This window comes from Desulfovibrio subterraneus, from assembly GCF_013340285.1.
GTDB lineage: Bacteria > Desulfobacterota > Desulfovibrionia > Desulfovibrionales > Desulfovibrionaceae > Halodesulfovibrio > Halodesulfovibrio subterraneus.
Genome location: NZ_BLVO01000013.1, coordinates 1367717 through 1424900 on the forward strand (window position 1 = coordinate 1367717; position 57184 = coordinate 1424900).

Here is a 57184-nt window from a genome sequence, read left to right on the forward strand (position 1 = left end):
GGCTGTTTTCCGCTGCCAGCCTGCGGCTGATCCTTCTTCCGGCGGCATGAGGCATTCGCCTATGTTGTCGGAAAGCTGGTCCAGTGCCAGACCGGCAAGACCGGAACCCTTGGCATCCAGAATGGTATGCGCTGCGGGGTTGGCTGCACGGATGACGTTATGAGGACTCACGATAAGCAGGCCGTCCGGCAGGTTATCCAGCAGCTTGGCCTGAAAACGCTCAAGCTGCAGCGCCTTGCCCGCCAGTTCACGGCGTTTGAGCAGGCCCATGGCAAGAGCCCAGATGAACAGCGCTGCAGCGAGAATATATGCTGCCTGAAACAGCGCATTCTGCTTGAACCCCTGATACACGGCCATATGCTTTGACATGTCGAGACCGACCACAAGGAATGACGGAAGCGCCTTGCCTGCCGAATCCAGCCGGGCGGCACCGCCCAGCGCGGTATTTCGCGCGTAGACGTAGACCTTGTCCTTGCCGTAGGTGGCTCTGCCGGACCATTCACCCTGTTCCCGCAGCACGGTCAGGGCATCGGGGGGAAAGACAATGGTAGCCGTTTCGCTGCTGTTGTCGCGGGAAGTGATGACCCGCCCGCCCCGTTCATCGAGAATGCCCACAAAGACCACTTCACCGCTGCGTTCAAGCTCGCGGAAATACTCCGCCGTGCCGGGACGGAACAGTCCCGCGTCCGGCCGTGTAATAATGCCGGTTCGCAGCGAACTTTCAACAGCCTGCAACACGGATCGGGCGGAAAGCTGCAGGTGCAGGACCCCTGCCTCTTCCTGTCTGGACAAGGTCTGTCCGGTGGATATGATGAGAGAGAGCCCGATCGTCACCAGTGTCATCACGGCAATGATCAGGGTACTTCTTTCCTTGTTCAGATCTGCAACTTCCATGCATTATCCCGTTCTGTAATCTGAGAATCGTTCGGCATTACAATCCGGTGCCGTGTCACCCGGTGACACCACATCCCGCCTGCCATTGAAAAAGCCGTGCCAATTGTGCACGAATCTTCCTGCGTGCACCTGCACAAAAGAAATCAGACTAATAGACTGATTTTAAAGACTAATTATAATATTCGCATATTGAACAGCTGTGCGCAGAAAAACTTGTGCAAAATTAGCCGTCCAGAAACTGCACAACATTGCACATGCTGCCCTCTTGTGCAACTTTATGCACTTTTATGATCATTGCAAGTGCACAAGCCACCACGAGCTTTCTCTGTGACATACGGCATAGAAAAAGCCCCTGCACAAGCAGGCTCAACTATTGAATCTCGGATCTGAAAGGAAGGAAGATAAAGGAATCAGTTGGGGGAAGTGCCGTTGCCACCCATCCGGCCCAGCATTTCGAGCGCCTTGAAAGGCGTGGTGATGACGTGCTTGAAAATATTGAACACGCTGCCGCCCAGTTTTTCAATGGTTCTGGGAATGATCTCCGCCCCCCGTATGGAGGTTTTGGGAGCGGCCAAAGGACCATATATGCGCACGGGAAACGTTGGTACTTCCGCATAGGTCACGTTAACACTATAATCGAGATACTTACGCGAAAGATCAACAATTCCGCCCCCCTTCATGGAGACGAACAGCGAATCCAGCTTCATGTTATCGTTACGCAGCACTCCCTTCTCCATGGAGCCTGAAGCCGAGGCTTTGGAAAAGGTCGTTCTCTGGCGGGTACCGTCGTTTCTCTTGCTCAGGCTGTAATAGCCGTCCGCTATATCGAACCCCCAGATACCATCCATCCTGCCCGGAATATCATCATTACTGCTCAGCATACCCGTCAGATCAAGCATCACAGAGGTTTTGCCGCCAATATAATCGTCTCCGGCAAGCCGCATGGCAACAGGTTCAAGATCAACTCCCTTCAGCTTGAGTGAAAGGTGCGAGTTGAGCGCCCTTCTGGTCAGAACAGTACCTGCCTGCTTTTCTTCGGAAAGACGGCCGGTAAACTCGCCCGTTAGCTTTCCTTTGTAAAAATCCGCGGAAAACGGAGCTATGGTCACAACGCCGCTGCCCACTTCCGTTTTGGCAGACACGGATGAGAGGTCCAGATTCTTGTAGGTCATTCTGCCGACGGCCACATCGCCGGCAAGATCGTATTCCCTCAGCCAGTCCAGCTTCCATGGCGCAGCCTGCACTGGTTTGCCGTTGGCCGGTGGCGGCAGATACCGGTCAAGATCGACAGCATCGGCCTTCAGGGAGTACCGCGCTACAAAGGGCTTACCGAGGGTAAAGGCCAGCTCGCCGGTCATACGGGAATTATCAACGCCTATCTTCATGTCCCGCAGCGAGATATTGCCGGATTCCACGTGGAATCCGGACTGCAGCTGACCAAACGACAGGGCACGCATATCCGCAGTGTTCCACAGCGTTGCACCAAGTTCTGTCAGGGTCTTGCGCAGGTCAATTTCATCCGTAGCTATGGAACCGTCCCACACGGATGATCCGAGCAGGTTGCGGGCTGAAAGAGATGCCCTGCCAGTGGCATAGGAGGTTTTCATCAGTCCGCCGGAAACCTTCATGGTTTCCTTGTCCAGATCGAAATCCAGCGCGCCGGTAAGGGTTGCATCCATCTGCTTCTGCTGGCCGAACACGGCCACCGGACCACGCCAGCGTAGTTCGGAAGGAGCGCCGTTCACACGCACGGGAAGTCCTCTGGATGCATCGATAACCACAGGACCGTTCAGGCGCAGGTCGTACCTATCGGAAGAGTTGGCCGGAACAAACTCCATCTGCATGTTCCAGTTGTAGGGCAGATAACGCTCCGCCTTGTCCGGATCGGGATGCGTGCTCTTGCCGGAAAGAATAACGGAACAGGACTTCAGCTCATGCCTTGGTTTAGTCCCGTCACGCTTGGCAACGGTCTGGATATACCCGTCTGTCAATGTGGCTTCGGCTTTGCCTTCCAGACCGGCGACCATGCCCCATACCGTGTGAGCGCCCGACTTCACTGTGGCCTTGCCGCTCAGACGGCCGCCGATAACCTCTTCACCCGTAGCAAGCTTGCTTACTTCGCGCATGCGCACATTGTTCACGCTGACATCCAGCTCCAAAATATCGCGAATACTGAGCCGCGAATCGATAGAGCCGTCATAGAACGAGTCTATGGTGTACGAAGTGTACGTTCCCGTTTTCGGCATGGGCCAGCAGCGGAAGGCAAGTCCCTGCATTTCAAAGGAACGGGCAACGGCCTTGTCGGCCCTGACGCGAATGTCATAGCCAAGGTCGTCATCGGGATTATCATCAGGCTCAAGGTCGGCTGCAAAGACGGCCTTTCCGGGACGCGCGGGCATGGGCAACTTTGCCGGAGGGTTTTCCCGCATTTCGGGGAAAACCTTGTTCACATCCATGAAGGGACCGGACACATCAATGAATATCTCAGGCTTGGAAAAGTCGGCCACAGCCCCTTTACCCTTGAAGGCCATTCCGAGAATCTTCACGTCCAGAGAATCCACCTGCAGGCCCTTGCGGTCCATACGCAGGCTCATGGTTCCATCAAGAGAATCAAGGGCGTGCTGAAGGCTTGTGGGCAGCAGCTCGCCGAATGCGAACCAGTAAGGCAGGCTCAATGCATGGACTGAAGCGGTACCGGCAAGCTGCCAGTCCTGCGACGTGCAGTTAGCCATCCGCAGGTCTGCATCCAGTCCGAGACCGTCAATATTGACATCATGCAGCACGATTTCGGCAAGACGTTCCGCAGGAGTGAAAGCGACTTTTGTCTTCAGGTTTACAGGCAGCACCCTGTCCCTCACGGCCATGGTGCCTTTTGCGGAAACAGTGCTGCGCACAGCCACCGGCGAAAAGGAGCCGGGCGCAAAATCCGCCGCTCCGGTGGAGATAAAGGCGATATTCGCATGACCGTATGAGCTGTCGATGGTGCCGCTTCCTTCCCACACCCCGCGCCCGTTCATATCGGCTTCCAGCTCAAGGCGGGAGAGGCGGACAAAGGGAGCGGTGGCATTTGCGGAAACAGCCGAGGCATCGGCCCATTCGAAGAAGCCGTTTTCAATGATCACGCCGGTGAACGAGATAGCTTTGAGAGAATAATCCGGGTCGCTTTTTCCGGTACTGTTCTGGCTGAAGCTCCCGGCAGCCTTGCGGTACATGTTCTGCCATGGCGCAGTGCCGTTGTGCATTGTTTTCAGCGTAACGGAGGGACCGACAAGCGTTATGTCGGCAAATTCGACGGAGCGGGAAAGGAGAGGTTTGAGGCGAACGGCCGCATACAAGGCATCTATGCGGACCACTTCGGTCTTTTCGTCCGGCTCTCTGAGGACCATATCGTCCAGCTCAAGAGACAGCCACGGATAAAACGAAAGAGCTATACCGCCTTCAATGCGGCATTCCCCGCCAGTCAGTGCGGATATACGCTCTTCAATACGCGTACGCAGAGCTTCCGTATCCAGAAGGCTCGTAAGGACCATGGCCGCACCGCCCGCAATAAGCAGGGCAAACAGCACAAGGATAATCAGAATTCTCGCAATACTGCGCAACAGCCGGCTCCTGACAGAAGTCAAATTCAGGCGCATCATGTGGATTCGGATGCACTACGAACCCATCATAGTCCTGAAACATCCTTAAATCCACCTGATTCAGCCGTGAATCTGAGGTATGCCAGAGGGGCCTCCATTGCAAGCAGAGAGTCAACTTCTGCCACAGAAAGACTGGCGGAATACAAAAATCCCTGCAGATAGCGGCATTCCATATCGTCAAGAACCTGTTCCTGATGCAGACACTCCACTCCTTCCGCAATCACATCCAGCCCAAGGCTGTTACCCAGAGAAAGAATGCTGCGTACAATGGAACGTCCTTCTCTGTCGTTCTGCAGTTGCGCAACAAAGGAACGGTCGATTTTTATTATATCCACAGGCAACCGCTGCAGATAGCTGAGAGAGGAATACCCCGTTCCGAAATCATCAATACACATGCGCACCCCGAACGTGCGAAGGCGCGAAACGGTATCCGCCACCACGCTCATCTGCTCCATCAGCACGCTTTCAGTTATCTCAAAGCGCAGATATTCCGGATTGGCATTCCATTCGCGGATAAGCTGTTCCACATGACCGGCAAAGTCCGGCTGCATGAACTGCCTGCCGGAAATGTTGATGCAGACATACAGGCTGCCTCTGTGGGCAATGCCCTCCGGCACGTTCCATTTCTTCAGGTCGGTCACGGCCTGTTCGAAGACGAAATCTCCGATATCCGTTATCAGGCCCGAATCTTCGGCCAGCGGAATGAATTCGGCGGGTGAAATGGATCCCAGATATTCGTGATTCCAGCGCACAAGCGCCTCGAATCCGCAGATTCTGCTCTCCGCCAGATCAATGATGGGCTGGTATTCCAGATACAATTCTCTGCGCTCAACGGCCTTGCGCAACTCGGTTTCCAGAGCCATGAGTCGCAGCACCGCCTCGTGCATGCGCTGGTTGAACACCTTGAAGCGCGACTTGCCCAGCTCTTTGGCGCGATACATGGCTGTGTCGGCATCGCGCAGCACTTCCTGCGGGTTTTCATAGCGCTCGGTCTTGAGCACAATGCCCACGCTGGCAGAAGTGAATACCTCATGTCCGCCCAATGACACCGGCACACTCAGCATTTCCATAATCCGGCGGGATATGCGCACGGCCTCCCGGGGCGCGCTGATCTCTTCCAGAAGAATGGCAAACTCGTCGCCGCCGAAACGGGCCACAGTATCCACCTCACGCACGCACCTGCGCAACTGCTCGGCCACATGACACAGCAGCTCGTCGCCTATGGAATGCCCGAGACTGTCATTGATCACCTTGAAACGGTCCAGATCAAGATACAGAACGGCAAAGGCGTAATCACTCCTGCGCTGCACGCGGGAAAGCGCCATGGCAAGATGATCCTGAAACAGCATGCGGTTGGGCAGCCCTGTAAGCGGGTCGTGATAAGCCTGATGCTCCAGCCGCGCCAGCGCTTCCTTACGCACGGTCATATCTTCGATGAACCCTTCATAATAGAGCAGGCGGCCATCACGGTCATGCACGGCACGGGCGTTTGCGGTTATCCAGATAAGTCCGCCGCAACGCCTGCGTGCTTTGAATTCGAAGGCATTCACCCTGCCCTCGGCTCCCACAGTTTCCACAAAGGCCTTGCGGTCCTCCTGACGGGCGTAGATGTCCAGTGCCACGTCACGCACTTCCGCAATCAGTTCCTGTGGCGATGAATATCCGAAAATACGAGCCAGAGCAGGGTTTGCATTCAGCAGCCTGCCTTCCGGCGAGGTCTGAAAAATACCTTCTATGGAGTTCTCGAAAATGGACCGGTAGCGTTCTTCCGTTCGCCGCAGAGCCTGCTCAACCACCTTGCGTTCGGCATTTTCCAGCATAAGCTGGGAGTTCATGCGCGACAGCTCGCGTGTGCGTTCAGCTACCTTGAGCTCCAGCACATCGTGTGATTTGCGCAGGCTCTCCTGAATCCGTCTGCGTTCGGTCACATCCCGCATGAGGCACAGCAGGGAAACCACATTGTTGCGTTCAAAACAGACCATGGAAATCTCTGCCGGGAATGAACCACCATCTGCACGGAAGCAGTTTGCCTCGAACAGCTGCACTATCCGCGCACCATCTGCGTGTCCTTCGGCAAGCGCCCGCCGCAGGGCAGATATCAGTTCCGCATTCGCCTCGGGTAACGCATTGACGGCCAGTGCCTCTTCAACGGTGCATCCTTCCAGTCCCGAACAGCCGAACATGCGTTCCAGCGCGGGATTGGATTTGAAGACCCGCCCGTCTGCACTGAGAACCAGCAACCCCTCAGTAATATTACCTATAATAGCAGAAACATAGGAGAGGGTTTCGGTCAGTTCCTCAGTCTTCTCCGCAACGGCGTTTTCCAGATTGCCCACAAGTGCCGCCAGATCGTGCGACATTGACTGCATGGTCTGCGCAAGCGCGCCGACCTCGTCATTGGTGCGAATATCGATGGAACCGGAAAAATCATGCGATGCCACTCGGTTGGCATATTCCGTCAGGCGCATAAGCGGCATGGAAATAGAACGGATGAAGAGAAAGGCGACAATACCGCTCACCACGAAAATAACCATGGTGATGCCCTGCTGCTGCAGCACGGACTGCCAGATGTAGTTGGTGATGATGGACCTGTCCATGCCGATGTAAACAAAGCCCGCTGCTCCGGCGAGAATGGGCATGCCTACATGGATGACGTCGCCCCGGGGCAGCGTGACATGCTGCACCAGAGTGCTGTCACTTAGGGGATCGCGGCTCCGGACAAGATTGACGGCAGCGAGAACCTGTTCGGGAATGACGGGAATGAACGTGTGCGCCAGCACTTCACCATGCGCATCTGTAACCAGCACATAGGAAACGCCTTCCAGATCAAGGTACTGATCTATCTTGGACTGGATGAGCGCGGCGTCGCTTCTGGCAATGATGTCTATGTCAGAATGGGCAACGCTGCGGGCAATGGCCACGGCCTTGCTCTCGTATTCCTGCGTGAGCCGTTTATAGATCAGCCAGCCGGAATACGCGGCACTCACATTGGCCACCACACCGAAGAGAATGATAAAGAAAACGAGTGTCTTCCGGAACAGGCGTGAACGAATCATAGTCGCCACCGTTCCCAATTGACCACAGGCATGTGCCTGTTATCCCGCAGCATCATGAAATACACACGGTCCAGCCCCTGATGCCGCCTGTGATTATAGTGCAGGGGCACATCCAGCCCCACATCATACGAAGTCATCTTCTCAATGACATCCGGAATATCAGCTTTTTGCGGGTTCGGCCCCATCCGCCGCAGCATCTCCACCACCAGACGGGCGTTCAGAAATCCTTCAAAGCTCACAGCGCTGTACTGACGGGGAGAATAATGCTCCGGATTAAGCTCCACCGGAGGCAGCTTGGCCCACTGGTCCATAATGCTGCGGTATTCCCGCACGGCGGGCAGACTCGTATCTTCATAGCTGGGGACGACCTGCAGATTGACTATGTTGTCCGTCAGAAATCCGGTATCACCGGGGAACATTTCCTTGAGCTTGCGGATGAGGTTGTCTCCGTCCGCAAATGAAACGTTGGCGATAAGGGCTGTATTCTTCAACGCCCGCATATCGCGGATAAAACCGGCACCGGAGGCATAGGTGCCTACGGTGACAACGGCATCGGCATCGTATTCGTTGATGATTCTCGCCTGCTCGGCATAAGAAAAATCGGCTCCGCTGCCTCTGGGGTAGGAAACATCCACAACCGGACGCAGGCGGTACTTGGCTAGAGCCTTGCGAACCCCGTCCCATCCGCCCCTGCCGTAGGCATCGGCCTGATAGAATACTGCAATGCGTCTTCTGCCAAGCGATACCAGCCTGTCTACAATGGCTTCGGTTTCCTGCATGTACGATGCGCGCAGATTGAAAACGTATTCGCTATAGGGTTCCTGCCTATGGGGCTCGGCACCGGTGAAGGGAAAAAGCAGATAGGCGTTTTCCTTCTCGTACTTGATCAGAAGGGGAAGAATGCGTGTGACTGTGGGGGTTCCCACATAGGAAAACAGGGCAAAGACATCGTCCTGTTCAATAAATTGAATGGTGTTTGAAATGGCGGGAATGGGATTGTAGCCATCGTCCAACGGCAGAAGCTCAAGCTTGCGGCCGTAAACGCCGCCACCGGCATTCACAAAATCAAAATAGGCCGCAGCCCCCCGGTACAGCTCGATCCCCAATCCCCGTGAAGGACCGGAAAACGCTGCAGACATGCCGAATTTCAAGGAATTCTCAGAAGCCGAAGCTGTACCGGCCCCCATGACAAGCAAAGCTGTCACAAGCCAGCACACAAGTCTCAAGACGTTCAAGCCACATCCCCCGTCTTTAGACACTTTACCCGCACCCGATGAAAGTCTATCCTAGTAAGGCTACTCCATTTCCGCTCGGAATATATATAAAAAATTAACCCATTGGCAATAATTATCTTTCCAAGGAGTTACATATGCGCATCGTAGTGCTGGACGGTTATACACTGAACCCCGGAGACAACCCCTGGACCGCAGTGGACGCTCTCGGCGATCTGGCAGTTCACCCCCGCACGCCTGCTGCGGAGGTTATGGAAAGAGCCAAGGGAGCGGATATTCTGCTCACCAACAAGGTGCGGCTCACGGAAGAGATCATCAACGCCCTGCCGGACCTCAAATTCATTTCAGTGCTCGCCACCGGATATGACGTGGTGGATATTCGTGCCGCCGCAGCCAGAGGCATTCCCGTTTCCAATGTTCCCGGCTACGGAACCAATGCCGTTGCCCAGCACGTTTTTGCCATGTTGCTCGAAATGTACCGCCGCGTGAGCGACCATGCCCAGAGCGTACGCGCGGGCCAATGGACCGGCAACAAGGACTGGTGCTACTGGAACTCCACACAGCTGGATCTGACAGGCAAGACCATGGGGCTTGTAGGCTTTGGCAACATCAGCCGCCGCGTGGCGGAAATAGCCCTTGCGTTCGGCATGCGGGTGCAGGCCCATGTTCCCCGTCCCAAACCGCATCCCGGATACGAAAACTTCTCGTTCTGCGATCTCGAAACCCTGTTTGCAACGTCGGATGTCATCAGCCTGCACTGCCCTCTCACGCCGGAGAACAAGGGCTTCGTGAATGCAGAGCGAATTGCCTCCATGCCCGCTGGCGCCATTCTCATCAACACGGCGCGTGGTCCGCTGGTGGATGAAGAGGCTGCGGCCAGGGCGCTGCACGCCGGAACTCTCGGCGGGCTGTGCACCGATGTGACGAGTGTGGAGCCGGTGCCTGCCGACAATCCCCTGCTGACCGCGCCCAACTGCCTGATCACTCCCCACCTTGCATGGGGAACGCTCACTGCGCGCGAAACGCTCATGCGGGTGACCGCTCAGAACATTCAGGCCTTTCTTTCCGGCAACGCGCAGAACGTGGTGAACGCCCACCTGCTGTAGCAACCGCCCAAAACAATCAGGCCGGGCCCCCTTTCGGGAGTCCGGCCTTTTTTGTCATTCAGCCTGCGAGGGCTCAAAAGTGATATTGCAGTTTCACTAATCGCCGCAGGATGGATTCTCTTCAATCATCTTGTATGCGCAGAACTTGCCGCACATGGCGCATTCGCGCTTGTCCTTGTGCTCTTCACGACGCTTTTCGACCATTGCAGGGTCGAGCGCCAGAGTGGACATGGCTTCCCAGTCCAGTGCCTTGCGTGCACGGGACATGGCGAGTTCACGTTCCACGGCATGAGCACGGCCAAGAGCGGCTTCACCGGCCTGAGCGGCAATACGGGAAGCCATGACACCGGCATGAACATCTTCAATGGAGGGCAGGGTAAGATGTTCTGCGGGGGTCAGATAGCAAAGGAAGTCCACACCGGCGCGAACGCCGATGGCACCGCCAATGGCACCGGCGATGTGGTCATAGCCGGGGCTGCAGTCGATGGTCAGCGGACCAAGAACGTACAAGGGAGCACCGTTGGTCAGCTTCTTGATGCTCTTGATCTGGGCTTCCACCTCGTCCATGCGGACGTGGCCGGGGCCTTCGATCATGCACTGCACACCGGCGGCAAGACCGCGCTTGGCGAGCTGGCCCAGCACCATGACTTCTTCCCACTGAGCGGCATCGCCGGCATCGGTGCCGGCACCCGGACGCAGTCCGTCGCCGAGGGAAAGGGTCACGTTGTACTTGCGGGCGATCTCGAGAATGCGATCATAACCGGTAAGAAGCGGGTTCTCCTTATCGTTCTTGATCATCCAGCGGGCGAGGATGGAACCGCCACGGGAAACAATGCCCATGATGCGGTCGCCGTTCGTGGCAAAATCAGCACCACGACGGGTAAGCCCGCAATGCACGGTCATGTAGTCCACGCCCTGCAGTGCCTGGCTCTCGATTTCCGCAAAGATTTCCTCGGGATCAATTTCCGCGGGGTCCTTGCCGGCATCGATGTACTTCTGGGCAACAGCGTACATGGGAACAGTACCGAGCGGCAGGATACACTTATCAAGCATCTCCGTACGAATGGCATTCAGATCGCCGCCGATGGAAAGGTCCATGACGGTGTCGGTGCCTGCGTTGATGGCAGTTTGCAGCTTGACCATCTCGCAGCGAATGTCATTCTTGAGCGGAGAAGTGCCGATGTTGGCATTAACCTTCACGCTTGCAGGCTGTCCCACCAGGGTGGGTACCACATTCTTGTGGTTGGGGTTGGCAAGCAGCACCATGGTGCCGTTTTCAATCCCCTTGGTGATTTCTTCGGGAGCCAGACGCTCCCGCGCCGCCAACGCATCCAGATGTTTATCCAGGAAAGTGGCAAGGGCGGTGTTCAGGTTCAAAATGGACATATGGTCCCCTTTTCCTTTTCGGAAACTAACGCAGGGACGGGCCTTGGAACGACAACAACACGCGGATTAGATACCAAGCCGGAGCAATTTGCAAGCGAATCCCCTGCTCCGCTGGCGCTTCCCACTCCCTGCCCTGTTCTTGCATCCGAGAGTCTTCCGTAATTATTGAACAAACACACAAACTCTGCCATACTTACCTTTATATATGGACCAAACGCCCCAACGGCCGCGCTTGCACACGGAGACACAAAGGTTTTCCATGAAAAAACTGTTCTGGATAGGCTCTCCCTTCTTTTCCGGTTCCCTTGCCGAATGCGGGTGGGAAGTATGCGCGCATAATTTCGAACACACGGCGGTGTTCGGATGGGGTGATATCGTTTCCATTGCAGGCTGGGAACCGGATGTGGTGGTTGTGGCTGACAAAAGCCGCCCCCCCTTTGTGCTGGGGATGGAGAAATTCCCCTGCCTCACGGTATTCTATTGTGTGGATTCACACATACACAGCTGGTATCCGCTCTATGCTCAGGGCTTTGACGCCTGCCTCATGAGCCTTAAGGACCATATGCCCAGAATGGCGGGGGACTTTCTTCCCGCAGAGCGCATCTGGTGGTTTCCCGCTTTTGCCAAGAATGACGACCTGCCCCTGCCCCACACACCGGAATGGGACCTTCTCTTCGTGGGCACCGTGAACCCGCAGACCACACCGAAACGGCACGCCTTTCTGCAGGCACTCAAGGAACGGGTGCCTTCACTGCATGTAACGCAGGGCAACTACCGCCAGCTCTACCCCAAGGCCCGGCTGGTGCTCAATTTCTGCGAGTTCGGCGACCTGAACTTCCGTGTTTTCGAGGCGCTGGGCTGCGGCGTATGCCTTGTGACACCGGACATTGCCAACGGACAGCCGGAACTGTTCACAAACGGTGAAGACCTGCTCACCTACCCCGTGCATACGGAAGACAGCATGGACCGCCTTGTCGCCACCATTGAAGATGCCCTGCAGGACAATGGCCGATGCAGGCACATTGCCGCCAGCGGTTTAGCCAAGGTTGATTCCAAGCACCGCGCCCGGCACAGGGCGCAGGCTTTTACCGATGCCGTACGCGCTCTTTCTGCCGAAGAAACCATAAAAAAACGGATGCATCGTGCATCCGCCATACGGTCCGGGGCTCTTCGCCTCATATATCTTCTGCTGGCTGAAAGCGTGGAGTCTTCCCTGCTCAAGCAGGCCTATCTCAGAGCCGCCGGCTAAATTGCCCACTATTCCGGACAACCATTCCGGATCAACCACGCGCATCCGACAAGGGCACACGTATCTGCCCGCCTTCCCTCATCGCTCATTATCCATCACCACAACGCGCGCAGGATCATCCCCAGAACGTGGCACATCGCCCGATCCGCTGGCACTTAAACCGTCTTTCCCTGTTCCGGAGAAGGCGCATCCTTGGCGCTTTTGCCCGCAGCGTATGCTGTTTTCGCCTGCTGCATGGCTGAACCGGAAACAAAATCCAGCATGATGAGCAACTCTTCCACCGAATTCTGGCTTCTGTTTTTTTCCTTGTAGGCCTTCACTTTGACCAGGTGTTCCTTGGTCACTGTGCCCGCACGGATCAGATACTCCACAAAGGTTTCCGTCTTCAGCTGTTCCTGCTGCAAAGCCGCTTCGCTTATGGCCCGTTGCTCGGCAGCCACGGCTTCCTCGTGGGCTTCCATACGACCTTTCAATTGCGCCACATTTCCCTGCACCTGGCCCCGTTCCTCTTCCATCTCGTTCACGCGGATTTCAAGAACATTGTTGTCGTTTTCAAGCTTGAACAACAGCGATCTCAATCCTTCCGAGCGTTTATGGATAAGCAGGAATATAAAGGCCGCTACGGCTATGCCGCCCACCATTATGTATGTGACGCTCATGGCATCTCCCCCGCCGAACAGCCCCCCTCTTCGAAGATGGCACTATTCGGGAACGATAAAGTCCGTGATATTGCGGGCAGTGCCGTCTCCGGCCTTTTCCCGCTCCTCGGCAGTATCCTCCTGCCGGGACAGTTCTGCCTCCGGCATCACGTTGTCACTTTCTTCCGCTTCAAAAAAGCCGGGCAGCACATCCTGATCATCAGCCGGATCGCCTTCATCGGAAGCCGGAGAAAAATCGAAATCGTCTGCAGATGCACCGCTTTTCTGTGCGGGAAGAGTATCATCCTCCCACATGAAATCCGGCAGGTCAGCTTCGGCCTGAGTATCAGATTCGTTCAACGAACCGGACACGCCGGACACGCCGGGTTCGCGGGACACAGAGGACACCTTCTCCACTTCAGGAGTATCGGAAAAATAACGGTTGGTGTCGGCAGCCTGAGTGCCATCATCAAGCCCCACGGCCGCAAGCGCCTTGGCCAGCGCAGAATCCATGTCTATGGGCTCATCCAGTTCGTCTGATACGTATACGGGTTCCTGAACAGCGGACTGGCTGTCTGCAGAAGTGAACATATCACCTGCGTCGCCAGTCAGGTCGTCGGACTCGTCGTCGAGCTCGTCATCAGCCAACTCATCCGTCAATCCATCGGGCAGGCCTGAATCCGACTCCTGCACAAACTCATCACGCACTATTTCGTCGGGAGTCAGCAGAATAATGTCATCATCATCCTCTTCCGCCCCTTCCGCTTCATCCAGCTCATCTTCGTCACCGAATATGTTGGAGAAGCGGTATACAGGACGGGGGCGTTCCACTGTCTCGGCAATCACGGAATCACCCGCGTTATCTCCGGACAGTTCGTTTGGGATGGTATCGGACGCGGAAGAGAAGTCGAAACCGCCATCATCGCTGGCCACATAATCATCTTCCACGACAGTTGCAGACTGCTCCGGCTCGACAACTGAATCGACATCAGGGTCGACTTCGGGCTCGAACAGGAACAGGCCCTTGCGTTCCGGCTGCCGGGGCGCAGCAACGGCAGAGGCAGGCCGTGCAAATCCGTCAAGATGCAGATCGGGCACCTGTTTGAAATATGGTTGCGCTGCGACATCCTCATCCACAGCGCCATCAGCTGCGGACGAGAAAACATAGTCTTCAGCAGGCTCAGGCGTGTGAACAGGACGACGCACGGCACTCGCCGCTATCTCCTTCAGGTCTTCTTCCAGAATATCGTCTCCGCCGGGTATGGTATGAATGTCGAGCACACCGCGAACGGCATCAACCTTTCGTGATGCGAGGGAGACATCCATATGCAAATCGGGCAAACCGGAATCGGAGGACAGGGTATAATCGATGTGCTCATCTGCTTCCTGCCCTTCGCCGTCTTGCGAGGAATACACAGAATCTTCCGTTCCGGCATCCTCTTCATCCACGGCATCAGCCCGGACTGAAGACACTTCGGGGGCAGCGCCAACAGTCTCGGTATCAACTGCACCGCCTGCTTGCACATCATGCTCTGCGTATACATCGGCATCAAACTGCCAATCATGTTCTCCGGCTGCGGCCCCCGCACCTACCCCGTCAAAATCAATACTGGCGGAGTCCATAGGAGCAGGCGCAGGTTGACCTGCATCGCTGTCGGGCTGCATCCCCTGTTCCTGCATATCACTATCCATGGCTTCCGGAGTGAACGGGCGGAAGTCATCGTCGGCTTTGAGCCCGCCCACCGCATCCGCAACCGGTTCAAATACACCGGAGTCGAAACCGGAGCTATCCGCTTCGTCATCAACGGAGCTGTCCGCTTCGCTATCAACTTCACTATCAACGGAGCCGTCGGCTGCCGGTTCAAAAACATGCTGCACAATATCTTCGGGCTCATATGTCCCGTCAAATTCCGCAGCCTCACTGTAGGCTGCGGAATCTTCAACTACCGATACGGTTGCCTCGGTGCCTGCCGTGGCAGGCTCTGCGCCTGCCAGCAACGTTGCTCCCGCCACGCCAACAGCTATTCCGGCTGGAAACGCACTGCCGGAGACAGCTCCGGCTTCGACGTTACCAGCCCTATCGAAAGGGGCGTCGGCATCACCGAAAACAACCTCCCCTTCCCTGTTGAAATGCACCCCTCGCTTGGGGGTGTTGGCCTGAGTGGCTTCGGTAAGGGTCTGTTCGTGGCGCTGCAGCGTAACAAGCTGCGCCATGCGCTTTTCAATGGAACGCAGAACCTCGTTCATGCTGTTTCGCTCATTGCGGATGCTGCGGGTCATCTCCTCCATGCTGCGGAGCATGAAGTAGAACATGACCATAAGCCCCGCGAAACACAGCAGGATGAACACCATAAATATCGTATATTGTTGACTTAAAATGAGCATACCTTCGCTCTTTCGTTTAATCGCCCGATGAAGTACCATGAAACATGGCGCGGCCACTTCCTTTTACTTCAAGGCATTTAGCACAGAAGCACCACGATTAACAATATACCCCTAGCTCAGGAACCCGCATGGCTTCTTCAAATATCCGTCCCAATCTCCTTGTCGCGGACAAGGATGGCAATATTTTTGACCACCCCGATCTGCTCATGGTCTGCCGCAAGGGCAACGAACTCGCCCTGCCCAAGCCGGATGAGCTGATGCCCCTGCCTGAAGGCAGCGACCTTTTTCTGCTCCCCGGCAGGCTCGCCATCGGCCTTGACCCCGAAACGGGCGAAGCTGAAGCGCTGGAAGAATATGCCGTGGCCGCATTTGCCGCCCCGGCGCACACGCTGACAGCGCATCCCGCTTATATGACGCAGGACGATGCCCCCACCCTGCCCCTGTTTGCTTACGGAGCGGTGGGCTTTGCCAACGGCAAATTCTATGTCTGCGCAAAAAAAGTTGATCAGGACGTACGGCAGATCTTTGCAGGAATATCCTGCAACAAGATAGAAAAAAACGCACACCAGCTCATGAAGCGTTATCCGGACAACCGGCTCATGCAGCACATCATGGGCAACTGTGTGCTCAAGTATTCCTGCCCGGCGGCCCGCAACCTTGCACTCGGCCGCTTCGAGGCACCTCTGCCCACCTCACGCACCTGCAACGCCCGTTGCGTGGGCTGCATCTCGCAGCAGGAAGAAGATTCCGAAATCTGCGCAACGCCCCAGAGCCGCCTCACCTTCACGCCCAATGCCGCAGAAGTGGCGCAGATAATGACCCACCATTTCGGCAACGTGAAGGACAAGCCCATATACTCCTTCGGACAGGGCTGCGAAGGCGAACCGCTGACCGAAGCCCCCCTGCTGGAAGAGGCCATCCGCCTGTTCCGTTCGCAGGGCGGCAAAGGCACGGTGAACCTGAACACCAACGCGTCCATGCCCGACAAGATTGCCAGACTGTGCGAGGCGGGGCTCTCTTCCATCCGCGTCAGTCTGAACTCTGCGCGGGAAGAAGTGTACAACCGCTATTACCGCCCCAAGGGATTCACCTTTGCGGATGTGCGCCAGTCCATTGTGGAAGCCAAGGCGCGCGGCAAGTGGGTATCCCTGAACCTGCTCTTCTTCCCCGGCATCACGGATTCCGAGCCGGAAATCGAGGCCCTGACCGAGCTGGTGCAGGAAACCAAGGTAGACTTCATTCAGCTTCGCAACCTGAACATAGACCCTGAAATGTACATGGAATTGCTGGAAGGCATCGAGTTCGGGCCGAGCACCGGATTCTCCTTCTACCGCAAGCGCATAAAGAAGACCTGCCCGTGGGTGGAGTTCGGCTACTTCAACCCCTACGTCGGGGACTGATACAAAATGGGAGCCTTGCGGCTCCGTTCTTGTTGATGACAAACCCTCGTTTTCAGTAAAACAGTATTTCCGTTAAGCCGGAACTGAGGTCCAAAACGGATTTTCATCGCTTATACGAGGTGCAGGAACGTTAGGTTCCTGCCCGGCGGAGCCAAAAAATACCAGAAATATCTTTGTCTGAAGTCTGAAGGGAGCCTTTCGGCTCCCTTCTTATTTGTAACAATCCCTTCGCTAAAAAACATCCAGCTCGGTCTTCATGGCATTGATGAACAACACGGCATCAACACCGGAAACCGGGTCCAGCGGCCTGAACAGACCCTTGGCAAGATCGGCATGCATAAGCCCGCGCGAGGTGACGAACATCACCGAGTTGAAATAGGGATGATCGCTGCGCACGTCGGGGAACGGAGAATCCTGTCCCATGAAGCGGGTGGCGAGGGCCGAATCGTTCCGTGCACGGATATAGATATCTTCCAGTATGAGCGCCATTTCAGCTCGGGTAACGGGCTTGTCTGGCTGAAAGCTGCCGTCGGCATAGGGCTGCAGTCCGCGCATGCGGTATGGCAGCACGGCCCGTATGTCAGCTGCCAGCGGGTGCCCCTGAATATCTGTGGTGTCTAAACCCTGTCCGGCTGCATCCGCCGTACCGGAACGCGGCGCGGCAAAGGTGCTTATATCCGGCAATTCTGTCCCTTCAAAGAACTTTTCCACGCCGAGCTCCTCAACCAGCAGGGCCGCCATATCGGCACGGCTCAACTGGTCCACCAGAGCTATGCGTTTGCCCACGGATGTCTTCAATGATGCCTTGATGATCTTTTCCAGAAGCTCCAGCTTCTTCCCTGCGAGTTCTGCATAGCCCTGATCACGCGCCTGCGCCTCCCTGAAAAAGCTGCGGGCATCGTCGAACTCTAGCGCACGCAGATAGGCAACACCTTCCCAGTACCACGGCATGGCCGCCTGCTCATCCGCTATACGGGCATCGTTAAATGCCCGTCGGGTTTCTCGCAGCAACACGGAATCCGAGGTCATGCCCTTTTCATGCAGGGCAATGAAGGCGCGCTGTTCTGCCACCAGAGCCCACATGCGCTCGGGCGAACCGCTGTTTCTGTCGGCGTTCTGCTGACCGGAGCGGATAAGCTCAAGAGCCTCGCCAACAGTACCGTTCATGGCCAGAACAAGCCCTTTGCCCGCAAGGGCCGGACCATATTCGGCATTCAGCTGCAGGGCGGTATTGAAGGATTGCAGCGCAGCGTCGGGCTTGCCGCCGTCTATCTGCCGCATACCGGTTTCGTAGTGATGCAAGGGCGTATCAAGCATGCCCTTTGCCCCGCGCTGCGTCTTGGCGCACCCGAGCAGACCGGCCGCAACGACCACCATGCCGAGGCAGACCAGCCGCCTGAAAGAATCCCTGAAGAGAATTGCGCGTAGCATTTCTATCTCCTTGCGTGCCTTAATCAAGCACGATCATAACGCGGCATTTTTCGAGAAAATCCTGCCCGGGAGCAAGTTCTCTCAGCTTAGCCGCATCATCATTGGATATGACCAGATTGGTGCGGGCCTTGCCGTCCACAGCGACAGCCTTGACCACCAGCGGATGGCCGGCAACGCGGGGATTGGCCGCAGCCTTGTCCATATCCTTGCCATATCCCGCCATGCCCTGCTGAATGGCATATTCACGGCTTACGGAGGCGGTGCCGTATACTTCCTTGCCAGTCTCGTCCAGCAGACGGGGGCTCATGGCAGGTCGGGCACCAAGACCGCGCGCGTCGACCAGAAGGCCGGTGAACGGTGCGTTATTTTCCGGTGCGGGAGCAAGCGGCCCCTCAGTGCCGTGAGCCGGAACCGTGCCGTTATCCGTCATCTGCGGCACGGGGCCGGGAACAGGCGACGGTGCAAGCATGGAACCACCCGGAACAAAGAACGGCGTTTCGGGCGGTATGAGCGCATTGGCGAGCCCGCCGCGCAGGTTCATGCCCACGGAGACCTCAACAGATCCGTCGGACATATAAGCAGTATCAAGAATCTGGGAATTTTGCAGAAAACCGCGCACACGCTCCACAACGGTATCATCCGCAATCATGGCATTCTGCACGGTGGTCTGCGCATCAATCTGAACGCCCTTGATCATCGAAAGCAGATTGCGCCGTGCATCAACCGTTGCAGCGCGGATGGCCATGCCGCGTGCCTGTGCAAGGCTGACGGAGTTTGGCGGCGGCACACCTATGCCCTTGGCGGTTACATAGCCTGTCTGCCAGTTGACCGCGCCGGTATCCATGTCCTGCACATAATCGGCGTTACCGAAATCCTGAGCAAATGCCTGTGCCGCCAGCAGAAGCAGACAAGCCGTTGCGGCAGCCATTGATCTCATGAAGCGCATGAGCTTCCTCCTGAGTAACTGTTTCGTCTCCCAACGTGCATAACATGCCGGAGACGCATGACTTCATCCTGCCCGAATACCTTAGCGACCAAGTTTCCGCAAATAGTATCTGGCCGCCTTGTTATCCGTCTCATATCGCAGGGTGCGTTCCCAAAGCTCTGCGGCGAGCCGTGAGTTCCCTTTTTCATACGCGGCATAGGCCCTGTCGTTCATCACCTTGGCAAGGCTGGAACGGGCCTCGGCGTCTGCGCCGTTGATCTTCAGCACCTTTTCCCACAGGCGCACGGCGTGATCTTCATACCCCTGATTGAACAGCACCCACCCCAGACCGTGCATGGCCTTGGTATGGCGGGGGTTCAGGGCAAGCGTGCGCTCAAATTCCAGCCGCGCATTCATGGGCATATCCATGGACAGAAAAGCCCCTGCAAGGCGGTAGTGGGTTTCGGGATCATCCGACCCGAAGGCCTGAGCCTTGCGCAGCCATTCCACAGCCCGTGCTCCGTCGTGGTCCACGGCTGCCATGACGCCCAGAAAATAACATGCGTCGGCATTACGCCCGTCTATCTTCAATACCTGTCTGAAAAATCCACGGGCTTCATCCTTGCGCCCGTTCTGCAAATGCAGCACCCCGAGCCACAATCGGGCAAAGGTATTATCGGCATGCTTTGCGGCAACGTCCGAGAAAAATCGCGCAGCATCCTCAAAACGCTCAAGCTTGGCACTTATGAGTCCGAGCTGGTTAAGAGCAAAGGCGTTATCCGGATCATCCCGCACCACCTGCCCGAACAGGGTGCGCGCCGCCTGCAGCTGCCCTTTGTAATGCAGGTCTGCTGCCTGCAACATGCGCTCGTCCAGCGGGTCGCCGTCCGATCCTTTGGTTACCGGAAGCCCGATCGCCGGAAGCCCGTTCGTCTGAGTTCCGGCCACCTGTCCCCCGCTTTCCTGAGAGCCAGTCGCAGCAGAGAGAATCACAACAGAACCGATCGCATCAGAACCGATCGCATCAGAATTGGTCACATCAGAATCGGTCGCATATGGGCCAGTCGCAACGGGGCCAGTCTCGGCAAGCGCCCGTTCCGCACTCAGAATGTTGCCCACCGTAACGCAGACCACTCCCGAAAACAGCAAAGCCAGACACAGGCGAATCACGGCGCGGCACATTATGCCTGCCCCCCTTTCCCTGCAAGATTCATGATACCCGATGCAACCGAAGCGGCCATGCGCTGCCGGTATGCGGCATCGGACAACAGTCGCTCTTCACTGTCGTTGGAAATGAATCCTGTTTCCAGCAGGATGGAAGGCATGCGCGCCTTTCTGAGCACATAAAAATCAGCCGAATGCACTCCACGATCAGGAAAGTGCAGCCGCTTGGCGAGCAACTTCTGCATGATGCCTGCGGCAGCATCCGCTGCCTGCCAGTAACGGCGTCGTTCGTAGCGGAAGAGAAGATTCTCGATGTTCACGGCATCGGCATCCTGTTGTGTCGCAGCCGTCTTTTCATATCGCAGAACGGCATTCTCGAAACGGGCCACCCGCTGCGCTTCCTTGCTGGAAGCCTGCTCGGAACAGAAATAGGTTTCCACCCCCTGTGCAGCCCTGTTTTCGCTGGCATTGCAGTGGAAGGAGATGAACAGGTCCGCGCTATGCTGGTTGGCAACGGCGGTACGGGCGCTCAGAGGGACATAGTAATCCCCTGTGCGGGTGAGAAACACACGCAATGCCGGTGCCCGCTGCCGCAGCACGGAGGCACAGGCAAGCGCCAGCTCAAGATTCACGTCCTTTTCCATCAGCCCCTCGGTACCCACTGCACCGCTGTCGAACCCGCCGTGACCGGCATCCAGCACAACACGGCGGACGCGGTAACCTGCCTGCGTGTCAGGCGTATCCGCAAGCAGCCGGGCCATGTCTGTCTCTTCCTGCCTTGCGGCGTTTTCCAGCGGCGTCAACTTTCTGCCATCCGTATTCCGATCCGTATCACGCGCCATGCCGGACGTATCCACTCCCGCATCCGGCATACCGGACTGCCCTGCATCATCAGACGTTGAACGCCGGTCCAGGCGGTGCTCAGGATGCTGGGAAAGCATATCCGCCATCATGCGCGAATAGGTATCTTCCGGATTCAGGTTGGCGGCATGGCGAAAATGTGCGGTGGCTCCTTTCCGGTCACCGAGAGCAAGCAAGGTTCTGCCGAGAAGCCCCTGCACGAAATCGCTTTGTGCTTCGAGAGATGCGGCATTGCGCAGAACCGTGAGCGCCTCGGCATACCTGCCTTCTGCAAGCAGATTCTGCCCGCGCACGGCCAGTTCAAATACTTTGGAGAGGGTTTCCGGCGCGGCTGTGGCGTTGGTTCCCGCATTCAGCAGGACCTCATCCGGCGGAGGCAGCAAGGCATGAGCCGTTGCGGGTGCAAAGGCAGCGAACGCGTTCAGCAGCCCCTGAGCAGCAAGCCCCGCTCCCATGCGTTGCAGAAAGTGTCTTCTCGTCATCATTCCGGCACACCAGTTCTCCGATTTTCCGATTCCCCGCCCCCCCAATCCACGGTCACGGAAGGATGGACAGACTCTGCTGTCATCCGTTTCCGACAGTTGCCTGAGTCGCACGATGGTCCGGAACAATCCTGCACGGCGGCACTGAAGGCCTATCCACCAACGGGCTATTCCCCCGGGCTATACACATCGGGCCATTTCCTGCCCGCTACAGGCGGTCGAAAACATTCAACGTACAGCGCAGCCAGTTGCCCTTGTTTCCCCCATATCATGGCCAATCCGGAACTCACAGGCTACATTACTATCGGTTCCGGGGCAACGCGCTTTACAACACCGAAGCAATCTGCAGTCCCTCTGTCGTACGCTGCCGTGATGCACGCCACCAGCCGTCTCCGAATCCTTCTTAAACAGCGGCACCCCTGCCACCCTTCACTACGTTTTCGTTACACAGTGTTTTACTGTTGACGGTTGCAGCGCCCGTCTATATCGGTTGTTCAAGCGATGAACTGTATCCTCGCCCCGTCTTTCATCCCCAACCCCTGCAATGAGTCTTTTTCTGTATGCCCAATTTTGTTCTCATTCTGCTGTTGTCGGCATTCCCCGCCCTGTCCACAGACATGTATCTGCCTGCCATTCCCACCCTGTGCGATCTGTGGCAGATATCTCTTGCGCAGGCCAATCTTTCGCTTGTGGTGTTCTTCATCAGCTTCAGCGCCTGCCTGCTCGTGCACGGACCGCTTTCCGATCGGTACGGGAGACGCCCCGTCCTACTCTGGGGCATCAGCCTTTATGTGGTCGGGTGCCTGCTTTGCGCATCTTCCACCTCCATCACCATGCTCGTTTTTTCCCGCATTGTGCAGGCAATGGGAGCGGCAGCCGCCTCCGCCATGTCGCTGGCTCTGGCCAAGGATCTGTATGACGGCGAAGGCCGCAAAAAGCTGCTGGCCTATCTTGGCGTCATCGTACCGCTCTGTCCCATGGTGGCCCCCACCATCGGCGCATTCATGCTGAGCCATGTTTCGTGGCGCGGCATATTTCTCTCGCAGGCCATATTGTCCCTCACTGCGCTGTATGGTGCATTTCGCCTGACCGAACCTCTTCAGGAAAAAGGCAGCGGCGGCTTTTCCGCTGCAGTGGGCCGCTACCGCGACCTGCTCCGCAACAAGGCCTATCTTGGTTATGCCATTTCGTTTTCCCTGCTCGGCTTTCCCTTCTTCGCCTACATTGCGTCGTCGGCTGATATTTTCATCACCGGCTTCGGCATGACAGAGCAGACATACGGCCTTTATTTCGCCTTTAACGCCTTTGCGCTGATGATCGGTTCGTTCCTGTGCTCGCGCCTGTGCGTAGGCATTGCCTCGCGCACCATCCTGCTCGTTTCCGTAACGGGGATGATATGTTCCGCAGCCGCCATGCTCTATCTTGGTGGCGACACGCCCGTGCTCTTTGCCCTGCCCATGTTTGCCTATTCCATGTTCCTCGGCATGAGCCGCCCCATCAGCAACCACATGATTCTCGAACAGGTGCAGAAGGATGCAGGCACGGCCTCATCACTGCTCACCTTTTTCTTCTTCATCTGCGGTGCCATTGCCATGGAGACAATCTCCTTCAACTGGGAATCCAAACCGCTGGCCATTGCCGTCATGGGACTGGCTGCCACGATCACCCCGCTTATCGTGGTCATCAAGATACGGGAACGCGGCTAGCCGGATTGCGACACAGCAAAACAAAGAACGCCCCCTTTCGGGGGCGTTTCAGACTGCTGACCAAGTCATTTCTTTTTTTGGCTCCGCCGGGCAGGAACCTAACGTTCCTGCACCTCGTATAAGCGATGAAAATCAGTTTTTGAACCTCTGTTCCGGCTTAACGGTAATACGGTGTTACTGGAAAACGAAGGCTTGTCATTAACTTAAAACGCCCCCAAAGGGGGCGTTTTGTTCTTTTTATCATCAAGATTTGCAGTTCATTCAGATTCAAGCATCCGCAGCGCCTCGCCCAGATGCCGTATCCAAATATCGACAAAACCCGGATACTCTGCCACCCCCACAAGCACGGGGATACATTCGAACCCTGCGGCCTCGATATGCGATTTCCACGAGTCCGGCCCTTCTCCGGCCATATCCTTGCGGGCATGGCGGCCGACAACGGAAAGCAACGGCAGCAGCCACACACGCCTGAATGCTCCGGCTTTCAGAGCGGGAAGAATATCTTCGATGGTGTGGCTTCCGTCCATGGTGCCGATAAAAACGCCTTCATCCCTGCTCCGCACGGCGCGGGAAAGGTCTTCGTACCGTGAATCGCCGGAATGCCACGTGCCGTGTCCCATGAACACCACGGCATCACCCGCCTGACGCAGCGCGGGAAGATGACGCAACATGGCTTCTGCCGCACGCTGCACATCCTCATCCGTATGCAGCAGCGGGCTGCCCACCACCACATTCTGCAGGCGTTTCTGCATGCGCATCTGCTCGCCATCAGCCAGCAGATCTTCATACTCGGCACCGGGGATGATGTGTAACGATTGCACAGCCACGTGGGTGTATTTTTCAAACCCCATCTTTTCCAGCGCCTTGCGCACGGAATCCGTCTTCACCCTCTGCTCCGCAAGGCGGTCACGGATGAGTTCGGATGTGAAGGCCCAGCGCACGTTCACTCCGGGAAACGCGGAACGCACCCTGTCGTCCACAAGGGAAAGGGTGTCGTTGGCCTGTTTGCTGTTCGCGCCAAATACGACGAGAAGAATACCACGTTTCATGAAAGTTCCGTACGTACTGGTTGCTGACAACCGGCAAAACCGCCGGTTCAATATTCCATCAAGTTGGAAAAAATACGATAATGGCGGGCCATTGGCAAGCTGCGCCTGAACTTCATGCAGCCCCCCCCTCGCGGAATGGGTTCCCGTCACCGTGTCGGGCGGGCATAGCAAAACAAACAGGAAAGCAACGGCAACGGGGCCGGTATGCGCATGGTATTTGACCGCGCAACGCCCAAAGAGTACAAGAGAAAGATCAACAATCATTTCCATAAGGATACCGTATGCGACTTCTTGTAACGGGCGGCTGCGGCTTCATCGGTTCCAATTACATACAGTACCTGTTCCGCAACGATGATTCCGTTGTCGTGGTGAACCTGGACAAGCTCACATATGCCGGCAACCCGCTCAATCTCAAGAACATCGAAGACCAGCACGGCGGCACACGCTATTTCTTCGAAAAGGCGGACATAGCCGATCCTGTCGAGGTTCGCCGCATCATCGAAGAGCACGGCATTGAGGCCGTGGTCAACTTTGCGGCGGAAACCCACGTGGACCGCTCCATCAACGACCCCGCCCCCTTTGTCACCACCAACGTGCTGGGGACGCAGAACCTGCTGACCACGGCCCGTGCGCTCGGCATTGAACGCTTTGTGCACGTTTCCACAGACGAAGTGTACGGCGACCTCGGCCCTGCCGACCCGCGCTTTACCGAGCAGACGCCGCTCAAGCCGAGCAGCCCTTATTCCGCTTCCAAGGCTGCGGCAGACATGCTTGCCTATGCCTTTTACCGCACATACGGCTATCCCGTCTGCATTACCCGCTGTTCCAACAACTACGGTCCCTACCAGTTTCCGGAAAAACTCATTCCGCTCATGTTCAAGCTGGCGAGCAGCAATTCTCCGCTCCCCGTATACGGTGACGGCAGCAACATCCGTGACTGGATTCATGTAGACGACCACTGCCACGGCGTACACCTGACCCTGCTCAAGGGCATTCCCGGCAAGGCCTACAACTTCGGCGGCAACGCGGAACGGACCAACATGGAAGTGGTGCGTGCCATCCTTTCCCTGCTGGGCAAGCCGGAAAGCCTCATATCCTATGTGAAGGACCGCCCCGGCCACGACCGCCGGTACGCCATGGACTATTCACTTGCACAGAAAGAGCTGGGATACGAGCCCGCATACACCTTTGAACGGGGAATTGCGGAAACCATCGCATGGTATCAGGCCAACGGCGAGTGGCTGGAAAGTGTGGAATCGGGCGCATATCGCGAATTCATGCAGAAATGGTATGGTGATCGGTAATGGACCAGAGTTCCGTTTCTTCCACTCCCGCTCGGAGAGCCATTGTCCTTGGCGGCAAGACCGGCCTGTTCGGCAGCACGCTTGCCCGCACCCTGCGCGATGCCGGATGGATAGTACATGCCCCCGGCCGCGAAGACGTGGACCTGTTCAGTGAAGATGCCCTTGCCGCATACATAGACGCCTGCGAACCGGACATGGTTTTCAATACCGTGGCCTACACGCAGGTGGACAAGGCGGAGGACGAGCCGGAACAGGCACGCCGCGTAAACAGGGGCCTGCCCGCCAATCTGGGACAAGTGCTGCGCACCCGTCCTGTGCGTTGCCTGCACATAAGCACGGATTTCGTCTTCAACGGCAAACAGAGCACTCCCTACACGGTGGAAGACACCCCCGACCCGCAGTCCGTATATGGCAGCACCAAACTCGAAGGCGAGCTGGCATTGCTGGAGCGCATTCCCGACAGGGCCATCATAGCCCGCACGGCATGGCTCTTCGGACCGGGTAAAAAGAATTTTGTGCAGACCATTCTGGGATTGTGCCGCGAGCGCAGTTCGCTCAACGTGGTGCACGATCAGGTGGGCTCGCCAACCTATACGGTTGATCTGGCGGCTATGTGCCTGCAACTGGCAAAGCATGAAACCAGCGGCCTGTATCATCTCGTCAACGCTGGCCAGGCAAGCTGGTGTGAACTGGCAGCGGAAGCCGCCGCACTGGCAGAACTGCCATGTGCTGTACACGCCATTCCCTCAAACGAATATCCGCAGAAGGCATGCCGCCCTGCCTATTCCGTGCTGGACACATCACGCTTCACGGAAACAACGGGAATCACTCCCCGGCCATGGATTCAGGCCCTGCGCGACTACATCTTCCACGATCTCTGGAACACCGAACTCATCCAGAACACCTCCCAGCACAGCCGGTAACACGCATGACAACCACCTCCCCCGTTGCATCCATCACCAAGGCGGCTGCAGAAATCTTCCGCAATGCCGTCAATGCCAGTCTCATCCTTTTCAAGGTGATGGTTCCCATCATCATCGCCGTGAAGATTCTCAGCGAATTCGATCTGGTGAAGTACCTCGCCCTGCCCCTTGAACCCTTCATGGGACTGGTGGGCCTGCCCGGTGAAATGGGACTGGTATGGGCCACCGCCATTGTGGTGAACATCTACAGCGGCATCATAGTCTACGTGGCCATGCTGCCAACCATGGACCCGCTTTCCGTGGCTCAGGTATCCGTGCTTTCCGCCATGATTCTGGTGGCGCACGGCCTGCCCGTGGAATGCAAGATTGCCCAGCGGTGCGGTGTGAGCCTGACCAGTCAGGTCATATTCCGCATGGGGGCCGCCATGATGCTCGGCATTATCCTACACCTCATCTATTCCGGATTCGGACTGCTGCAGGAACCGAGTGCCATCATGTGGCAGCCGGAACAGGCATCGCCCGACCTGCTCATCTGGGCACTGGGTCAGGCGCGCAACCTGCTCTATATTTTCATCATCATACTCGGCCTCATGCTGCTTATGCGCCTGCTGGATGCCTTCCGCATCACCGAGGGCATAAACAACCTGCTCACGCCCTTTCTGCGCTTCATGGGCATCGGCCGCAACGCGGCAACCATTACGGTACTCGGCCTCACCATGGGCATAACCTACGGTGGCGGGCTGATCATTCACGAGGTGCAGTCCGGCCGCGTTTCGCAACGCGACGTGTTTGCCTCGCTCACGCTCATGGGGCTCTCGCACGCACTCATCGAAGACACCCTTCTGATGATGCTGATCGGCGCGCATGTCAGCGCCACCCTGTGGGGCAGGCTCATCTTCTCGCTGGTATTCGTAGCCGTTTTCATGCGTATTTTCGACAGCTATCGCAAGCGCCGCGGGCTTGATACCGCCCCCGTGGCCAGTGCTGAAACCGCTGTTGCGGAACCAGAGAAATAGCGCGCAAACACAGACAGACAGACGGACAGACAGGCACACCCCGAAACCAAAGGGCTGATGGGCTTGCAAACGAATTGCCGCGTGCATTACCCAAAGAGCCACCAAGAGAATTACCAAAAGAATCACCGGACACATCACAACAGACACGTCAGCGAACGCACCACGGGTCGAACGGAATACTGCGATAATGACGAAATCAGGCACCATATGGATAAATGCCGGAGAGATGTCCGGCGACATGCACGGCGGCAAGCTCATGGCCGCCCTGCTCCGCAAAGCCCCGCAACTTGAATTCTGCGGCATGGGCGGACCGGAAATGCGCGATCAGGGACTGGATGCCGTGCTGCGGGTGGAAGACCTCTCCGTCATGGGCTTCACCGAAGTGCTCGGGCACATTCCCCGCATCTTTCAGATGCTGAAGCGCATCAAGGCGGAACTGGCTCTGCGCAGGCCGCGCGCCGTCATCCTTATCGATGCGCCGGAATTCAACTTCCGCGTGGCCAAGTATGCCCACGCGCTGGGTATTCCCGTCTACTACTACATTTCGCCCAAACTTTGGGCATGGCGAACAGGCCGGGCCAAGTTCATTGCCAAATACATAACCCGCATGATCTCCATTCTGCCCTTCGAGATCGAGTTCTACAAACAGTTCGGCATGACTGTGGATTATGTGGGCAATCCCCTTGTGGACATGGTGGACTGGCCGACCATAGACCACATAGAGCCTGTGCGGGGGCGTATAGGCCTGCTGCCCGGCAGCCGCCGGAAAGAGATTGAACCGCTTATGCCGGAATTTGCCAGGGCGGCAACCATTCTGGCCAAGGATATGCCGCATCTGGAATTTCACTGCATACAGGCTCCGGGGGTGGAGCAAAGCCGCCTGCGCGAACTGTGGCTTTCGGACGTGCCGCTGACCATCCACAGCCCGTTGAACCGCTACGCCTTCATGCGAGGCTGCGAAATGCTCATGGCCGCCTCCGGCACCGTGACACTGGAAAGCGCCCTCATCGGCACGCCCACGCTGGTGGCATACAAGCTCTCGAAACTGACCTACGCCATTGGCAAACGGGTGGTGAAGGTGCCTTACGTTGCCCTGCCCAACCTCATCATGGGCCGCGAAGTTTTTCCGGAACTGCTGCAGGACAAGGCAGACGGCACAGTGCTGGCGGAACACGCCCGTGCATGGCTCACCAATCCCGAGGCCATTGGAGCCGTGCGTGCAGACCTTGCGCAACTGCGCACCATGCTTGGAGAACCCGGCGCACCGGACCGTGCAGCGCAGGTGATTCTACAGGATTTCTAGAACAATTGCAGATTTGAACAAAACAAAAAAGAGGCGGCCCAAAGGCCGCCTCTTTACATTCATGGGAACACCCAACCCTATTGGGGCGTGGTGTGCGCTTCCCCTTCGGGGAGGCTGTCCATACGGAGCGAACGGGTCAGCACTGTGCAGTCTTCGCCGTTGCTGTAGATCTTGTCATGTTCTGCCATAAGGGCCACGGGCAGCACTTCGTCCACATGCTCCACGGGAATGATCTTCAGTCCCTTCAGAATATCGGCAGGAACTTCCTTCAGATCCTTCTCGTTATCCTTGGGGATGATCACCGTGGTGATAAGGCCGCGATGCGCTGCAAGCAGCTTTTCACGCAGACCACCGATGGGCAGCACTCGGCCGCGCAGGGTGATTTCACCGGTCATGGCCACATCGTTGCGCACGGGAATGCTCAGCAGTGCGGACACCATGGAGGTGCACAGCGTGATACCGGCTGAAGGGCCATCCTTGGGCGTTGCGCCTTCCGGCACGTGCACGTGGATGTCGATCTCCTTATGGAAATCGGGCTTCAGACCGAACATGCCGGAGCGCGAACGCACGTAGGAAAGTGCAGCTTTGGCGGATTCCGTCATCACATCACCGAGCTTGCCGGTGATGGAAACCTTGCCGCCTCCGGGCATGATGGCGGTTTCCACAAGCAGCAGTTCGCCGCCCAGTTCCGTCCATGCAAGACCGGTGGTTACGCCCACCTGCGGCAGCGTTTCGCGCTCGCCGTAGCGGAACTTCTTCACGCCGAGGAAGTTGCCGAGATTCTGGCGGGAAACAGTGACGAGCTTTTCCAGATCGTCCGATTCCACCATCTTCATGGCTACCTTACGGCAGATGGAAGCAATCTCGCGCTCAAGGTTACGCACTCCGGCCTCACGGGTGTAATGCCGGATAATGTCCACCAGAGCGTTGTCCGACAGCTGCACGTTGGTATCCTTGATACCGTGCTGGCCTACCTGCTTGGGCAGCAGGAACTCGCGCCCGATGCGGCGCTTTTCCGTTTCCAGATAACCGGGCAGGCGGATGATTTCCATACGGTCCTGCAGCGGCAGCGGAATGGAGTGCAGGCTGTTTGCCGTGGTAATGAAGAACACCTGAGACAGATCATAATCCAGATCAAGGTAATGATCGTTGAAGGAGTTGTTCTGTTCGGGGTCCAACACTTCCAGCAGGGCTGCCGAGGGGTCACCGCGGAAGTCCGTGCTCATCTTGTCGATCTCGTCGAGGCAGAAGAGCGGGTTGTTGAACTCCACCCTCTTCAGCGACTGGATGATCTTGCCGGGCAGCGCGCCCACATAGGTACGGCGATGACCACGGATTTCAGCCTCGTCGCGCACACCGCCCAGAGACAGGCGCACAAACTCACGGTTCGTTGCGCGGGCAATGGACTTGGCGAGGGAGGTTTTGCCCACGCCGGGCGGGCCTACAAGGCAGAGAATGGGGCCCTTGAGCTTGGTGGCCAGCTTCTGCACGGCAAGGTATTCGAGGATACGTTCCTTGGGCTTTTCCAGCCCGAAGTGGTCGGCATCCAGAATGGTGCGTGCCTTATCGATATCAATGGTGGTTTCACCGAGCTTGTTCCAGGGCAGCTCGATGATCCAGTCCACATAATTCCGGATAACGGTGTATTCCGCAGAAGAAGAAGGCATGGCACGCAGCTTCTTGAGTTCGCGCAGGGCCTTGTCACGCGCCTCGTCGGGCATGTCCTTGGCCTTGAGCGTCTGCTCCAGCTCGTTGAGTTCTTCCTGAGGATCATCGTCGCGGCCCATTTCCTTGTTGATGGCCTTGATCTGCTCGTTCAGGTAATACTCTTTCTGATTGCGCTCCATCTGGTTCTTCACGCGGTTCTTGATGCGCTTCTCCATGGAGGTGATGGCAATCTCGCCCTGCAGCAGTTCGTACACCTTTTCAAGACGCACAATGGCATCCTGCAGTTCGAGCACTTCCTGCTTCTTGCGGTAATCAACCTTGAGGTGCGGCATGATGGCGTCTGCCAGCTTGCCGGGATAGGTAATGGAGGTGATGGCCAGCAGGGTTTCCTGAGCGAGCTTCTTGTTGATCTTGGAATACTCGTCCAGAGCCTCATGGCAGGCGCGCATGAGTGCTTCTGCTTCTGCACCCGCATAGTCGTTGTCTTCAATGCGGGCTATAACGGCCTTGGGAAAATCCTGATCGTCATCAAAGGACTGGGGGCTTTCGGGTGCCCAGTAGGCACGGTACATACCCTCGAAAAGCACCTTGATGGTGCCGTCGGGCAGGCGAAGCAGCTGCAGAACCTTGGAAACGGTTCCCACCTCGAACAGGTCGCCCTGTCCCGGCTTTTCCATTTCCGGCTCACGCTGGGCCACCAGCAAAATTTCCTTGCCGTGGTCGGCAATGGCACTTTCAATGGCCTTGATGGACGCCTCTCGTCCAACAAACAGGGGAACTATGGAACGCGGGAACATTACCACTTCCCGCAGAGACATCAAAGGGAGCGTAGTCGTCTCGGTACGGTCTTCACCGTAAGTGCCGAATTCGGTCATAAATCCTCCTCATAGAACTGCCACCGCACCGCTGAAACGAAAGAGGGGCATAAGAACAATACTTAATGCCCCATCCTCCAATGTCAATAATTCAACATGTTCGCGGCAACAGATTGCCCGAAAAAACAGGCATAACCGCACCGGACCGGATTGCCGTGGCAAAGCGGCCCGCAAAAAGGCTAGGAGCCGGTTTTCGCCTCATTGTGGTAGATCAGCATCGGTTCCTTGCGTTGCTCGATGACTGCCCTGTTCACCACGCACTCCTTCACTCCCTGCAGGGAGGGAAGACGGAACATGATGTCCAGCATGGAGCTTTCCATCACGTTACGCAGACCACGCGCACCGGTCTTGCGTGAGATGGCCTCCGTTGCGATGCTGCGCAGCGCATTGGTGGTGAACCGCAGGGACACCTTGTCCAGCTCGAACAGCTTCTGGTACTGCTTGACCAGAGCGTTCTTGGGCTCGGTGAGAATGCGGATGAGATCGTCTTCTTCCAGCTCCTCAACATGCGTCACAACCGGAATACGGCCGATGAATTCGGGAATAAGGCCGAACTTCACCAGATCGTTGGGGTGCACCTGCTTGAGGAGATCGCCGTAGCTCATGCTGTTGGGGGCTACCACCTTGGCACCAAAGCCCATGGCTCCACCATGCACACGCTGCTCGATGATCTTGTCCAGACCGATGAAGGCACCACCGAGAATGAACAGAATGTTCGACGTATCAAGACGGATGAATTCCTGCTGGGGATGCTTGCGGCCGCCCTTGGGAGGAATATTCGCCTCGGTGCCTTCGATAATCTTCAGCAGCGCCTGCTGCACGCCTTCGCCGGACACATCGCGGGTGATGGAAGGACCATCGCCCTTACGGGAAATCTTGTCGATTTCGTCGATGTAGATGATGCCCTTGGAAGCCGCCTCGATATCGTAATCGGCGTTCTGCAGCAGCTGCACGAGAATGTTCTCGACATCCTCGCCCACATACCCTGCCTCGGTCAGCGTGGTGGCGTCCGCAATGGCAAACGGCACCTTCAGCACACGGGCAAGGGTCTTGGCGAGCAGAGTCTTGCCACTGCCGGAAGGACCGGCCAGCAGAATGTTGCTCTTTTCAAGCTCGATCTCGTCGCCGAGAGCTTCGGCGTAGAAAACGCGCTTGTAGTGATTGTGCACAGCCACGGAAAGAATTTTCTTGGCCTGATGCTGGCCGATGACATACTCGTCCAGCTTGGCCTTGATCTCTTCGGGAGAAAGCAGACGACCTTCGTCCACAGTCTCCTGAACAGATTCCTGAGCGATGATTTCGTTGCACAGGGCAACGCACTCATCACAAATATACACTTCGGGACCGGCAATCAGGCGTTGAACCTGTTCCTGTCCCTTGCCGCAGAAGGAGCAACGCAACTCCTGCAGCTTGTCTTTGTTCGTCTTGTCCATGCTTCGGTATCCCGTAAGTATTACTCTTCCATCACTTCACGGCGTGAAGTGAGGATGCGGTCGATAAGGCCAAATTCCTTGGCGTTCTCTGGTCCCATGAAATAATCACGTTCGGTGTTCTCGGCAATCTTTTCGATGGGCTGACCTGTATGTTTTGCAAGAATGCCATTGAGCGAATCCTTCATACGCAGGATTTCGCGGGCATGAATCTCGATATCCGTAGCCTGACCCTGATATCCGCCAAGAGGCTGATGGATCATGATGCGGCTGTTGGGAAGCGCGTAGCGCATACCCTTTTCACCGGCGGCAAGCAGCAGTGCGCCCATGCTGGCGGCCTGCCCCATGCACAACGTGGCAACAGGGGAAGAAATGTACTGCATGGTGTCATAAATGGCCATGCCCGCAGTAACGGCACCACCGGGAGAATTGATGTAGAGGTAGATTTCCTTCTCGGGATTCTCCGACTCAAGGAAAAGAAGCTGCGCGCATATGAGCGAAGCCACATAATCGTCGATGGGGGTGCCCAGCAGAATGATACGGTCCTTAAGCAGACGGGAATAGATATCATAGGCGCGCTCGGAGCGGCCTGTAGATTCAATGACAATTGGCACTGCCATTTCAGACTCCTGATAGGGATGCGATACGTTGAGAAGAAGATGAAGGCAGAATAGACCTGAAGCGGCTTTCAAGCCGGTTCGTGTCGCGCCGCAACGTTTTTCGGCGCCTGCGTTCTACAACATGTTGCAAAGTAGCAGATTATGCAAGCACTCCTCAAGATACATACGGCATGAAAACGTGATTATTTAGGGTATAAAGAAAAAAACAGGGGAAGCGAAGCCGCTTCCCCTGCATAAAAGGCATTTTCAGCCGTTTTTTGACCCTTAGGCTTCGGTCTTGAGTTCTTTGGGCTCAACTTCGGTAATGTTAGCCTTCTCGAAGATGGCTTCCATGGCCTTGTCGGCCAGCATGCGGTCACGCAGACCGAAGAGCAGGTTGTTCTGTGCGTAGTAATCCTTCACGGCACGGAAGTCCTGACCGCTCTTCATGGCCATCTGCTGGAGCTGCATATCCACTTCCTGCTCGCTTACTTCCACGCCTTCCTTGCGGGCGGCGGTCACGAGGAAGATCTGGGTCTTTGCAATACGCTCAGCTTCGGGGCGCATGTCGGCACGCAGTTCGTCGGGAGTCTTGCCGAGAGATTCGATAGACTTGCCCTGACGTTCAACCTTGATCTTCTGGTCCTGCAGCAGGTTCTCCAGGTACATTTCGACCATGGATTCGGGCAGGGGGAAGTCGACGGTCTTCAGCAGACCTTCCAGCATGGTGGTCTGAGCCTGGGAACGGCACAGCTGACCACGGCTCTGTTTGTAGGACTGCACAACGGCTTCGCGCATCTTTTCGACGGATTCGAAACCACCGGCCTTGCGGGCCATTTCGTCATCCAGTTCAGGCAGCTTGCGTTCCTGAATGGAATGCACGGTCACCTTCATGGTAACGGTCTTGCCGGCAAATTCGGGATTGATAAAATCGGCGGGGAAGGTCACGTCGCCTTCCTTGCTTTCGCCGGGAGCAACGGTCTTCACGAGATTTTCAAAATCTTCGAGAGCCTGCTTGTCGCCGAGGGACATCTGGAAGTTCTCGGCTGCGATGCCTTCGATGGCCTCGCCGTTTTCATAGGCGGCGAAGTCGAGAACGGCAATTTCGCCGTCCTTTGCAGGACGATTCTCAGCAAGGGGAACGATTTCGGCCATGTTGCCACGGATACGGTTGAGCACTTCGTCAACTTCGTCGTCCTTGACCACAACCTTTTCCATTTCCACGTCCATGCCTTCGTAGTTGGGCAGCTCGAATTCGGGCAGCACTTCAAAGGACAGGGAGTACTTGAACTCTTCGTCGCGAACCAGCTCGCCGCCGTCGAAATCGATACGGGAAACAGGGCTTGCGTTCAGTTCACCAATGATTTCATTGATGTGAACATTCACGAGGTCCTGAGTAGCCTCGGAATATACTTCCTTCTTGAAACGCCCTTCAATCACGCTGGACGGCACTTTGCCCTTGCGGAAACCCTTCAGGTCCACGCTGGTGCGGTACATGGCAATGGTTGCGGAAAGGGATGCGTTCACTTCGTCAACCGGAACGGTGACGGAAACCTTCTTCTTAACCGGGGAAAGGTCTTCAACGGTATATTCCATGGCTTTTTGCTCCTCCTTGCCTGCTGGCAAAATATCAAAAATATGCGGAATACCGACAGAGGGGCGAAGCATGCCGCTTCGCCCTGCCGGTCAATATCTGGTGCGAGAAGGGAGACTCGAACTCCCACGGCTAGGCCGCTAGATCCTAAGTCTAGTGCGTCTACCAATTCCGCCATTCTCGCAGGTATGTACTGCTTGCACGTTCGTGCAGCCGGAAAAACGATGCACGAAACTAAGCGCCATAAAGGACGCTGTCAACGCGTAGAAGGCGCGAAGATGTACCATTAGTCGCCGCAGAGTTCAAGCCTTGCCGTGCACTAATTCGCAGAATGGAGACAGGCAATTGCGTATTCGGACCTACGGCAGAAGATCAAGGTGCCCGCAGCTATGAGCGCCAACCACTTCGCCCACCACTGCCGCCATTTCTCCTGCATCCTCAAGGCGGGTCAGCACCTCGCGCAGCATGGCATCCGGCACGGACATCAACAGCCCGCCAGACGTCTGCGCATCGAAGACAAGGTCGCGGTGCAGCGGATCAACGGCATCGTCCACGGTGACGCTGGGAGCAAAATGCCGTCTGTTGGCAAAGCTGCCGGCCGGAATCATACCCATGGAGGCCAGCTCCACGGCTTCCGGCAGGAAGGGAATGGCAGAAGAATACAGAACCACACCACATTTTGAGGCCCGCGCCATTTCGAGCAGATGGCCACCAAGACCAAAACCGGTGACGTCCGTCACTGCTTTGATGCGCAGTTCGCGCACTATCCTGCCGCTGCGGTCGTTCAGCTTAGCGGCCCATGTGAAGAGCAGTTCCTCCAGCGCATCCTTGCCTTCCCAGTCACCTTTGATGGCGGTCGCGATAACGCCCGTGCCGATGGGTTTGGTCAGCACCAGCTTGTCGCCGGGAACAAGTGCCGCGTTGGAAGTGTATCCGTCCGGATCAATCACGCCGGTGACAGAAAGCCCGTACTTGATCTCGGGGTCTTCCACACTGTGACCGCCGGCAAGAACAGCACCGGATTCGCGAATCTTGTCATACCCGCCATGAATGATATCCCGCAGCATGTCGAGCGGCATGCTCTTCACAGGAAAACATACGATATTCATGGCGCACCACGGCTCACCGCCCATGGCATAGACGTCCGAAAGCGAATTCGCGGCAGCTATCTGCCCGAATTTATAGGGATCGTTAACAATCGGCGTGAAAAAATCGAGAGTCTGCACCAAAGCCTTTCCGGCGGGAAAGTGCAGAATGGCGGCGTCTTCGTTATTTGAAGTGCCGGTTATCACCCTGCCCTGCCCTGCCGGATCATCTTTGGGCAACGATGCTAAAATCTGCTCCAGGTCCCCCGGAGCTATTTTGGCAGCTCAGCCTGCGGCTTTGACCTTGTCCACCAAGGTGGGCCTGGTCGTAGGTCTGGAAACAGTCATTCCTATGCGTTCCGAAATAGCTTGGTCTTTTCCTTAAGGTACAGGATAAAACCGGATACCGCCGGGAAGAAGTGGCGTTTGGCGTGATGCACGCAATAGAACTGCCTGCGCACCACCACATCTGTCAACGGAATTATCCTCAGTTCGCCCCGGTCGACCATATCAGTGACGGCAAGACGCGAAGTCATGCTCACACCAAGGCCCGCCTTGACGCACTGCAGCACGGCCTGCGTGGAATCAACCGTCAGCCCTGCGGTGAAACGCCGCACATCCACACCCTTGTCAGCAAGCACGCGGGTGAAGCTCTTGCGGGTTCCGGAACCGCTTTCCCGCATGATCCAGGGGTACCGGCCAAGATCTCTGCTGCTCAGAGAGGTACCATCGGGGAACATGTCTGTGGGAGCGATGAATACAAGCTCATCGTCAATGACAGGAGTGTATGCCAGTTCGGGATGTGAATCCTGCGCACCGACAATGCCAAGCGTGATTTCACCTTCGGAAACCATCTCGATGATTCGCGAGGAGTCCCCAACTCTGAGCTCCATGGTCACGCCGGGATGACGCTTCATAAACCCGGAAATGATGGGAGGAATGAGGTAGTGAGCTGGGATGGTACTTCCGCCGACCACAAAATGGCCGGTTATCTCATCCTGCAGCTGCGTTATTTCGGCTTTGGCAGCCTCGATGCTGGCGAATGCCTGACGCGCATATTGATACAGCACCTCTCCCGCCGCTGTGGGCAGAACCATACGCCCCATGCGGTCAAGGAGCTGAACCTCAAGTTCCTTCTCCAGAGAAAGCACGTGCGCACTAATGGTTGGCTGTGAAAGGAAGAGTTCTTTTCCGGCCTGGGAAAAACTCTTCAACTCATACACTTTGCAAAATGCTTCTAGCTTTCTGAAATCGATCATGACTATGCACTACATCGGAATTTCTGATAGCACAAGAGGGGTACGCGTTGTTCTTATAAAAAAACAAAAAGGCCGCTGTGATTACACAGCGGCCTTCATGTACATAGTATGCGGTTTATTCACCGGCCGGAGCCGGATCATTCAACCAGCTAACTATTCAGCCTTGGCAGCAGCTTCAGCTGCGGCCACGGCCTGCTTCACGGCTTCTTCCTTGGCAACCTTGGGTTCAGCCTGAGCTACCTCGGCAGTTTCGCCGGGCTTACGGGTCAACTCTATTACGGCCATGGGTGCGTTGTCGCCGCGACGATTGGCGCCGAGCTTCAGAACGCGGGTATAGCCGCCGGGAACACCGACATAGAGAGGGCCGATTTCATCAAAGAGCTTCTTCACCAGCTGGTGAGAGCCAAGAACGCTATATGCCTGACGGCGTGCATGCAGGTCGTTGCGGAGGGCCAGAGTGATCAGGGGCTCTACAACGCTGCGAAGGTTTTTGGCCTTAACTTCAGTGGTACGAAGCTTATAATGAGTCAGCAGGGACTTAGCCATGTTGCGGAACATGGCCTTACGATGAGCGGGAGTCCTGCTCAACTTCTTTCCGGAATTGCTATGCCTCATTTTGCTGCTTCCTCTTCAACCAATCCTGGTATTTCTTCTCAAAGCCATCGACCTGCATCCCAAAGTCCAGATCCATTTCGCAGAGCACTCGACGAATTTCGTCAAGGGACTTGCGACCAAAGTTCTTGGTCTTCAGCATTTCAGATTCAGATCGCTGAACCAGCTCGCCAACAAGAGTGATGTTTGCGCTCTTCAGGCAGTTGGTAGCACGAACTGAAAGTTCAAGCTCATCAATACCCTTGAAGAGATTTTCATTCACACCGCTGTCTGCAGAAGAAGAGCTGGACTCTTCTTCAGAGATGCGTTCATCGAAGTTGATGAACACAGAGATCTGATCCTTAATGATCTTCGCGCTGTACGCGATGGCATCTTCAGGGGAAATAGAACCGTCGGTCCACACCTGAAGGATGAGCTTGTCATAGTTCGTCATCTGACCAACGCGAGCCTGCTCAACGGCGTAGGCAACCTTGCGTACAGGCGCGAAGCTGGCATCGAGAGCGATAAGCCCGATCTCGTCACCGAGTCCTTCGTGCATGTCAGCCGGCACATATCCCTTACCCATTCTCACTTCGAGTTCGAAGGTAAGTTCCTTGTCCTCGGTGAGGGTAAAGAGGTGCAGATCAGGGTTGAGCACCATCACGTGCTGGTTGCCGGGAATGGCAGCAGCAGTAACGGGGCCCTTCTGATTCACGGTGAACGCAATCTTCTGAGGCTCTTCCGTATCCATGCCGAATCTGATCTGCTTCAAGTTCAGAATCACATCGGTCACGTCTTCCAGAACACCCTCAATGGTGGTGAACTCGTGCTGTACACCGGAGATCTTCACAGCGACAATAGCTGCGCCCTGAAGCGATGCGAGCAGTACACGACGAAGAGCATTACCGATGGTGTTGCCGTATCCGCGTTCCAGCGGTTCGCAAACGAACTTGCCGTACTGGGTATCGGCATCACCGGAACGGGTGATGGTTTCAGGTTTAACCAGTTCAGACCAGTTTCGCGTATTGATCGTCCTGTCGCCTTGTTTGATGAGCATGCTTTATACCCGCTTATTTGGAGTAAAGCTCGACAATCAGCTGTTCGTTGATGGGGAACTGAATGTCTTCGCGCTGAGGCAGAGCCTTAACGGTACCCTTGAAGTTGGGACCGTCCACTTCCAGCCAGGTCGGGCAGCCACGACGTGCGATCACGTCCTGTGCTTCTGCCAGAACCGGATTCTTGCGGTGCTTCTCATTAACAACGATCACGTCGCCAACCTTCACCTGCATGGAGGGGATGTTAGCCTTGTGGTCGTTCATGGAGAACACACCGTGGCGAACCATCTGGCGGGCCTGCTGACGGGAGTTGGCAAAGCCAAGGCGGTAGATAACGTTATCAAGACGACGTTCGAGCAGCGCAAGCAGGTTAAAACCAGTTACGCCCTTCTGCATGTCAGCCTTTTCAAAATAACCGCGGAACTGCTTTTCCAGAACGCCGTACATACGACGAACTTTCTGCTTCTCACGAAGCTGCAGTGCGTAGTCGCTCACCTTTTTACGTGCACGTCCCGCAGCGCCCGGGGCATAGGGGCGGCGGTCAAAAGCGCACTTATCGGTGTAGCAGCGATCACCCTTCAGGAACAATTTAGAACCTTCACGCCGGCAAATTCGGCACTTGGAACCATTATACTTAGCCAAGACACTATCCTCCTACTAGACGCGGCGACGCTTAGGCGGGCGGCAACCGTTGTGGGGGATGGGGGTTACGTCACGAATAAACGCGACCTTGAAGCCAGCGGCATTTACAGCGCGCATTGCAGCTTCACGACCGGAGCCAGGTCCTTTGACGTAAATGCCGACGGTACGCATGCCGTTTTCCTGTGCCTTCTTGGCAGCAGATTCGGCAGCAACCTGAGCGGCGAACGGGGTGGACTTACGAGAGCCCTTGAAGCCGCTCTGGCCAGCAGAGGACCAGCTCACAGCATTACCCCTAGTGTCCGTAAAGGTGATAATGGTGTTGTTGAAGGTAGCCTGGATATGGGCGATCCCTACGGGAATGTTCTTCTTTTCTTTCTTCTTGCCCGTGCGTTTGGGTCTAGCCATAACTATACTCTCTCAACTGAATGATTGATGGACGGGGTTGGAACCTCGTACGAGCTCAGTATGACTAAGCCGTGAACGCCGGGCCGTGGGGAAATTTTCATAGATCCCTGTGGCTCGGGAGAGATTCCACGCCTGATCCTAAGATCCGTGTAGGAACTTACTTCTTCTTCTTGCCGACAACAGCGCGACGGGGTCCCTTGCGGGTACGGGAGTTGGTCTTGGTGCGCTGGCCATTTACTGGCAGCCCACGACGATGACGAAGACCACGGTAACACCCGATATCCATCAGACGCTTGATGTTAGAGGACACTTCGCGGCGGAGATCGCCTTCAACCTTGTAGTTGGTTTCGATTTCCTTACGGATTTCGTTGACCTCTTCTGCGGTGAGGTCGTCTGCACTGCGGGTCCAGTCAACACCGGTGGTGTCGAGGATCTGGAGCGCAGTATAACGACCAATACCGAAGATGTAGGTCAGGGCGATATCCACCCGCTTGCCTCTGGGGAGGTCAACACCAGCAATTCGAGCCACAATCTACTCCTGCTTCGCTTAGCCCTGGCGCTGCTTGTGCCGGGGGTTTTCGCAAATGACTCTAAGGGTGCCCTTGCGCCGAATTACCTTGCACTTTGGGCACATCTTTTTGACAGAAGGCCTGACTTTCATGATAGACTCCATAAGTCTGGGATCGTTCTGACACAACAAACAACTCACGGCAGCACTCCGGCCGCCGGAACGGAGGTCAGTAACATCCCGTTCCGTAAAGCGTCAATACAATTTTCACTATACTGACGTTATTTATTCGGACAAGCTGAGAATCTCAGGTCCGTTTGCTGTGATGGCAACACTATGTTCGAAGTGGGCAGACAGTTTGCGGTCCTTCGTCACGGCCGTCCAGTTGTCCTCCAGAATATCCACATCGTACGAACCGACAGTAACCATGGGTTCTATCGCCAGTACCATGCCGAACTTGAGGGGAACGCCCGGAAGTCCCGGAGGAACAAAGTTCGGAATCTCGGGCCGCTCATGCAGCCTGGTACCGATACCGTGTCCCACAAACCGGCGGACAACGCCGAATCCATTGGATTCAACGTGCGTCTGCACAGCACGGGAAATGTCGTAGAGCGTATTTCCGTTAATTGCCTGCTCAATCCCGAGCATCAGAGATTCGCGAGTCACAGTCATCAACCTGTCAGCCTCTTCAGAGACGGTACCCACCGGATAGGTTCTGGCAGAGTCGCCGTAGAACCCGTGGTAAATAACGCCCATGTCAAAGCTGACAATGTCGCCTTCCTGCAACACGCGCTGGGAGGGAAAACCGTGCACGATCTCTTCGTTCACCGAACAGCACAGTGCAAAGGGGAACCCGCAGTATCCCTGAAACGCGGGACGCACGCCGAACTGTTTGCACAGATTCTGCGTAAGGTCTTCGAAATACATAGTCTTGACGCCTGGTTGCACATGCTGGCCAAGGACATCAAGAATCGTTGCCACAATTCGATTGGCCTCCCGCAGGAGGCCAATCTCTTTGTCATTCTTCAGAAAAACACCGCGAAACTTTTTCAACCTACTGCCTTCCCTTGATTCTGGACTTGTTCATGAGTCCTTCATACTGGCGGGAAATCATGTGGGATTCAACCTGGGACATGAAGTCCATGGCCACACCGACCACGATGAGCAGGCTGGTGCCACCGAAGTAGAACGGAACGTTCGCCCATGAAATGAGCATCATCGGAAGCACACATACCGCGGCAATATAGAAGGCACCCCACAGCGTGATGCGGCTGAGCACCTTATCTATGTATTCACGAGTCTTCCCGCCAGGGCGGATGCCCGGGATGAAGCCACCGGAGTTCTTCAGGTTCTCGGCGATATCCTTGGGATCAAAGATGATAGCCGTGTAGAAGAAACAGAAGAACAGAACCAGCGCCACAAACAGGACGTTATAGAGAATGGTCGTAGGAGCAAACCACGAGGTAACCTGCTGCAACATCTCATTGCCGGGAGCAAAGGAACCGATGGTCGCAGGGAACATCAGCAAGCTCGAGGCGAAGATGGGGGGAATAACACCAGCGGTGTTGATTCGCAGCGGCAGATGAGTGGTTTGTCCACCGAACATTTTACGACCCATTTGCCGTTTGGCATAATGAATCGGTATTCGTCGTTGACCACGCTCCATGAAGACTATGGCGCCGAGCACTATCGGCATCAGAGCCAGAATGACCAACCCCATGAAAATGGAGAGTTCACCGGCACTGATGAGATTGACGGACTTGAGAACCGCACCGGGAAGTCCGGCAACGATACCCGAGAAGATGATGAGGGAAATACCATTGCCCACCCCCTTCGCGGTAATCTGCTCACCGATCCACATGATCAGTACGGTTCCGGCAGTAAGCGTGAGGATAGTGATGAGACGGAATCCCCACCCGGCAGTAAGTACAACCGGTGCACCTGTGGGGCTGGTCATGCTTTCAAGACCAACCGCGATGCCGAAACCCTGCAGGACAGTGATAAGCACCGTCAGGTAACGGGTCCACTGCGTAAGCTTCTTACGCCCGGCTGCCCCTTCTTCCTTCGCAATACGCTTCAGATCAGGTGATACCACCTGAAGCAACTGAATGATAATGGAAGCGGAGATATAGGGCATGATACCGAGGGCGAAAATCGAAAGGTTTCGAAGTCCGCCCCCGGAAAACATGTCAAACATACCGAACAGGGTGTTTTGGACGCTGGCGAAGAATTCAACGAGAGCGGCAGTGTCTACGCCCGGCACCGGGACATGAATCCCGACGCGGTAAAAGGCGAGCAACAGGAACGTCCACATCAACTTCTTCTTCAGTTCTGGCATTCTCGCCAGATTCTCAACACCACTGAGCGCCACGTTTTACCTACCCTTCAAGCGCCTTGGCTTCGCCGCCGGCGTTTTGGATTTTCTCAACGGCGGAAGCACTGAACTTGTGCGCTTCAACCTTCAGGGCCACAGAGATTTCTCCACGACCGAGAACCTTAACGGCAGCACCGTTGGTAGCGAGACCGCTTGCGTAGATGTCTTCAAGAGACACTTCGCCCTTGTCAGCGAACACTTCTGCCAGACGGTCAAGATTGATTACATCGTAATCGTTCTTGAAACGGTAGTTGGAGAAGCCACGCTTGGGAAGGCGACGCTGCAGGGGCATCTGGCCGCCTTCGAAACCGGGGCCTTTTCCGCCACCGGCACGAGCGTTCTGGCCTTTGTGACCCTTGCCGGAAGTCTTGCCCAAACCGGAGCCGGAACCGCGGCCAACGCGCTTGCGGGCCTTACGTTCTTCAGCAAAGGGATAGAGTTCGTGAAGCTGCATTACTCCGTGACCTCCACCAGATGGGATACTTTGGCAATATTGCCGCGCACTGCGGCATTGTCCTCAAACTGCTTTTCCTGGCGGATCGTCTTCAGACCGAGAGCGTCCAGAGCCTGGCGCTGTTTCGGCGTGGTCGAGATCCGACTGCGTACAAGCTTTACCTTGATCATGGTCGTAATCCTTACTTCCTGGGAGCTTCGAGCTTCTTGCCGCGAAGTTCGCTCACATACTCAGCGCTGCGCAGGGAAGTGAGACCAGCGACTGCAGCACGCAGCACGTTGTGGGGGTTGTTGGTGCCAATGGCCTTTGCAAGGACGTCGTGCACACCAACAGCTTCCATGACGGCGCGGACGGCACCGCCGGCGATGATGCCGGTACCCTTGGATGCGGGCTTCAGCATAACACGGCCTGCGCCGAATTCGCCGAGCACTTCGTACGGCAGAGTGCCGTCAACCAGGGCAATTTCAACCATGTCCTTCTTCGCGCGCTCGGTGGCCTTGCGGAGGGCTTCCGGTACTTCCTGGGCCTTACCCAGACCGAAACCGACGGAACCCTTACCATCCCCAACGACTACAAGGGCGCTGAAGCTGAAACGACGGCCGCCTTTCACAACCTTTGCTACGCGGTTGAGAGAGACAATCTTCTCAATTAAGCCGAGTTCGTTCTGTTCCATGCCAATACCTACTTACCTGTTAGAATTCCAGGCCAGCTTCACGGGCGGCGTCGGCAATGGCCTTGATGCTGCCGTGATAGATGTAGCCGTTACGGTCGAACACCACACGCTCGATGTTCTTTTCCTTGGCAAGGCGGGCAATCTCGGAACCGACTTTACCGGCGCCGATCTTATTGGCCTTCAAGGTTTCACCATTCTTGCCAAGGGTCAGAGTGGAAGCGGACGCAACGGTCGCACCAATCTGATCATCCACCAGCTGGGCGTAGATATGCAGGTTAGACCTGAAGACGACCAGACGGGGACGCTCCGAAGTACCGGAGATCTTTTTGCGGATGCGAACCTTACGGTGCAGCCTTTTTTCGTTCTTGGACTTCATTTGTCTATACCTGCCTATTTACCTGCAGACTTACCGGCCTTGCGGCGGATCTGCTCATTTTCGTACTTAATGCCCTTGCCCTTATACGGTTCAGGCTTACGGATACGGCGGATGGACGCTGCAAACTCGCCTACGAGCTGCTTGTCTGCGCCGGATACGGTAAGCTTGTTCCCTTCAGCCTTCGCTTCGAGTCCCGTGGGGAGATCGACAACGACGGGGTGGGAAAAACCAACGGCAAGTTCAATGGAGCTGCCCTTCACTGCGACCTTGAAGCCAACGCCGATGACTTCCAGGGTCTTGGAATAACCCTTGGATACGCCTTCGATGCAGTTGGCAAGAAGAGTACGACGCAGGCCGTGCTGAGCACTGGCCTGACGGGTCTCATTCTTGCGGGTGAGCACTACGTGGCCGTCGGCCATTTCGTAGTTCAGGCACGCTTCGACAGGAGTAGAAAGGCTGCCCTTGGGGCCCTTTACCTCAACAACGTCCGCACCGATCTTGACTTCAACACCGGAAGGGATCGGGATAGGCTGTTTTCCGATTCGAGACATGACTGCACCTGCTACCAGATTTCACAAAGAAGTTCGCCGCCGGTGTTGGCGTCTTGAGCAGCGCCACCTTCGAGCAAACCACGGGAGGTGGACAGGATGCAGATTCCGAGGCCGTTCTGAACCTTGGGAATTTCCTGAGCACCGACGTAAACACGACGGCCGGGCTTGGAGATCTTCTTCAGACCGGCGATAACCGGCTTGCCCTGATGGTACTTGAGGGCAATCTTGATCTCACGGTCGCCTACCGAGTAATCGTTCACGTAACCTTCTGCCTTGAGGATGAGGGCAATGGCTTCCTTCATCTTCGAGCGCGGCACACTCACTTCCTGATGCAGGGCCAAGTGTGCGTTGCGGATACGCGTGAGCATATCAGCAATAGGATCAGTCAGCATGTAATTCTCCTTGTGACTTTACCAGCTCGACTTGCGAACACCGGGCAGTTCACCACGCAGGGACATGTTGCGGAAGCAGATACGGCAGATGCCGAACTTACGCATGTATGCGCGGGGACGCCCACAAATGGGACAACGGTTGTATGCGCGAGCACTAAATTTGGGCTTGCGCTTTGCTTTAACTTCAAGCGACGTACGAGACACGGCTGTTTCTCCTTACTTCTTGAAGGGCATGCCCAGCTGGTCCAGCAGGAACTTGCCTTCTTTGTCAGTGGTCGCGGTGGTCACGATAGTGATGTTCATACCCTTCGGATTGTCCACACGGTCCACTTCGAGTTCGGGGAAGATAGTGTGCTCCTTGATACCCAGGGTAAAGTTACCCCGGCCATCAAAGCCACGATCCGGAATCCCGCGGAAGTCGCGGACTCGGGGCAGCGCGAAGTTTACCAGCTTATCATAGAAGTCCCACATCATGTCCTTGCGGAGCGTTACACGGCAGCCGATGGGCATGCCTTCACGCAGCTTGAACGCAGCGATGGACTTCTTTGCGCGGGTGATAACTGCCTTCTGCCCGGCAATGACGGTGAGCTCCTTAACGGCTTCTTCGAGAAGCTTGTTGTTGTTGCTCGCTTCGCCAAGGCCGATGTTCAGGGAGATCTTTTCCAGCCCGGGAACCTGCATGGAGCTCTTGTACTGAAACTCCTTCTGCAGGGCCGGCACCACAGTTTCCATATAGATCTTTTGCAGACGGTTCATCGTCTTTCACCCTACCCAATAATTTCGTTGCACTTTTTGCAGAAGCGGACTTTTTTGCCGTCTTCGGTGTAACGGTAGCCGACCTTCGTGGGGCTGGCGCATGCGTCACACATGACCATCACGTTAGAAACGTGAATAGGCATTTCCTTTTCGACAATGCCGCCGGGCTGCTGCTGGTACGGGTTGGCCTTGGTATGGCGCTTAACCACGTTAACCTGCTCGACAAGCACCCGATCCTTCTTGCGAAGAATCTTGAGAATCTTGCCGATCTTGCCCTTATCCTTACCGGAGACAACCATTACTTTGTCGTCTTTGTGAACACGATACTGTTTCATGGCAATCTCCTACAGAACCTCAGGTGCGAGGGATACAATCTTCATGAATCCCTTGCCACGAAGTTCACGGGCTACGGGTCCGAAGATACGGGTGCCGACAGGTTCACCCTGCTTGGACAGCACCACAGCAGCGTTGGTGTCGAACTTGATGTAGGAGCCATCGGCGCGACGAATTTCTTTCTTCGTACGCACGATAACAGCCTTCATCACGTCACCTTTCTTTACCTTTGCATGAGGTATAGCCTCTTTCACGGAGACAACGATGATATCGCCCACGGAGGCATAGCGGCGGTGAGAACCACCGAGTACCTTGATGCAGGCAACCTTCTTGGCACCGGAATTGTCGGCTACTTCAAGAGTAGATTCTACCTGGATCATCGTTAACCCCTAAACGGCTTTTTCCAAAATGGATACCAGATGCCAGCGCTTGTTGCGGCTGAGCGGACGAAACTCGACGATCTTCACCTTGTCGCCCATGCCGCACTCGTTCTGCGGATCATGTGCGGTGAACTTCTTTCTGCGACGAATGTACTTCTTCAGCAGAGGATGCTTGACCAGAGTTTCAACACGAACGACGATGGTCTTGTCGTTCTTGTCGCTTACTACAGTGCCAACGAGCGTTCTGCCGTTTTGCTTTACGATAGCTTCGGACATACTACGCTCCCTTTTCCTTCAGGATAGTCAGTATACGCGCAATGCTGCGCTTGGTTTCCGGCAGGCCGGAGGTCTTCTGAAGCTGTGCGGTGGCATGCTTGAAACGCAGGTCGAAGAGTTCCTTGCGGGATTCTTCGAGCTTGGTCATCAGCTCTTCAGCGCTCAACTTTCTCAGTTCTGCAGTCTTCATATGTTAGATCCCCTCCTTTACCACGATAGCGGTCTTGATGGGGAGCTTGTAGGCAGCACGGGAAAGTGCTTCCTTTGCGAGTTCAATATCAACACCCTTGATTTCGTACAGAACACGGCCGGGCTTTACGGGGGCGAACCAACCGCAGGGAGCGCCTTTACCCTTACCCTGACGAACTTCAAGAGGCTTGCTGGTTTTGACACGGTCGGGGAAGACGCGAATCCAAACCTGGCCACCACGCTTGATGTGACGGATCATGGCAATACGTGCAGCTTCAATCTGCTGGTTGGAAAGCTTGCCATGTTCCAGCGCCTTCAAGCCTACATCACCGAAAGCAACGCTGTTGCCGCGGAGGGCTTTGCCCTTCAGACGGCCAGTCTGGTGCTTACGGAATTTAGATCTCTTGGGCATCAGCATTACTGCATTACCTCACTGTCAAGGATTTCACCTTTGAAGATCCAGACCTTGACGCCGATGATGCCGTAAGTGGTAGAAGCCTCGGCAAAGCCGTAGTCGATGTCAGCGCGCAGAGTCTGCAGCGGAACGCGACCTTCGCGGTACCATTCGCTACGTGCGATTTCTGCACCGGCGAGACGACCGCCACAGCCAACCTTGATGCCTTCGGCGCCAAACTTACGAGCCATGGAAACGGTACGCTTCATGGCGCGACGGAAGGCAACACGGCGCTCAAGCTGCTGAGCAATGCTTTCTGCCACCAACTGGGCATCAATTTCAGGACGACGGATCTCGTTGACTTCGATGGAGAACTCACGGTTGAACTTCTTGCGAAGGTCAGCGCGGAGCTTTTCGATTTCAACACCCTTGCGACCGATAACAATACCGGGGCGTGCAGTGGAGAGAATCAGACGAACCTTACCACCGGCACGCTCAAGTTCAATGCTGGCAATACCGGCATGGAACAGAGCCTTCTTCACATACTTGCGAATTTTGTCGTCTTCGTAAACGAAGGCCGGGTATTCCTTTTTGCTGTACCAGCGGGACTTCCAATTCTTGTTGTACCCGAGGCGGAATCCGTACGGATGTACTTTTTGACCCATAACTGTATCCTAATTTTCTTCAAGAATTACAGTGATGTGGCTGGTGCGCTTCTTGATGCTCGTAGCACGACCTTGTGCACGGGGCATAAAACGCTTCCAGGTAGGACCTTCGTTAACGATAACCTGTTTGACTACCATCGCGTCAACGTCAACGCCGGGCATCTGCTCTGCGTTGGCTACTGCGGAATGGAGCACCTTGTAGATGACTCCGGCAGCTTTCTGCGGGGTAAGCTTCAGGATATTAAGTGCGTCTTCCACGGGAAGACCATTCACGTTGCGTGCAACGAGACGGGTCTTGCGCGGGGACACGCGGATAAACTTTGCTGTTGCTTGGGCTTGCATAGTACTCACCTACCTAGCGCTTGGCCTTGCTCTTCTTGTCGGCGGCGTGGCCGTAGTAGGTACGCGTGGGAGCAAATTCGCCCACTTTGTGCCCTACCATGTTTTCAGTAACGAAAACAGGAATGAACTTCTTGCCATTATGTACCGCGAAGGTAAGGCCTACCATTTCAGGAAGGATGGTGGAACGACGGGACCAGGTCTTGATGACGCGGCGGTCGCCGGATTCCTGAGCCTTCTCGACCTTCTTGGAAAGATGGTCGTCGACGAAAGGACCTTTTTTAAGAGACCTTGGCATTTTCTACTCCTACTTCTGACCGCGACGCTTAACGATGAGCTTGGAAGAAGCCTTCTTGCGATCACGGGTCTTGTAGCCCTTAGTGGGAATACCCCAGGGGGTAACGGGGTGACGACCACCGGAGCTACGACCTTCACCACCACCAAGCGGGTGGTCAACCGGGTTCATGGCTACACCGCGAACCTTGGGACGACGACCGAGCCAGCGGTTACGACCTGCTTTACCCAGAGAGATGTTCTCGTGGTTCACGTTACCAACCTGGCCGATAGTGGCCACGCAGCTCATGAGAACCTTGCGAACTTCACCGGAGGGCATACGCAGCAGAGCGTATTTGCCTTCCTTGGCGATGAGCTGTGCGTAGGAACCGGCTGCGCGGCAGAACTGGCCGCCCTTGCCGGGTGCAAGCTCAATGTTATGGATGATGGTACCAACCGGGATCTTTGCCATGGGCAGAGCGTTACCGGGCTTGATGTCGGCGGTTTCGCCGGCAATCAGCTTGTCACCCTGCTGGATGCCAAGAGGTGCCAGAATGTAGCGCTTTTCACCATCTGCGTAGTTCAGCAGAGCAATGCGAGCGGTACGGTTGGGGTCATATTCGATGTGGGCAACAGTTGCCGGGATATCGAACTTGTCACGCTTGAAGTCGATGAGACGGTACAGGCGCTTATGCCCGCCGCCACGGCGACGCATGGTGACACGGCCATAGCTGTTACGACCGGCCTTCTTTGTCAGACCTACGGTCAAAGACTTCTCAGGGGTGCTGCGCGTTACTTCCTCAAAGTCGGAGACGGTCTGGAAGCGACGACCCGGAGAAGTAGGCTTAAGCTTGCGAACTGCCATTGCTTACACTCCCTCGAAGAGTTCGATTTTTTCGCCGGGAGCGAGGGTCACATAGACCTTCTTGAACCCGGGAATCTGGCCGACAGTGCGTCCCTGACGTACGCGAGCCATGGGCTTGCGACGGATCACGTTAACGCTCTCGACCTTTACTTTGTAGGCTTCTTCGACGGCCTTCTTTATTTCGATCTTGTTAGCGCTGGGAGCGACGTAGAAAGTCACCTTCTCGGCGTAATCCTTAAGATCAGAAGCCTTTTCGGAAACCAGAGGCTTGATAAGTATCTGAGTGTAGTTCATATCATCAACCTCTACTTCAGTCGTTCCTGAACGGGTTCAACGGCACCTTCAAGCAGAACAAGCTGCTTGTGGCGGAGCACATCATACACGTTCAACTGTTCAACATTCTGCACGGTGATGCCGGGCAGGTTGCGAGCAGAAAGCGCGAGCTTTTCATCGGCGCCATTAGCGATGATGAGAGCCTTACCAAGACCAAGCTTGCTGACAACTTCTGCCATCAGCTTAGTCTTCACTTCGGGCAGCTCTATACCCTTCACAACCATCAGAGACTCTGCAGCCAGACGGGAGGAAAGAGCCATGCGCATTGCGAGGCGTCGAACTTTCTTGTTTACCTTGAAGCCGTAATCGCGGGGCTGGGGGCCAAAAATGATGGCACCACCACGCCAGATGGGCGAACGGGAAGAACCGGAACGAGCACGACCGGTACCCTTCTGGCGCCAGGGCTTGGCACCACCGCCGCTAACTTCGGCGCGAGTCTTGGTAGCATGAGTTCCTGCACGCATGGCTGCACGCTGTGCGCGTACCACGAGGTTCAGGATTTCCGGCTTTACCTCGACTTCGAACACTTCAGGAGCCAGAGTGATGTCACCGGCTTCCTGCTTGTTCTGATCGTATACTTTTACAACAGCCACTTTAGTACCCCTTTACTGCTTGCGAACCATTACCAGACCATTCTTGGGACCGGGTACGGCGCCCTTGATCAGGATCAGGTTTTCATCGGCGCGCACAGCGACGACTTCGAGGTTAATGACGGTTGTACGCTCGCTGCCCATGTGGCCAGCCATCTTCTTGCCCTTGATGATCTTACCGGGCTCGGTATTGTTACCGATGGAACCGGGGGAGCGATGTACCTTTTCGTGACCGTGGCTCGCGGGCATGCCGCCGAAGTTCCAGCGCTTCATAACGCCCTGGAAGCCCTTACCGATAGAAGTGCCGGTCACCTTCACTTTGTCGCCGGGATTGAAAATCTCGACAGTGAGGTCCTGACCTACTTCCATCTCAGGCGCACCTTCGAGACGGATTTCACGAGTGTTACGGAACAAGCCCTTGCCGGCCTTTTCAAAATGGCCCTGCATCGGCTTGGGAACGTGCTTTTCCTTGGCGGGGCCAAAGGCTATCTGCACTGCATTATATCCATCAGAGGCCGCATCCTTCACCTGGATGACGGGGCAGGGCCCAGCTTCGATGACGGTGCATGCTACTGCAGAACCATCATTTACGAAGATGCGCGTCATGCCCAACTTGCGGCCCAAGATTGCCATTTTCTCAGCCATGACTACCTCTCGCTAGAGTTTGATTTCTACGTCCACGCCAGCGGGCAGACTCAGCTTACCAAGTGCATCCACGGTCTGCTGGGTGGGCTCAAGGATGTCCATGAGCCGCTTGTGAATGCGCATTTCGAACTGTTCGCGAGACTTCTTGTCTACGTGAACGGAACGGTTGACCGTGAACTTGTGAATGTTGGTGGGGAGCGGAATAGGTCCGGCAACCCCAGCGCCCGTGTTGCGCGCCGTATCTACGATTTCGGCCACAGCCTTATCCAGGATGCGGTAATCGTAAGCTTTCAGCTTGATCCTGATACGATCACTGCTAACAGTCGTCATAGTTTATTACTCCATGATTCGGGAAACAGTACCCTTGCCTCTGGTGGCTCCGTGAGGTGGAACGCACCCTGCCTTTCAGGCGATAGGCAGTAAATTCCTCACAAACGATGGCTGCTCGCCGGACTAACTCGCGGGTAACGGTCCCGCAAGCCTTCGACTTTGCTTGCCGTACAGTCCAGCGATGAACGAGGGTTGCCACGACTTCGCTTGCGAAATCATGCGCTCTTGTATGGAGTATTTTATGGAGGAGAAGGAGATGGGGGAGGATCGGACCATTCAGCCCGGCAACACCAATTTTCTTCTCTCCGCTTCCACGAAGAACGCCCACGTTGTCGCCAGCCTGATTCCGGATCTGAATTAATCAGCCGGACAGGTGGTCCAACAGGGTTCCCAAATGCGAGTGCCTAAGCACCCTTTTTAGTATGTGTCCCGAACAACCCGCTCAACGCGAACCGACCGGACACGACACCATGCAGCATTTAGTAACGCCTGCTAATGTCAAACAACAGCAGAACAGGCTCGACCTGTCCTTTGTCCCCCCAGGGTGAGGGGGAGATTTGCTTTACCCGAGAGACACAGAGCCCCGAGCAAGCGAAGACGGTATATACATCCCACATGGGGGTGCGTCAAGCAGGATTTCATTTTTTCTCAAAAAAAATTTATCCTGTCTACCCTGCTGTCTCATTAAACGAAAAGCTCCGGTTTCCTGAGAAACCGGAGCTTAACATTATATATAGGTCGTCACTACGCGCTCTTGGCCTTGATGCCTTCGGCAATCGAGTTGGGAACGGGTTCGTAGTGGTCGAACTGCATGGTGAAGGTTGCGCGTCCCTGGGTCTTGGAGCGAAGGTCGGTAGCGTAACCGAACATTTCGCTCAGCGGAACCATACAAGCCACAACCTGTGCGTTAGCGCGGGCTTCCATACCCTGTACGCGACCACGACGGCCGTTCAGGTCACCCATAACGTCGCCGAGGTATTCCTCGGGGGTAACCACTTCAACGGACATGATCGGTTCAAGGATCTGGGGGCCAGCCTTACGCATAGCTTCCTTCACCGCCATAGAGCCGGCGATGTAGAAGGCCTGTTCGGAGGAGTCAACGTCATGGTAAGAACCAAATACGAGGGTTACCTTTACGTCAACAGTCGGGAAGCCTGCAGAAACACCGCTCTTGAGTGCTTCCTGGATACCCTTATCTACTGCAGGAATGTATTCCTTGGGAATAACACCGCCGGAGATAGCGTTAACGAACTCGTAGCCCTTTTCGGGGTTCGGTTCCACTTCGATGACAACGTGACCGTACTGGCCACGACCACCGGACTGCTTGGCATACTTGTGGTCTTCCTTGGCAGCCTTGGTGATGGTTTCGCGGTACGCAACCTGGGGCTTGCCCACGTTTGCGTTAACGCTGAACTCACGGGTAAGGCGGTCAACGATGATTTCAAGATGCAGCTCGCCCATACCGGCGATCAGGGTCTGACCGGTTTCGTCGTCGCCCTTCACGCGGAAGGACGGGTCTTCCTTGGCCAGCTTGGCGAGCGCTGCGGACAGTGCATCGCGGTCGGCCTTAGTCTTGGGCTCAATGGCAACTTCGATAACCGGTTCAGGAATGTCGAGAGACTCCAGAACAACGGGGCGGTCAACGGAACATGCGGTGTCACCGGTGGACACGTTCTTCATACCCACGACAGCCACGATGTCGCCTGCGCCGGCCCACTTGATTTCTTCACGCTTGTTAGCGTGCATCTTCAAGAGACGACCTACGCGTTCCTTCTTGCCAGTGTTGGCATTCAGGATAGTCATACCGGATTCGATGAAACCGGAGTAGATACGGACGAAGGAAAGGTGACCGATGTAGGGGTCGGACATCAGCTTGAACACCAGACCGGCGAGAGGCTCGCTGTCCTTGCAGGGGCATTCGTACTTAATGTCTTCCTTGTCAGGATCAGTACCAATCATTGCGGAGATATCGACAGGGCTGGGCAGGAAGTCGACAACTGCATCAAGGAGAGGCTGCACACCCATGTTACGGAATGCAGAGCCGCACAGTACCGGCACGATGGAGCGGCGGATGGTAGCAAGGCGCACAGCGCTCTTGATCTCTTCCACGGTCAGCTCTTCACCGCCAAGGTACTTCTCGAGCAGCACTTCGTCTTCTTCAGCCACAGCTTCCATCATTTCAAGGCGCTTTTCGTCAAACAGGTCCTGCATTTCTGCAGGTACAGGTCTGATTTCGAATTCTGCACCCTTGGATGCCTTATCATAATAGATGGCATTGCCTTCGATGAGGTCAACAATACCTTCATAGTGATCTTCGGAGCCGATAGGCAGCTGAAGCGGAATGGGCTTGGCACCGAGGCGATCCTTGATCATGCTCACGCAACGCCAGAAGTTGGCACCGATACGGTCCATCTTGTTGACGAAGCACATGCGCGGAACGCCGTAACGGTCAGCCTGACGCCATACGGTTTCAGACTGGGGCTCTACACCGGCAACAGAGTCGAACACGCAAACGCAACCATCGAGAACACGCAGGGAACGTTCAACTTCCATAGTGAAGTCAACGTGGCCGGGAGTGTCGATGATGTTTACGCGATGCTCTTTCCAGAAACAGGTGGTTGCAGCGGAAGTAATGGTAATACCACGCTCCTGCTCCTGCTCCATCCAGTCCATGGTGGCCTGGCCGTCATGAACTTCGCCGATCTTGTGTGACACACCGGTGTAAAAAAGGATACGCTCGGTGGTCGTGGTCTTACCGGCATCGATGTGAGCCATGATGCCGATGTTCCTCTGCATGGGAATTGGTACTTTTCTAGACACGCTTCGTCTCCAGCACTACCAACGGTAATGAGCGAATGCCTTGTTGGCTTCGGCCATACGGTGGGTGTCTTCTTTCTTCTTCACGGCGCCGCCGCGGTTGTTGAATGCATCAAGCAGTTCGCCGGAAAGGCGGTTGACCATACCCTGCTCGCCACGGCCGCGGGAGTAGGTGATCAGCCAACGGATAGAAAGAGAAACCTGACGGTCGGGACGGACTTCCAGCGGCACCTGGTACGTAGCACCGCCTACGCGGCGGGACTTGACTTCAAGATGGGGCTTAACGTTTTCAACCGCACGCTCGAAAGCACGGATTGCGTCTTCGCCGGTCTTTTCAGCCAGAACTTCCAGGGCTTTGTAGAAAATCTTCTCAGCCGTGCCCTTCTTGCCGTCATACATAAGACGGTTCACGAAACGGGCAGCCAGACGGCTTCCGTATACCGGATCAGGCAGGATTTCACGCTTTGGGATAGGACCTTTACGAGGCATATTATCTTACTCCAATATCTACTTGGGCCGCTTGGCACCGTACTTGGAACGTCCCTGACGACGATCGTTAACACCAGAAGTGTCGAGAGTACCACGAACGATGTGATAACGCACACCGGGAAGGTCTTTTACGCGGCCCCCGCGGATCATGACAACAGAGTGCTCCTGCAGGTTGTGTCCTTCACCGGGAATGTAGGCGGTCACTTCAAGACCGTTGGTGAGGCGTACACGAGCAACCTTACGCAGTGCGGAGTTAGGTTTCTTGGGCGTGGTGGTGTACACACGGGTGCACACGCCACGGCGCTGGGGGCAAGCCTGAAGTGCGGGAGTCTTCTTCCGCTTTACAACAGCCTTGCGCTCCTTGCGGATGAGCTGGTTAATAGTGGGCATTTTTCCTCCGTAGGAAATTATCAAAGTCTTTCGCTCAGTTTAAGACGCACGGCGATACACCGCCGCAGACGAATTGTCAAGCGGCAGCACAACCAGCCTCCTGCCAGTCAGCATGTCCGGCAGGATCAGCCAGCTACCTGCGCCAATCCAAACGGGGACCCCGATGCAGCCCAGCAGCCCGCTTGGCATCGAAATCGGACCCGTGAAAATAGACAGGGATACTTACGCCGTTTCAAAAAGGTATTCAAGCAAATTCTTGCATTCTGGTCATGATATTTTATTTGTCACTCCCCTGCCCGGCTTTTGAGATATTTATCACATGCCATCAATTCAAGCAGTACCTGGGTCCGCAGGCAACTTTTCCGCCTGTATGATCTATCTAAATGAATGGAGCGCCCGGGCCACGCTTTTTTCAAAAATTACTTGACAAACAATTGCAAGCATAAACATGCGTATTTATTAACTATAAAAATCGAAGTTTTTACACTTGACTTTTTGTCTAATTTTTCACAAGACCTACATCACGTGCTGCCGAGTACATTGAACAAGGACTTTCAATCATTTAGTCGTGACTGGAATAATTGTTTTCAACCCGGGCACAGAGATTTTCCAATACGGCATTTACGGATTTTCGCACGTATATCGCGTCTTAAATCCCTAGGGAAAAAACTCATTATATTTTCGGAGGAAGGAAGTTATGTCCAAGCTCGTACCCCCGCATGGTGGCAAAGGTCTCGTATGTTGTCTTCTCGAAGGCGCAGAGCGTGAAGCTGAACTGAAGAAGGCCGCTGGCCTGAAGCAGCTTGATATCTCCGGCCGCGCCAAGGGCGACCTCATCATGATGGGTATCGGCGGTTTCTCTCCGCTGAACGGCTTCATGGGTAAGGCTGACTGGAAGGGCGTTTGTGAAAACTTCACCATGGCTGACGGCACCTTCTGGCCCGTGCCTGTAACCCTCGACGCTGACAAGGCTTTTGCTGACAGCGTTGCAGTAGGCGAAGAAATCGCCCTGGTTCGCAAGGGCGAAGTGTTCGCTACCATGAAGGTCACCGAAAAGTACGAAATGTCCGAAGAAGACAAGAAGTGGGAATGCTACCAGGTCTTCAAGGGCGAAGGCGCCGACTCCGCTGACGACAAGTTCTGGGAAACCGCTCTGGCCGACCACCCCGGCGTTCAGATGGTTATGGCTCAGAAGGCATTCAACCTTGCCGGCCCCGTTAAGGTTCTTTCCGAAGGCGAATACCCCACCGAATACAAGGGCGTTTACCTGCGTCCCGCAGAAGTGCGCGCCATGTTCGAAGAACGCGGCTGGGCCAACGTTGCTGCTCTGCAGCTGCGTAACCCCATGCACCGTTCCCACGAATTCCTCGCAAAGATCGCTATCGAAGTTTGCGACGGCGTTCTGATTCACTCCCTCATCGGCAACCTGAAGCCCGGTGAC

Annotated in this window: 58 protein-coding genes, 1 tRNA gene and 1 pseudogene (2 of these 60 cut by a window edge); 9 read left to right on the top strand and 51 right to left on the bottom strand. The window is 55.7% G+C overall.

Going from position 1 to position 57184, the window contains the following annotated elements:
• The 4 genes from HUV30_RS13220 to HUV30_RS13235 all read right to left on the bottom strand — a co-directional run.
• On the bottom strand, nucleotides 1-894 hold the 5' portion of the coding sequence (locus HUV30_RS13220) for a two-component system sensor histidine kinase NtrB (RefSeq protein ID WP_174405893.1). It extends 813 nt beyond the left edge of the window; only the first 894 of its 1707 coding nucleotides appear in the window; its start codon is at nucleotides 892-894; the stop codon falls past the left edge of the window.
• Nucleotides 895-1304: 410 nt separating this feature from the next.
• Nucleotides 1305-4493 (bottom strand): AsmA family protein, encoded by a 3189-nt coding sequence (locus HUV30_RS13225; RefSeq protein WP_174405894.1) that lies wholly within the window; start codon nucleotides 4491-4493, stop codon nucleotides 1305-1307.
• A 65-nt stretch (nucleotides 4494-4558) separates the two neighbouring features.
• Nucleotides 4559-7588 (bottom strand): EAL domain-containing protein, encoded by a 3030-nt coding sequence (locus HUV30_RS13230; protein WP_174405895.1) that lies wholly within the window; start codon nucleotides 7586-7588, stop codon nucleotides 4559-4561.
• Nucleotides 7585-8727: an ABC transporter substrate-binding protein gene (locus HUV30_RS13235; RefSeq protein WP_205245220.1), complete on the bottom strand. Its 1143-nt coding sequence runs from the start codon at nucleotides 8725-8727 to the stop codon at nucleotides 7585-7587. Before HUV30_RS13235 ends, HUV30_RS13230 begins: the two co-directional genes overlap by 4 nt.
• Before the next feature lie 230 nt (nucleotides 8728-8957).
• On the opposite strand from HUV30_RS13235, the gene HUV30_RS13240 reads away from it, so the two are divergent.
• The gene (locus HUV30_RS13240; protein ID WP_174405896.1) at nucleotides 8958-9926 is read left to right on the top strand and encodes a D-2-hydroxyacid dehydrogenase; all 969 of its coding nucleotides are present in this window, start codon (nucleotides 8958-8960) and stop codon (nucleotides 9924-9926) included.
• Between the two features lie 96 nt (nucleotides 9927-10022).
• Here the strand turns inward: HUV30_RS13240 and thiC are convergent, their stop codons facing one another.
• Nucleotides 10023-11312 carry a phosphomethylpyrimidine synthase ThiC gene (thiC, locus tag HUV30_RS13245; RefSeq protein ID WP_174405897.1) on the bottom strand — a complete coding sequence of 430 codons (1290 nt, stop codon included), beginning with the start codon at nucleotides 11310-11312 and terminating at the stop codon, nucleotides 10023-10025.
• A 259-nt stretch (nucleotides 11313-11571) separates the two neighbouring features.
• Here thiC and HUV30_RS13250 point away from each other — a divergent pair, with 259 nt between their 5' ends.
• Nucleotides 11572-12561: a glycosyltransferase family protein gene (locus tag HUV30_RS13250; protein ID WP_174405898.1), complete on the top strand. Its 990-nt coding sequence runs from the start codon at nucleotides 11572-11574 to the stop codon at nucleotides 12559-12561.
• A gap of 155 nt (nucleotides 12562-12716) precedes the next feature.
• Here the strand turns inward: HUV30_RS13250 and HUV30_RS13255 are convergent, their stop codons facing one another.
• The gene (locus HUV30_RS13255; protein WP_174405899.1) at nucleotides 12717-13220 is read right to left on the bottom strand and encodes a hypothetical protein; all 504 of its coding nucleotides are present in this window, start codon (nucleotides 13218-13220) and stop codon (nucleotides 12717-12719) included.
• 42 nt (nucleotides 13221-13262) lie between these two features.
• Nucleotides 13263-15584: a hypothetical protein gene (locus HUV30_RS13260; protein WP_174405900.1), complete on the bottom strand. Its 2322-nt coding sequence runs from the start codon at nucleotides 15582-15584 to the stop codon at nucleotides 13263-13265.
• Nucleotides 15585-15712: 128 nt separating this feature from the next.
• On the opposite strand from HUV30_RS13260, the gene HUV30_RS13265 reads away from it, so the two are divergent.
• Nucleotides 15713-16984 (top strand): radical SAM family protein, encoded by a 1272-nt coding sequence (locus HUV30_RS13265; protein WP_174405901.1) that lies wholly within the window; start codon nucleotides 15713-15715, stop codon nucleotides 16982-16984.
• A 231-nt stretch (nucleotides 16985-17215) separates the two neighbouring features.
• Here HUV30_RS13265 and HUV30_RS13270 read toward each other — a convergent pair whose 3' ends face one another.
• The 4 genes from HUV30_RS13270 to HUV30_RS13285 all read right to left on the bottom strand — a co-directional run bounded on the left by HUV30_RS13270 (nucleotide 17216) and on the right by HUV30_RS13285 (nucleotide 21850).
• The gene (locus HUV30_RS13270) at nucleotides 17216-18415 is read right to left on the bottom strand and encodes an S-layer homology domain-containing protein (protein ID WP_174405902.1); all 1200 of its coding nucleotides are present in this window, start codon (nucleotides 18413-18415) and stop codon (nucleotides 17216-17218) included.
• A gap of 19 nt (nucleotides 18416-18434) precedes the next feature.
• Nucleotides 18435-19361 carry an LPP20 family lipoprotein gene (locus tag HUV30_RS13275; RefSeq protein ID WP_174405903.1) on the bottom strand — a complete coding sequence of 309 codons (927 nt, stop codon included), beginning with the start codon at nucleotides 19359-19361 and terminating at the stop codon, nucleotides 18435-18437.
• 81 nt (nucleotides 19362-19442) lie between these two features.
• A complete protein-coding gene (locus HUV30_RS13280) occupies nucleotides 19443-20522 on the bottom strand; it encodes a tetratricopeptide repeat protein (protein ID WP_174405904.1) in 1080 nt (359 codons plus the stop codon).
• Nucleotides 20522-21850, bottom strand: a complete 1329-nt coding sequence (locus HUV30_RS13285; RefSeq protein WP_174405905.1) for an N-acetylmuramoyl-L-alanine amidase — start codon at nucleotides 21848-21850, stop codon at nucleotides 20522-20524. The genes HUV30_RS13280 and HUV30_RS13285 overlap by 1 nt, the downstream gene beginning before the upstream one ends.
• A 557-nt stretch (nucleotides 21851-22407) precedes the next feature.
• Here HUV30_RS13285 and HUV30_RS13290 point away from each other — a divergent pair.
• Nucleotides 22408-23553, top strand: a complete 1146-nt coding sequence (locus tag HUV30_RS13290) for a multidrug effflux MFS transporter (RefSeq protein ID WP_174405906.1) — start codon at nucleotides 22408-22410, stop codon at nucleotides 23551-23553.
• A gap of 257 nt (nucleotides 23554-23810) precedes the next feature.
• Here HUV30_RS13290 and HUV30_RS13295 read toward each other — a convergent pair whose 3' ends face one another.
• On the bottom strand, nucleotides 23811-24602 hold the full coding sequence (locus HUV30_RS13295; RefSeq protein WP_174405907.1) for a sirohydrochlorin cobaltochelatase: 792 nt from the start codon (nucleotides 24600-24602) through the stop codon (nucleotides 23811-23813).
• A 281-nt stretch (nucleotides 24603-24883) separates the two neighbouring features.
• Between HUV30_RS13295 and rfbB the strand changes: the two genes are divergently transcribed.
• From rfbB to lpxB, 4 genes are all read left to right on the top strand, one after another.
• Nucleotides 24884-25906, top strand: a complete 1023-nt coding sequence (rfbB, locus tag HUV30_RS13300) for a dTDP-glucose 4,6-dehydratase (RefSeq protein ID WP_174405908.1) — start codon at nucleotides 24884-24886, stop codon at nucleotides 25904-25906.
• Complete coding sequence (gene rfbD, locus HUV30_RS13305) at nucleotides 25906-26829, top strand: dTDP-4-dehydrorhamnose reductase (protein ID WP_174405909.1); 924 nt, start codon at nucleotides 25906-25908, stop codon at nucleotides 26827-26829. Before rfbB ends, rfbD begins: the two co-directional genes overlap by 1 nt.
• Before the next feature lie 5 nt (nucleotides 26830-26834).
• Nucleotides 26835-27845 (top strand): hypothetical protein, encoded by a 1011-nt coding sequence (locus HUV30_RS13310; RefSeq protein ID WP_174405910.1) that lies wholly within the window; start codon nucleotides 26835-26837, stop codon nucleotides 27843-27845.
• A 187-nt stretch (nucleotides 27846-28032) separates the two neighbouring features.
• Nucleotides 28033-29148, top strand: coding sequence for a lipid-A-disaccharide synthase (gene lpxB, locus HUV30_RS13315; protein ID WP_174405911.1), 1116 nt, complete (start codon nucleotides 28033-28035; stop codon nucleotides 29146-29148).
• A 77-nt stretch (nucleotides 29149-29225) separates the two neighbouring features.
• Here lpxB and lon read toward each other — a convergent pair whose 3' ends face one another.
• From lon to rpsL, 39 genes and pseudogenes are all read right to left on the bottom strand, one after another.
• Nucleotides 29226-31691: an endopeptidase La gene (lon, locus tag HUV30_RS13320; RefSeq protein ID WP_174405912.1), complete on the bottom strand. Its 2466-nt coding sequence runs from the start codon at nucleotides 31689-31691 to the stop codon at nucleotides 29226-29228.
• A 179-nt stretch (nucleotides 31692-31870) separates the two neighbouring features.
• A complete protein-coding gene (gene clpX / locus HUV30_RS13325; RefSeq protein ID WP_174405913.1) occupies nucleotides 31871-33124 on the bottom strand; it encodes an ATP-dependent Clp protease ATP-binding subunit ClpX in 1254 nt (417 codons plus the stop codon).
• 20 nt (nucleotides 33125-33144) lie between these two features.
• Nucleotides 33145-33744: pseudogene (gene clpP, locus HUV30_RS13330) on the bottom strand (ATP-dependent Clp endopeptidase proteolytic subunit ClpP); the annotation flags it as partial.
• Between the two features lie 261 nt (nucleotides 33745-34005).
• Nucleotides 34006-35316, bottom strand: a complete 1311-nt coding sequence (tig, locus tag HUV30_RS13335) for a trigger factor (RefSeq protein ID WP_174405915.1) — start codon at nucleotides 35314-35316, stop codon at nucleotides 34006-34008.
• Nucleotides 35317-35414: 98 nt separating this feature from the next.
• Nucleotides 35415-35498: transfer RNA gene (locus HUV30_RS13340), tRNA-Leu, on the bottom strand.
• A 175-nt stretch (nucleotides 35499-35673) separates the two neighbouring features.
• Nucleotides 35674-36747 (bottom strand): selenide, water dikinase SelD, encoded by a 1074-nt coding sequence (gene selD / locus HUV30_RS13345; RefSeq protein ID WP_174405916.1) that lies wholly within the window; start codon nucleotides 36745-36747, stop codon nucleotides 35674-35676.
• Nucleotides 36748-36749: 2 nt separating this feature from the next.
• Complete coding sequence (locus HUV30_RS13350) at nucleotides 36750-37658, bottom strand: selenium metabolism-associated LysR family transcriptional regulator (protein ID WP_174405917.1); 909 nt, start codon at nucleotides 37656-37658, stop codon at nucleotides 36750-36752.
• Nucleotides 37659-37811: 153 nt separating this feature from the next.
• Entirely contained in the window at nucleotides 37812-38273 is a 462-nt protein-coding gene (gene rplQ, locus HUV30_RS13355; protein WP_174405918.1) for a 50S ribosomal protein L17, read from the bottom strand.
• Nucleotides 38263-39306, bottom strand: coding sequence for a DNA-directed RNA polymerase subunit alpha (locus HUV30_RS13360; RefSeq protein WP_174405919.1), 1044 nt, complete (start codon nucleotides 39304-39306; stop codon nucleotides 38263-38265). The genes rplQ and HUV30_RS13360 overlap by 11 nt, the downstream gene beginning before the upstream one ends.
• Before the next feature lie 13 nt (nucleotides 39307-39319).
• Complete coding sequence (gene rpsD, locus HUV30_RS13365) at nucleotides 39320-39946, bottom strand: 30S ribosomal protein S4 (RefSeq protein WP_174405920.1); 627 nt, start codon at nucleotides 39944-39946, stop codon at nucleotides 39320-39322.
• A 15-nt stretch (nucleotides 39947-39961) separates the two neighbouring features.
• Nucleotides 39962-40351, bottom strand: coding sequence for a 30S ribosomal protein S11 (rpsK, locus tag HUV30_RS13370; protein WP_174405921.1), 390 nt, complete (start codon nucleotides 40349-40351; stop codon nucleotides 39962-39964).
• Between the two features lie 157 nt (nucleotides 40352-40508).
• Nucleotides 40509-40880: a 30S ribosomal protein S13 gene (rpsM, locus tag HUV30_RS13375; RefSeq protein ID WP_174405922.1), complete on the bottom strand. Its 372-nt coding sequence runs from the start codon at nucleotides 40878-40880 to the stop codon at nucleotides 40509-40511.
• Nucleotides 40881-40898: 18 nt separating this feature from the next.
• A complete protein-coding gene (gene rpmJ, locus HUV30_RS13380) occupies nucleotides 40899-41012 on the bottom strand; it encodes a 50S ribosomal protein L36 (RefSeq protein WP_174405923.1) in 114 nt (37 codons plus the stop codon).
• 132 nt (nucleotides 41013-41144) lie between these two features.
• Nucleotides 41145-41912 (bottom strand): type I methionyl aminopeptidase, encoded by a 768-nt coding sequence (gene map / locus HUV30_RS13385; RefSeq protein WP_174405924.1) that lies wholly within the window; start codon nucleotides 41910-41912, stop codon nucleotides 41145-41147.
• A 1-nt stretch (nucleotide 41913) separates the two neighbouring features.
• Complete coding sequence (gene secY, locus HUV30_RS13390; protein WP_174405925.1) at nucleotides 41914-43230, bottom strand: preprotein translocase subunit SecY; 1317 nt, start codon at nucleotides 43228-43230, stop codon at nucleotides 41914-41916.
• Between the two features lie 7 nt (nucleotides 43231-43237).
• A complete protein-coding gene (gene rplO / locus HUV30_RS13395) occupies nucleotides 43238-43687 on the bottom strand; it encodes a 50S ribosomal protein L15 (protein ID WP_174405926.1) in 450 nt (149 codons plus the stop codon).
• Entirely contained in the window at nucleotides 43687-43857 is a 171-nt protein-coding gene (gene rpmD, locus HUV30_RS13400; protein WP_174405927.1) for a 50S ribosomal protein L30, read from the bottom strand. Before rpmD ends, rplO begins: the two co-directional genes overlap by 1 nt.
• Before the next feature lie 11 nt (nucleotides 43858-43868).
• A complete protein-coding gene (rpsE, locus tag HUV30_RS13405; protein WP_174405928.1) occupies nucleotides 43869-44360 on the bottom strand; it encodes a 30S ribosomal protein S5 in 492 nt (163 codons plus the stop codon).
• 19 nt (nucleotides 44361-44379) lie between these two features.
• Complete coding sequence (gene rplR, locus HUV30_RS13410) at nucleotides 44380-44736, bottom strand: 50S ribosomal protein L18 (protein ID WP_174405929.1); 357 nt, start codon at nucleotides 44734-44736, stop codon at nucleotides 44380-44382.
• A gap of 14 nt (nucleotides 44737-44750) precedes the next feature.
• On the bottom strand, nucleotides 44751-45287 hold the full coding sequence (gene rplF / locus HUV30_RS13415; RefSeq protein WP_174405930.1) for a 50S ribosomal protein L6: 537 nt from the start codon (nucleotides 45285-45287) through the stop codon (nucleotides 44751-44753).
• Between the two features lie 11 nt (nucleotides 45288-45298).
• Entirely contained in the window at nucleotides 45299-45679 is a 381-nt protein-coding gene (gene rpsH / locus HUV30_RS13420) for a 30S ribosomal protein S8 (protein ID WP_174405931.1), read from the bottom strand.
• Nucleotides 45680-45697: 18 nt separating this feature from the next.
• Nucleotides 45698-45883 (bottom strand): type Z 30S ribosomal protein S14, encoded by a 186-nt coding sequence (locus HUV30_RS13425; RefSeq protein ID WP_174405932.1) that lies wholly within the window; start codon nucleotides 45881-45883, stop codon nucleotides 45698-45700.
• A gap of 12 nt (nucleotides 45884-45895) precedes the next feature.
• A complete protein-coding gene (gene rplE, locus HUV30_RS13430) occupies nucleotides 45896-46435 on the bottom strand; it encodes a 50S ribosomal protein L5 (RefSeq protein WP_174405933.1) in 540 nt (179 codons plus the stop codon).
• 11 nt (nucleotides 46436-46446) lie between these two features.
• Nucleotides 46447-46770, bottom strand: coding sequence for a 50S ribosomal protein L24 (rplX, locus tag HUV30_RS13435; RefSeq protein ID WP_174405934.1), 324 nt, complete (start codon nucleotides 46768-46770; stop codon nucleotides 46447-46449).
• 9 nt (nucleotides 46771-46779) lie between these two features.
• Nucleotides 46780-47148, bottom strand: a complete 369-nt coding sequence (gene rplN / locus HUV30_RS13440) for a 50S ribosomal protein L14 (RefSeq protein ID WP_174405935.1) — start codon at nucleotides 47146-47148, stop codon at nucleotides 46780-46782.
• Between the two features lie 9 nt (nucleotides 47149-47157).
• On the bottom strand, nucleotides 47158-47424 hold the full coding sequence (gene rpsQ, locus HUV30_RS13445) for a 30S ribosomal protein S17 (protein WP_174405936.1): 267 nt from the start codon (nucleotides 47422-47424) through the stop codon (nucleotides 47158-47160).
• 1 nt (nucleotide 47425) lies between these two features.
• A complete protein-coding gene (gene rpmC, locus HUV30_RS13450) occupies nucleotides 47426-47614 on the bottom strand; it encodes a 50S ribosomal protein L29 (protein ID WP_174405937.1) in 189 nt (62 codons plus the stop codon).
• Between the two features lie 3 nt (nucleotides 47615-47617).
• Nucleotides 47618-48031, bottom strand: coding sequence for a 50S ribosomal protein L16 (gene rplP, locus HUV30_RS13455; RefSeq protein ID WP_174405938.1), 414 nt, complete (start codon nucleotides 48029-48031; stop codon nucleotides 47618-47620).
• Entirely contained in the window at nucleotides 48031-48672 is a 642-nt protein-coding gene (gene rpsC, locus HUV30_RS13460) for a 30S ribosomal protein S3 (protein WP_174405939.1), read from the bottom strand. Before rpsC ends, rplP begins: the two co-directional genes overlap by 1 nt.
• A gap of 9 nt (nucleotides 48673-48681) precedes the next feature.
• Nucleotides 48682-49014 carry a 50S ribosomal protein L22 gene (gene rplV / locus HUV30_RS13465; RefSeq protein WP_174405940.1) on the bottom strand — a complete coding sequence of 111 codons (333 nt, stop codon included), beginning with the start codon at nucleotides 49012-49014 and terminating at the stop codon, nucleotides 48682-48684.
• A 13-nt stretch (nucleotides 49015-49027) separates the two neighbouring features.
• Nucleotides 49028-49309 (bottom strand): 30S ribosomal protein S19, encoded by a 282-nt coding sequence (rpsS, locus tag HUV30_RS13470; protein ID WP_174405941.1) that lies wholly within the window; start codon nucleotides 49307-49309, stop codon nucleotides 49028-49030.
• Nucleotides 49310-49318: 9 nt separating this feature from the next.
• On the bottom strand, nucleotides 49319-50149 hold the full coding sequence (rplB, locus tag HUV30_RS13475) for a 50S ribosomal protein L2 (protein ID WP_174405942.1): 831 nt from the start codon (nucleotides 50147-50149) through the stop codon (nucleotides 49319-49321).
• A 3-nt stretch (nucleotides 50150-50152) separates the two neighbouring features.
• Nucleotides 50153-50443 (bottom strand): 50S ribosomal protein L23, encoded by a 291-nt coding sequence (gene rplW, locus HUV30_RS13480; RefSeq protein WP_174405943.1) that lies wholly within the window; start codon nucleotides 50441-50443, stop codon nucleotides 50153-50155.
• 11 nt (nucleotides 50444-50454) lie between these two features.
• Nucleotides 50455-51075 (bottom strand): 50S ribosomal protein L4, encoded by a 621-nt coding sequence (gene rplD / locus HUV30_RS13485; protein ID WP_174405944.1) that lies wholly within the window; start codon nucleotides 51073-51075, stop codon nucleotides 50455-50457.
• Between the two features lie 12 nt (nucleotides 51076-51087).
• Nucleotides 51088-51717, bottom strand: a complete 630-nt coding sequence (rplC, locus tag HUV30_RS13490) for a 50S ribosomal protein L3 (protein WP_174405945.1) — start codon at nucleotides 51715-51717, stop codon at nucleotides 51088-51090.
• Between the two features lie 12 nt (nucleotides 51718-51729).
• The gene (gene rpsJ / locus HUV30_RS13495) at nucleotides 51730-52047 is read right to left on the bottom strand and encodes a 30S ribosomal protein S10 (protein WP_010938597.1); all 318 of its coding nucleotides are present in this window, start codon (nucleotides 52045-52047) and stop codon (nucleotides 51730-51732) included.
• A 744-nt stretch (nucleotides 52048-52791) separates the two neighbouring features.
• Nucleotides 52792-54867, bottom strand: a complete 2076-nt coding sequence (fusA, locus tag HUV30_RS13500) for an elongation factor G (protein ID WP_174405946.1) — start codon at nucleotides 54865-54867, stop codon at nucleotides 52792-52794.
• Between the two features lie 15 nt (nucleotides 54868-54882).
• A complete protein-coding gene (rpsG, locus tag HUV30_RS13505) occupies nucleotides 54883-55353 on the bottom strand; it encodes a 30S ribosomal protein S7 (protein ID WP_174405947.1) in 471 nt (156 codons plus the stop codon).
• 18 nt (nucleotides 55354-55371) lie between these two features.
• Entirely contained in the window at nucleotides 55372-55743 is a 372-nt protein-coding gene (rpsL, locus tag HUV30_RS13510) for a 30S ribosomal protein S12 (RefSeq protein WP_174405948.1), read from the bottom strand.
• A 697-nt stretch (nucleotides 55744-56440) separates the two neighbouring features.
• Between rpsL and sat the strand changes: the two genes are divergently transcribed.
• Nucleotides 56441-57184, top strand: partial view of a sulfate adenylyltransferase gene (gene sat / locus HUV30_RS13515; protein WP_174405949.1) — the 5' portion only. The gene runs 534 nt beyond the window's last position; the window shows 744 of its 1278 coding nt (coding positions 1-744); its start codon is at nucleotides 56441-56443; the stop codon falls past the right edge of the window.

What these genes read in the sequence shown, in the direction of transcription:
- HUV30_RS13230 (WP_174405895.1), bottom strand. Translation starts at nt 7,588, where the DNA reads ATGATTCGTTCACGCCTGTTCCGGAAGACACTCGTTTTCTTTATCATT.
- HUV30_RS13235 (WP_205245220.1), bottom strand. Translation starts at nt 8,727, where the DNA reads ATGTCTGCAGCGTTTTCCGGTCCTTCACGGGGATTGGGGATCGAGCTG.
- HUV30_RS13240 (WP_174405896.1), top strand. Translation starts at nt 8,958, where the DNA reads ATGCGCATCGTAGTGCTGGACGGTTATACACTGAACCCCGGAGACAAC.
- thiC (WP_174405897.1), bottom strand. Translation starts at nt 11,312, where the DNA reads ATGTCCATTTTGAACCTGAACACCGCCCTTGCCACTTTCCTGGATAAA.
- HUV30_RS13250 (WP_174405898.1), top strand. Translation starts at nt 11,572, where the DNA reads ATGAAAAAACTGTTCTGGATAGGCTCTCCCTTCTTTTCCGGTTCCCTT.
- HUV30_RS13255 (WP_174405899.1), bottom strand. Translation starts at nt 13,220, where the DNA reads ATGAGCGTCACATACATAATGGTGGGCGGCATAGCCGTAGCGGCCTTT.
- HUV30_RS13260 (WP_174405900.1), bottom strand. Translation starts at nt 15,584, where the DNA reads ATGCTCATTTTAAGTCAACAATATACGATATTTATGGTGTTCATCCTG.
- HUV30_RS13265 (WP_174405901.1), top strand. Translation starts at nt 15,713, where the DNA reads ATGGCTTCTTCAAATATCCGTCCCAATCTCCTTGTCGCGGACAAGGAT.
- HUV30_RS13270 (WP_174405902.1), bottom strand. Translation starts at nt 18,415, where the DNA reads ATGCTACGCGCAATTCTCTTCAGGGATTCTTTCAGGCGGCTGGTCTGC.
- HUV30_RS13275 (WP_174405903.1), bottom strand. Translation starts at nt 19,361, where the DNA reads ATGCGCTTCATGAGATCAATGGCTGCCGCAACGGCTTGTCTGCTTCTG.
- HUV30_RS13280 (WP_174405904.1), bottom strand. Translation starts at nt 20,522, where the DNA reads ATGTGCCGCGCCGTGATTCGCCTGTGTCTGGCTTTGCTGTTTTCGGGA.
- HUV30_RS13285 (WP_174405905.1), bottom strand. Translation starts at nt 21,850, where the DNA reads ATGATGACGAGAAGACACTTTCTGCAACGCATGGGAGCGGGGCTTGCT.
- HUV30_RS13290 (WP_174405906.1), top strand. Translation starts at nt 22,408, where the DNA reads ATGCCCAATTTTGTTCTCATTCTGCTGTTGTCGGCATTCCCCGCCCTG.
- HUV30_RS13295 (WP_174405907.1), bottom strand. Translation starts at nt 24,602, where the DNA reads ATGAAACGTGGTATTCTTCTCGTCGTATTTGGCGCGAACAGCAAACAG.
- rfbB (WP_174405908.1), top strand. Translation starts at nt 24,884, where the DNA reads ATGCGACTTCTTGTAACGGGCGGCTGCGGCTTCATCGGTTCCAATTAC.
- rfbD (WP_174405909.1), top strand. Translation starts at nt 25,906, where the DNA reads ATGGACCAGAGTTCCGTTTCTTCCACTCCCGCTCGGAGAGCCATTGTC.
- HUV30_RS13310 (WP_174405910.1), top strand. Translation starts at nt 26,835, where the DNA reads ATGACAACCACCTCCCCCGTTGCATCCATCACCAAGGCGGCTGCAGAA.
- lpxB (WP_174405911.1), top strand. Translation starts at nt 28,033, where the DNA reads ATGACGAAATCAGGCACCATATGGATAAATGCCGGAGAGATGTCCGGC.
- lon (WP_174405912.1), bottom strand. Translation starts at nt 31,691, where the DNA reads ATGACCGAATTCGGCACTTACGGTGAAGACCGTACCGAGACGACTACG.
- clpX (WP_174405913.1), bottom strand. Translation starts at nt 33,124, where the DNA reads ATGGACAAGACGAACAAAGACAAGCTGCAGGAGTTGCGTTGCTCCTTC.
- tig (WP_174405915.1), bottom strand. Translation starts at nt 35,316, where the DNA reads ATGGAATATACCGTTGAAGACCTTTCCCCGGTTAAGAAGAAGGTTTCC.
- HUV30_RS13350 (WP_174405917.1), bottom strand. Translation starts at nt 37,658, where the DNA reads ATGATCGATTTCAGAAAGCTAGAAGCATTTTGCAAAGTGTATGAGTTG.
- rplQ (WP_174405918.1), bottom strand. Translation starts at nt 38,273, where the DNA reads ATGAGGCATAGCAATTCCGGAAAGAAGTTGAGCAGGACTCCCGCTCAT.
- HUV30_RS13360 (WP_174405919.1), bottom strand. Translation starts at nt 39,306, where the DNA reads ATGCTCATCAAACAAGGCGACAGGACGATCAATACGCGAAACTGGTCT.
- rpsK (WP_174405921.1), bottom strand. Translation starts at nt 40,351, where the DNA reads ATGGCTAGACCCAAACGCACGGGCAAGAAGAAAGAAAAGAAGAACATT.
- rpmJ (WP_174405923.1), bottom strand. Translation starts at nt 41,012, where the DNA reads ATGAAAGTCAGGCCTTCTGTCAAAAAGATGTGCCCAAAGTGCAAGGTA.
- rplO (WP_174405926.1), bottom strand. Translation starts at nt 43,687, where the DNA reads ATGCAGCTTCACGAACTCTATCCCTTTGCTGAAGAACGTAAGGCCCGC.
- rpmD (WP_174405927.1), bottom strand. Translation starts at nt 43,857, where the DNA reads ATGATCAAGGTAAAGCTTGTACGCAGTCGGATCTCGACCACGCCGAAA.
- rpsE (WP_174405928.1), bottom strand. Translation starts at nt 44,360, where the DNA reads ATGGAACAGAACGAACTCGGCTTAATTGAGAAGATTGTCTCTCTCAAC.
- rplR (WP_174405929.1), bottom strand. Translation starts at nt 44,736, where the DNA reads ATGAAGTCCAAGAACGAAAAAAGGCTGCACCGTAAGGTTCGCATCCGC.
- rplF (WP_174405930.1), bottom strand. Translation starts at nt 45,287, where the DNA reads ATGTCTCGAATCGGAAAACAGCCTATCCCGATCCCTTCCGGTGTTGAA.
- rpsH (WP_174405931.1), bottom strand. Translation starts at nt 45,679, where the DNA reads ATGCTGACTGATCCTATTGCTGATATGCTCACGCGTATCCGCAACGCA.
- rplE (WP_174405933.1), bottom strand. Translation starts at nt 46,435, where the DNA reads ATGAACCGTCTGCAAAAGATCTATATGGAAACTGTGGTGCCGGCCCTG.
- rplX (WP_174405934.1), bottom strand. Translation starts at nt 46,770, where the DNA reads ATGAAACAGTATCGTGTTCACAAAGACGACAAAGTAATGGTTGTCTCC.
- rplN (WP_174405935.1), bottom strand. Translation starts at nt 47,148, where the DNA reads ATGATCCAGGTAGAATCTACTCTTGAAGTAGCCGACAATTCCGGTGCC.
- rpsQ (WP_174405936.1), bottom strand. Translation starts at nt 47,424, where the DNA reads ATGTCCGAAGCTATCGTAAAGCAAAACGGCAGAACGCTCGTTGGCACT.
- rpmC (WP_174405937.1), bottom strand. Translation starts at nt 47,614, where the DNA reads ATGAAGACTGCAGAACTGAGAAAGTTGAGCGCTGAAGAGCTGATGACC.
- rplP (WP_174405938.1), bottom strand. Translation starts at nt 48,031, where the DNA reads ATGCTGATGCCCAAGAGATCTAAATTCCGTAAGCACCAGACTGGCCGT.
- rpsC (WP_174405939.1), bottom strand. Translation starts at nt 48,672, where the DNA reads ATGGGTCAAAAAGTACATCCGTACGGATTCCGCCTCGGGTACAACAAG.
- rplV (WP_174405940.1), bottom strand. Translation starts at nt 49,014, where the DNA reads ATGCAAGCCCAAGCAACAGCAAAGTTTATCCGCGTGTCCCCGCGCAAG.
- rpsS (WP_174405941.1), bottom strand. Translation starts at nt 49,309, where the DNA reads ATGCCAAGGTCTCTTAAAAAAGGTCCTTTCGTCGACGACCATCTTTCC.
- rplB (WP_174405942.1), bottom strand. Translation starts at nt 50,149, where the DNA reads ATGGCAGTTCGCAAGCTTAAGCCTACTTCTCCGGGTCGTCGCTTCCAG.
- rplW (WP_174405943.1), bottom strand. Translation starts at nt 50,443, where the DNA reads ATGAACTACACTCAGATACTTATCAAGCCTCTGGTTTCCGAAAAGGCT.
- rplC (WP_174405945.1), bottom strand. Translation starts at nt 51,717, where the DNA reads ATGGCTGAGAAAATGGCAATCTTGGGCCGCAAGTTGGGCATGACGCGC.
- rpsJ (WP_010938597.1), bottom strand. Translation starts at nt 52,047, where the DNA reads ATGACGACTGTTAGCAGTGATCGTATCAGGATCAAGCTGAAAGCTTAC.
- rpsG (WP_174405947.1), bottom strand. Translation starts at nt 55,353, where the DNA reads ATGCCTCGTAAAGGTCCTATCCCAAAGCGTGAAATCCTGCCTGATCCG.
- rpsL (WP_174405948.1), bottom strand. Translation starts at nt 55,743, where the DNA reads ATGCCCACTATTAACCAGCTCATCCGCAAGGAGCGCAAGGCTGTTGTA.